Source organism: Desulfuromonas sp. KJ2020 (assembly GCF_024197615.1).
Lineage (GTDB): Bacteria > Desulfobacterota > Desulfuromonadia > Desulfuromonadales > SZUA-540 > SZUA-540.
Map to the genome: position 1 here is coordinate 229446 of NZ_JAKUKE010000001.1, position 57671 is coordinate 287116.

50 protein-coding genes, 2 tRNA genes and 1 riboswitch (2 of these 53 cut by a window edge) are annotated in these 57671 nt (G+C 59.2%); of the genes, 21 read left to right on the top strand and 31 right to left on the bottom strand.

The genetic code is table 11. The features are described 5' to 3' along the window. The 3 genes from MJO47_RS01070 to MJO47_RS01080 form a co-directional block, all read left to right on the top strand. Positions 1–436, top strand: partial view of an ATP-binding cassette domain-containing protein gene (locus MJO47_RS01070; protein WP_253959271.1) — the 3' portion only. The gene continues 299 nt to the left of window position 1, outside the view; 436 of the gene's 735 nt are visible here — the last part of the coding sequence; the start codon falls outside the window, past its left edge; the stop codon is at positions 434–436. Between the two features lie 76 nt (positions 437–512). Then, on the top strand, positions 513–1250 hold the full coding sequence (locus MJO47_RS01075) for an AzlC family ABC transporter permease (RefSeq protein WP_253959272.1): 738 nt from the start codon (positions 513–515) through the stop codon (positions 1248–1250). Next, positions 1247–1567, top strand: a complete 321-nt coding sequence (locus MJO47_RS01080; protein ID WP_253959273.1) for an AzlD domain-containing protein — start codon at positions 1247–1249, stop codon at positions 1565–1567. Before MJO47_RS01075 ends, MJO47_RS01080 begins: the two co-directional genes overlap by 4 nt. Before the next feature lie 12 nt (positions 1568–1579). On the opposite strand, the gene MJO47_RS01085 is transcribed toward MJO47_RS01080, so the two are convergent. After that, entirely contained in the window at positions 1580–2032 is a 453-nt protein-coding gene (locus MJO47_RS01085) for a hotdog fold thioesterase (protein WP_253959274.1), read from the bottom strand. Positions 2033–2147: 115 nt separating this feature from the next. Here MJO47_RS01085 and MJO47_RS01090 point away from each other — a divergent pair, with 115 nt between their 5' ends. Continuing rightward, entirely contained in the window at positions 2148–2819 is a 672-nt protein-coding gene (locus tag MJO47_RS01090; RefSeq protein ID WP_253959275.1) for a protein-L-isoaspartate(D-aspartate) O-methyltransferase, read from the top strand. A 14-nt stretch (positions 2820–2833) separates the two neighbouring features. Here the strand turns inward: MJO47_RS01090 and ylqF are convergent, their stop codons facing one another. The 4 genes from ylqF to cobC all read right to left on the bottom strand — a co-directional run bounded on the left by ylqF (position 2834) and on the right by cobC (position 6465). Next, complete coding sequence (gene ylqF, locus MJO47_RS01095; protein ID WP_253959276.1) at positions 2834–3727, bottom strand: ribosome biogenesis GTPase YlqF; 894 nt, start codon at positions 3725–3727, stop codon at positions 2834–2836. A gap of 328 nt (positions 3728–4055) precedes the next feature. Then, the gene (locus tag MJO47_RS01100; RefSeq protein ID WP_253959277.1) at positions 4056–4409 is read right to left on the bottom strand and encodes a PilZ domain-containing protein; all 354 of its coding nucleotides are present in this window, start codon (positions 4407–4409) and stop codon (positions 4056–4058) included. A 165-nt stretch (positions 4410–4574) separates the two neighbouring features. After that, positions 4575–5786 carry a precorrin-6y C5,15-methyltransferase (decarboxylating) subunit CbiE gene (cbiE, locus tag MJO47_RS01105; protein ID WP_253959278.1) on the bottom strand — a complete coding sequence of 404 codons (1212 nt, stop codon included), beginning with the start codon at positions 5784–5786 and terminating at the stop codon, positions 4575–4577. A gap of 79 nt (positions 5787–5865) precedes the next feature. Continuing rightward, on the bottom strand, positions 5866–6465 hold the full coding sequence (gene cobC, locus MJO47_RS01110; RefSeq protein ID WP_253959279.1) for an alpha-ribazole phosphatase: 600 nt from the start codon (positions 6463–6465) through the stop codon (positions 5866–5868). 262 nt (positions 6466–6727) lie between these two features. Here cobC and MJO47_RS01115 point away from each other — a divergent pair, with 262 nt between their 5' ends. After that, positions 6728–7111, top strand: a complete 384-nt coding sequence (locus tag MJO47_RS01115; RefSeq protein WP_253959280.1) for a hypothetical protein — start codon at positions 6728–6730, stop codon at positions 7109–7111. Between the two features lie 53 nt (positions 7112–7164). On the opposite strand, the gene MJO47_RS01120 is transcribed toward MJO47_RS01115, so the two are convergent. The 4 genes from MJO47_RS01120 to yihA form a co-directional block, all read right to left on the bottom strand. Beyond that, positions 7165–8493 carry a sigma-54 dependent transcriptional regulator gene (locus MJO47_RS01120; RefSeq protein WP_253959281.1) on the bottom strand — a complete coding sequence of 443 codons (1329 nt, stop codon included), beginning with the start codon at positions 8491–8493 and terminating at the stop codon, positions 7165–7167. Beyond that, complete coding sequence (locus MJO47_RS15570) at positions 8480–9736, bottom strand: ATP-binding protein (RefSeq protein ID WP_253959282.1); 1257 nt, start codon at positions 9734–9736, stop codon at positions 8480–8482. Before MJO47_RS15570 ends, MJO47_RS01120 begins: the two co-directional genes overlap by 14 nt. A gap of 33 nt (positions 9737–9769) precedes the next feature. Then, the gene (locus tag MJO47_RS01130) at positions 9770–10399 is read right to left on the bottom strand and encodes a DUF4405 domain-containing protein (protein ID WP_253959283.1); all 630 of its coding nucleotides are present in this window, start codon (positions 10397–10399) and stop codon (positions 9770–9772) included. A gap of 174 nt (positions 10400–10573) precedes the next feature. Then, on the bottom strand, positions 10574–11188 hold the full coding sequence (yihA, locus tag MJO47_RS01135) for a ribosome biogenesis GTP-binding protein YihA/YsxC (RefSeq protein ID WP_253959284.1): 615 nt from the start codon (positions 11186–11188) through the stop codon (positions 10574–10576). A gap of 168 nt (positions 11189–11356) precedes the next feature. Here yihA and MJO47_RS01140 point away from each other — a divergent pair, with 168 nt between their 5' ends. Next, positions 11357–11872 (top strand): ferritin, encoded by a 516-nt coding sequence (locus MJO47_RS01140; RefSeq protein WP_253959285.1) that lies wholly within the window; start codon positions 11357–11359, stop codon positions 11870–11872. Positions 11873–11955: 83 nt separating this feature from the next. Beyond that, complete coding sequence (locus MJO47_RS01145) at positions 11956–12441, top strand: ferritin family protein (protein WP_253959286.1); 486 nt, start codon at positions 11956–11958, stop codon at positions 12439–12441. 60 nt (positions 12442–12501) lie between these two features. On the opposite strand, the gene MJO47_RS01150 is transcribed toward MJO47_RS01145, so the two are convergent. From MJO47_RS01150 to mnmH, 4 genes are all read right to left on the bottom strand, one after another. Further along, a complete protein-coding gene (locus MJO47_RS01150; protein WP_253959287.1) occupies positions 12502–15525 on the bottom strand; it encodes an ATP-binding protein in 3024 nt (1007 codons plus the stop codon). Positions 15526–15658: 133 nt separating this feature from the next. Beyond that, a complete protein-coding gene (locus MJO47_RS01155; RefSeq protein WP_253959288.1) occupies positions 15659–15826 on the bottom strand; it encodes a hypothetical protein in 168 nt (55 codons plus the stop codon). Between the two features lie 34 nt (positions 15827–15860). Then, the gene (locus MJO47_RS01160; RefSeq protein ID WP_253959289.1) at positions 15861–18329 is read right to left on the bottom strand and encodes an EAL domain-containing protein; all 2469 of its coding nucleotides are present in this window, start codon (positions 18327–18329) and stop codon (positions 15861–15863) included. A gap of 2 nt (positions 18330–18331) precedes the next feature. After that, on the bottom strand, positions 18332–19402 hold the full coding sequence (gene mnmH / locus MJO47_RS01165; RefSeq protein ID WP_253959290.1) for a tRNA 2-selenouridine(34) synthase MnmH: 1071 nt from the start codon (positions 19400–19402) through the stop codon (positions 18332–18334). A gap of 171 nt (positions 19403–19573) precedes the next feature. On the opposite strand from mnmH, the gene MJO47_RS01170 reads away from it, so the two are divergent. Beyond that, positions 19574–19650 (top strand) — tRNA-Met (locus MJO47_RS01170). A 118-nt stretch (positions 19651–19768) separates the two neighbouring features. Here MJO47_RS01170 and MJO47_RS01175 read toward each other — a convergent pair. The 8 genes from MJO47_RS01175 to MJO47_RS01210 all read right to left on the bottom strand — a co-directional run bounded on the left by MJO47_RS01175 (position 19769) and on the right by MJO47_RS01210 (position 33990). Next, entirely contained in the window at positions 19769–21949 is a 2181-nt protein-coding gene (locus tag MJO47_RS01175; protein ID WP_253959291.1) for a bacteriohemerythrin, read from the bottom strand. Between the two features lie 155 nt (positions 21950–22104). After that, positions 22105–22617 carry a chemotaxis protein CheW gene (locus MJO47_RS01180; RefSeq protein WP_253959292.1) on the bottom strand — a complete coding sequence of 171 codons (513 nt, stop codon included), beginning with the start codon at positions 22615–22617 and terminating at the stop codon, positions 22105–22107. 97 nt (positions 22618–22714) lie between these two features. Continuing rightward, the gene (locus MJO47_RS01185; protein WP_253959293.1) at positions 22715–24904 is read right to left on the bottom strand and encodes a methyl-accepting chemotaxis protein; all 2190 of its coding nucleotides are present in this window, start codon (positions 24902–24904) and stop codon (positions 22715–22717) included. Positions 24905–25032: 128 nt separating this feature from the next. Continuing rightward, on the bottom strand, positions 25033–27273 hold the full coding sequence (locus tag MJO47_RS01190) for a methyl-accepting chemotaxis protein (RefSeq protein ID WP_253959294.1): 2241 nt from the start codon (positions 27271–27273) through the stop codon (positions 25033–25035). A gap of 425 nt (positions 27274–27698) precedes the next feature. Further along, positions 27699–29903 carry a methyl-accepting chemotaxis protein gene (locus MJO47_RS01195; RefSeq protein ID WP_253959295.1) on the bottom strand — a complete coding sequence of 735 codons (2205 nt, stop codon included), beginning with the start codon at positions 29901–29903 and terminating at the stop codon, positions 27699–27701. A gap of 36 nt (positions 29904–29939) precedes the next feature. Continuing rightward, positions 29940–30128 carry a hypothetical protein gene (locus tag MJO47_RS01200; RefSeq protein ID WP_253959296.1) on the bottom strand — a complete coding sequence of 63 codons (189 nt, stop codon included), beginning with the start codon at positions 30126–30128 and terminating at the stop codon, positions 29940–29942. A gap of 261 nt (positions 30129–30389) precedes the next feature. Further along, positions 30390–32084: a sigma-54 dependent transcriptional regulator gene (locus MJO47_RS01205; protein ID WP_253959297.1), complete on the bottom strand. Its 1695-nt coding sequence runs from the start codon at positions 32082–32084 to the stop codon at positions 30390–30392. After that, positions 32059–33990: a response regulator gene (locus MJO47_RS01210; RefSeq protein WP_253959298.1), complete on the bottom strand. Its 1932-nt coding sequence runs from the start codon at positions 33988–33990 to the stop codon at positions 32059–32061. The genes MJO47_RS01205 and MJO47_RS01210 overlap by 26 nt, the downstream gene beginning before the upstream one ends. 278 nt (positions 33991–34268) lie before the next feature. Here MJO47_RS01210 and MJO47_RS01215 point away from each other — a divergent pair, with 278 nt between their 5' ends. The 5 genes from MJO47_RS01215 (at position 34269) to MJO47_RS01235 (ending at position 37248) form a co-directional block, all read left to right on the top strand. Beyond that, entirely contained in the window at positions 34269–34448 is a 180-nt protein-coding gene (locus MJO47_RS01215) for a 4Fe-4S binding protein (protein WP_253959299.1), read from the top strand. 32 nt (positions 34449–34480) lie between these two features. Continuing rightward, the gene (locus tag MJO47_RS01220; protein WP_253959300.1) at positions 34481–35188 is read left to right on the top strand and encodes a 16S rRNA (uracil(1498)-N(3))-methyltransferase; all 708 of its coding nucleotides are present in this window, start codon (positions 34481–34483) and stop codon (positions 35186–35188) included. Between the two features lie 285 nt (positions 35189–35473). Further along, positions 35474–35779: a hypothetical protein gene (locus MJO47_RS01225; protein ID WP_253959301.1), complete on the top strand. Its 306-nt coding sequence runs from the start codon at positions 35474–35476 to the stop codon at positions 35777–35779. Between the two features lie 138 nt (positions 35780–35917). After that, positions 35918–36865, top strand: coding sequence for a DUF1207 domain-containing protein (locus MJO47_RS01230; RefSeq protein WP_253959302.1), 948 nt, complete (start codon positions 35918–35920; stop codon positions 36863–36865). Positions 36866–36897: 32 nt separating this feature from the next. Further along, positions 36898–37248 (top strand): DsrE family protein, encoded by a 351-nt coding sequence (locus tag MJO47_RS01235; RefSeq protein ID WP_253959303.1) that lies wholly within the window; start codon positions 36898–36900, stop codon positions 37246–37248. Between the two features lie 25 nt (positions 37249–37273). Here the strand turns inward: MJO47_RS01235 and MJO47_RS01240 are convergent, their stop codons facing one another. After that, positions 37274–37960 (bottom strand): YkgJ family cysteine cluster protein, encoded by a 687-nt coding sequence (locus MJO47_RS01240; RefSeq protein WP_253959304.1) that lies wholly within the window; start codon positions 37958–37960, stop codon positions 37274–37276. A gap of 180 nt (positions 37961–38140) precedes the next feature. On the opposite strand from MJO47_RS01240, the gene MJO47_RS01245 reads away from it, so the two are divergent. Then, complete coding sequence (locus MJO47_RS01245; RefSeq protein ID WP_253959305.1) at positions 38141–38323, top strand: hypothetical protein; 183 nt, start codon at positions 38141–38143, stop codon at positions 38321–38323. Positions 38324–38411: 88 nt separating this feature from the next. On the opposite strand, the gene MJO47_RS01250 is transcribed toward MJO47_RS01245, so the two are convergent. The 6 genes from MJO47_RS01250 to radA form a co-directional block, all read right to left on the bottom strand. Next, a complete protein-coding gene (locus tag MJO47_RS01250; RefSeq protein WP_253959306.1) occupies positions 38412–39314 on the bottom strand; it encodes an Mrp/NBP35 family ATP-binding protein in 903 nt (300 codons plus the stop codon). A 310-nt stretch (positions 39315–39624) separates the two neighbouring features. Continuing rightward, a tRNA-Ala gene (locus MJO47_RS01255) sits at positions 39625–39700 on the bottom strand. A 34-nt stretch (positions 39701–39734) separates the two neighbouring features. Further along, positions 39735–41579 carry a sensor histidine kinase gene (locus MJO47_RS01260; RefSeq protein ID WP_253959307.1) on the bottom strand — a complete coding sequence of 615 codons (1845 nt, stop codon included), beginning with the start codon at positions 41577–41579 and terminating at the stop codon, positions 39735–39737. A 41-nt stretch (positions 41580–41620) separates the two neighbouring features. Next, positions 41621–41977: an RNA polymerase-binding protein DksA gene (gene dksA, locus MJO47_RS01265; RefSeq protein ID WP_253959308.1), complete on the bottom strand. Its 357-nt coding sequence runs from the start codon at positions 41975–41977 to the stop codon at positions 41621–41623. Positions 41978–42061: 84 nt separating this feature from the next. Continuing rightward, positions 42062–42586 carry a hypothetical protein gene (locus tag MJO47_RS01270; protein WP_253959309.1) on the bottom strand — a complete coding sequence of 175 codons (525 nt, stop codon included), beginning with the start codon at positions 42584–42586 and terminating at the stop codon, positions 42062–42064. A 121-nt stretch (positions 42587–42707) separates the two neighbouring features. Then, positions 42708–44060, bottom strand: coding sequence for a DNA repair protein RadA (gene radA / locus MJO47_RS01275; RefSeq protein ID WP_253959310.1), 1353 nt, complete (start codon positions 44058–44060; stop codon positions 42708–42710). A gap of 166 nt (positions 44061–44226) precedes the next feature. On the opposite strand from radA, the gene MJO47_RS01280 reads away from it, so the two are divergent. From MJO47_RS01280 to MJO47_RS01305, 6 genes are all read left to right on the top strand, one after another. Continuing rightward, positions 44227–45603: a sodium:solute symporter gene (locus MJO47_RS01280; RefSeq protein WP_253959311.1), complete on the top strand. Its 1377-nt coding sequence runs from the start codon at positions 44227–44229 to the stop codon at positions 45601–45603. A 69-nt stretch (positions 45604–45672) separates the two neighbouring features. After that, positions 45673–46941, top strand: coding sequence for a nickel-dependent lactate racemase (gene larA, locus MJO47_RS01285; RefSeq protein WP_253959312.1), 1269 nt, complete (start codon positions 45673–45675; stop codon positions 46939–46941). A gap of 45 nt (positions 46942–46986) precedes the next feature. Beyond that, complete coding sequence (locus tag MJO47_RS01290) at positions 46987–48366, top strand: FAD-binding oxidoreductase (RefSeq protein WP_253959313.1); 1380 nt, start codon at positions 46987–46989, stop codon at positions 48364–48366. Between the two features lie 72 nt (positions 48367–48438). Beyond that, complete coding sequence (locus MJO47_RS01295) at positions 48439–49719, top strand: (Fe-S)-binding protein (protein WP_253959314.1); 1281 nt, start codon at positions 48439–48441, stop codon at positions 49717–49719. An 84-nt stretch (positions 49720–49803) separates the two neighbouring features. Continuing rightward, a complete protein-coding gene (locus MJO47_RS01300; protein WP_253959315.1) occupies positions 49804–50115 on the top strand; it encodes a cytochrome c3 family protein in 312 nt (103 codons plus the stop codon). Positions 50116–50259: 144 nt separating this feature from the next. After that, positions 50260–51234, top strand: a complete 975-nt coding sequence (locus MJO47_RS01305; RefSeq protein WP_253959316.1) for a thiamine biosynthesis protein — start codon at positions 50260–50262, stop codon at positions 51232–51234. 170 nt (positions 51235–51404) lie between these two features. Here the strand turns inward: MJO47_RS01305 and ltrA are convergent, their stop codons facing one another. From ltrA to groES, 3 genes are all read right to left on the bottom strand, one after another. Next, positions 51405–53105 carry a group II intron reverse transcriptase/maturase gene (gene ltrA / locus MJO47_RS01310; RefSeq protein WP_253959317.1) on the bottom strand — a complete coding sequence of 567 codons (1701 nt, stop codon included), beginning with the start codon at positions 53103–53105 and terminating at the stop codon, positions 51405–51407. Positions 53106–54388: 1283 nt separating this feature from the next. Next, complete coding sequence (groL, locus tag MJO47_RS01315; RefSeq protein ID WP_253959318.1) at positions 54389–56029, bottom strand: chaperonin GroEL; 1641 nt, start codon at positions 56027–56029, stop codon at positions 54389–54391. Between the two features lie 35 nt (positions 56030–56064). Beyond that, entirely contained in the window at positions 56065–56355 is a 291-nt protein-coding gene (groES, locus tag MJO47_RS01320; protein ID WP_253959319.1) for a co-chaperone GroES, read from the bottom strand. A 275-nt stretch (positions 56356–56630) separates the two neighbouring features. Then, positions 56631–56716: riboswitch (ZMP/ZTP riboswitch) on the top strand. Positions 56717–56772: 56 nt separating this feature from the next. Here groES and MJO47_RS01325 point away from each other — a divergent pair. Next, a protein-coding gene (locus MJO47_RS01325) for an alanine--glyoxylate aminotransferase family protein (RefSeq protein WP_253959320.1) crosses the window boundary here: on the top strand, positions 56773–57671 show its 5' portion. 178 nt of this gene lie beyond the right edge of the window; the window shows 899 of its 1077 coding nt (coding positions 1–899); the start codon lies at positions 56773–56775; its stop codon lies off the right edge, out of view.

The following is a 57671-nucleotide window of genomic DNA, read 5'->3' on the forward strand; positions in this document are numbered from 1 at the left end:
GAACATCACCCTGGCTCAGCAGGTGGTGCGGGCCCGCAAGAACGCCGAGGCCGAGGAGACCGCCCGCAAGCTGCTGAAAAAAGTCGGTATCGCCGAGAAAGAGGCCGAGTATCCGGCCCGCCTCTCCGGCGGGCAGCAGCAACGGGTGGCCATCGCCCGCGCCCTGGCCATGAACCCCAAGGTCATGCTCTTTGACGAACCGACCAGCGCGCTCGATCCCGAGATGGTCGGTGAAGTGCTCGATGTCATGAAACAGCTGGCTCGCGAGGGAATGACCATGGTGGTGGTGACGCACGAAATGGGTTTCGCCCGCGAGGTGGCGGACCGGGTGCTCTTCATGGATGCGGGCAAACTCGTAGAGGAAGGCACTCCGCAGGAAATCTTTTCGAATCCGCGGGAAGAGCGCACGAAACTCTTTCTCAATCAAGTTCTGTAAGCGCCTTAAGCCATCACATCAGAAAAGGGCGCCGGCTGGCGCCCTTTTTATTTGGGAAAAGGTCCGAGGAAAGACGGTGACACACACGAACAACGCCGCCGATGAGGCGGTGCAGGATATTTCGCCGGGCTGGCTGCGCGAGGGACTGGCCGCCGCCGCCCCCATCGCCCTCGGCTACTTTCCCCTGGGCCTGGCCATGGGCGTCTTGGGCCAGAAAGCCGGGCTCTCGGCCGGCATGGTCGCCCTGATGTCGCTGCTGGTCTATGCCGGCAGTGCCCAGTTCATCGCCGTGGCCATGCTGGGGACGGGAGCGGGGCCGGGGGCGATCATCCTGACCACCTTCGTCGTCAACTTCCGCCATCTGCTCATGAGCTTCGCCCTGTCGGTGCCTTTACGCGGGGCACGTCGCGGCTTTTTGTCTCTCTTTTCCTACGGCATCACCGACGAGACCTTCGCAGTCAACATGACCCGCTTCCGCCAGGGGGGCTGGGATCGGCGCCGCGCCCTGGTGGTCAACGAAGGCTCCCATCTCGCCTGGATCAGTGCCACCACCTGCGGGGCCTGGGCCGGCTCCTTTATCCCCGCCGGCGCGTTCGGCATCGATTATGCCCTGGTGGCCATGTTCCTTTGCCTGCTGGTCTTTCAACTGCAGGGGCGCCTCTATGTACTGACCGCCCTGGCCACCGCCATCCTGGCCGTCACCCTCTACCTGTTCGTTCCCGGTAACGCCTACGTGGTGCTGGCCTCGGTGGGTGGTGCCACCATCGGTTTCCTCCTGCAGAAACGCAAAAACCACACGCGGAGGGCGTCATGAGCCTGATGGACTATCTGCTGCTGGTCGCCGGCATGGGAGCCGTCACCTACATCCCCCGCTGGCTCCCCCTCTTTGCCCTGGCCCAGCGCCGACTGCCTCAGGGCCTGGTCGACTGGCTGCGACTGATCCCCGTCGCCATCCTCAGCGCGCTGGTGGCTCCGGCCCTGCTGGCCGACAGTGCCGCGCGCACCCTGTCCTTTGGTAAGCCCGAATTCTGGGTCGCCATCCCCACCCTCTTTTTCGCCTGGCGCACCCGCTCCCTGGCCGGTACCGTCATCTTCGGCATGTTCCTGTTCTGGCTGGCGGGAAAATTCTAAGAAGCCGAAGGATCAGGAGGTCACCCTTGGTTCGTGGCCCGGACGGCGCGGCACGACGGCCAGAGTCAGGCGCGAGATACAAACCAGCTTGCCCTGCTCATTACTGATGCGAATTTCCCATACCTGGGAACGGCCGCCGATATGGATGGGCGTAGCGAGTCCGGTGACAAAACCCTTGCGCACCGGGCGCAGGTGGTTGGCATTGATCTCCTGACCGACGCAGACCTGACGTTCCTGATTCACGCAGAGATTGCCGGCGATGCTCCCCAGGTGCTCGGCCAAGGCGACGGAAGCGCCGCCGTGCAGAACACCGAAAGGCTGATGCACCCGCGCCTCCACCGGCATGCGCGCCACCAGAGTGTCCTCGCCGATCTCGGTAAATTCGATGCCCAGATACTCTCCCAGGTTACCCGCCGACAGGGCGTTGATTTCTGCCAATGCATATTTCTTGAACCAGATGGCCATAGTGCGATTCTCCCGCTGATATTTTGCTGCAAGCTCTCGCCTTCCGGCGATTTTCTGTTTGAATGGGTAAAAAGGGCGAGAACGTTTTTTCGGCGCCCGGTGTGGGGGAAAAACGATGAGAGAGAACCGCCTGCGGGAAATGCTGCGGGTCATCGACCTGGAATACGGCCAGACCGCCTATGTCACGGGACGGTTCAGAGCGCCTCCCCGGATACTGGAGGCCATGGCGCGTGTGCCCCGGGACGCTTTCGTGCCCGCGGAAATGAAAGCCCGCGCCTATGACAACAACGCGCTCCCCATCGGCCGGGGGCAGACCATCTCCCAGCCCTTCATCGTCGCCCTGATGACCGATCTGCTGGAGACCGAACCGGATGACGTGATCCTCGAAATCGGCACGGGCTCAGGCTACCAGGCGGCGGTTCTGTCTCAGCTGGTGAAGCAGGTCTATAGCCTGGAGATTCTCCCCGAACTGGCCGAACGCAGCGCCCGTCTGCTGGCGGAACAGGGCTGCACCAACGTGGAGGTCCTCTGCGCCGACGGCACCCAGGGCCTGCCGGCGCGAGCGCCCTTTGACGGCATCATCGTCACGGCCGCCGCCAGCCACATTCCGCCGGCTTTGCCGAAACAGTTGAGGACGGGGGCTCGCCTGGTCATCCCCGTGGGGCCTCCCTACGGCCACCAGGAACTGCTGGTGGTCGACCGGGGAGAGGAAGACGAAATCACCACCCGCTCCGTCCTTGGCGTGGCGTTTGTCCCCTTGACGGGCGCCGGGTGGACCGACGCCTAGACGAACAACAGCGCTCAGCCCGGGATAACGTCTTCCGGCGGCTCTCCGCTCTCGCCCCCATCATCCTCAGCGGCCTTCAATTCGTCCGGCGTCTCCAGGCTGACGCGGCCGATCTTCCCCCCACGCAGTTCGAAGAGCAGAATCTCGGCGGCCCGATGACGGTCGACCTCGCCGCCGGCCACCAGACATCCTCGCCGCCGACCGATCTCCTGCAGCGTGTCGGCGGCTGTTGGCGGCAGTTCCGACAGGCGGTAACGGGTCTTCAGCCCTTCGGGATAACGGCGGGCCAGATAATCCAGCACAAAGAGCGCCACTTCGGGATATTCCATGACCGTATCGCCGATGGCCCCGCTGGCGGCGAGGCGGTAAGCGCCATCCTGGTCGGCCAGGTTGGGCCAGAGGATGCCTGGCGTATCGGACAGGACGATGCCGTTTTTCAGATCGATATGCTGCTGGCTCTTGGTGATGGCCGGCTTGTCCCCCACCTTGGCGATGGCGCGACCGGCCAGGGTATTGATGAGCGTGGACTTGCCCACGTTGGGGATGCCCACCACCATCACCCGCAGAGGCTTGCCGGGGACACCACGGTGGGGCGCCAGGCTGCGGATCAGCTTGAGCAGACGCGGCACCGAAGACCGGCTTTTCGCCTCGAGGGCGATGGCCTTCACCCCATGTTGGCGCTCGAAAAAAAGACCCCACTGACGGGTCACCTCGGGATCGGCCAGGTCGGCCTTGTTCAGCAATTTGATGCAGGGCTTGTTGCCGCGCAGCTCGGCCAGCAGCGGATTGGCGCTGGAGGCGGGCAGGCGCGCATCAAGCACTTCGATGACGACATCGATGGTGCGCATGGTTTCGCTGATCAACCGCCGGGCCTTGTTCATGTGCCCGGGATACCATTTTATGGCCATGGGGTTCTTCGCTTTCGTCTAGTTCAATTCTAAGGCCAGGAGCCTTACTGTTCAGATGCACAGATGGGCGACGTGTCTTGATTCCGGCAATTTTACGAATCCGCACGTGGCCGCGAGGGCAGACACCGGGTATAGTTTAACCATCAACGGATGCTTGTGGCAGAGCAGACGGTAGATAAAAACCTTCTTCATCACAGCAGCTCCTTTGGCGCGTCGAATTGCCCTCCTGATCGACGCGTCTTTTTTTGGGGCCGCGGCCCTCCCACAAAGAAACACCCACCAGCCTGCCTGAGACCGGTGGGTGCCCCGTCGGAAAACGGCTGAAAGGCTATTTTCCTTCCGCCGCCCTGAAGGCTTGCAGGTACTTCTGCAGAATCCGCCGGCCCCGCTCATCGATTTCGGTGAACTCGATCCCCGAGCAGATGCCCTCGTCGGGGCAGAACTCCTCGTGCACCACCGAGCCCTTGAGCTCTACCACTTCATCTTCCAGTCCCAGGGTCAAAAGAACGGTATGGTAATCTTCCAGCGGCACATGCGTCTGTAGCATCAAACCTTTTTCACAGACATTGCGGGTGCGGCCCATCCCCTGATCCACCACCTGGCCGTTCTGATCCAAAACCACGTAATCCAGAAAGTTCAGGGAATCCTTCCGTTCTGACTCCCGCCGGTCCTGATTCTCCATAGATTCTCCCCTCATCTGAACGAACAGGTCGAAATGCCCATACGACGTGTTGGCAGCCGTGTCATTAAGTTTCGATAATTCTACCCGGCGAATCCCGTAGATACAAGGAGTTATTCTTCGACCAAATACCGGTCGCTTTGCCTCAGCGCCCCCTGGTCGCGAAGGTTAATCCTTAACGGCCACCACGATATACACCGGGTTGTAGGCCTCGAACATCTTGTAGTCGGTCAAGGGCCGGGTGCGGGCGATGTTGATGGTCGTCACCTCGACCTGATAGCCGGCGTTGTCGAAGAATTCGTTGGCAGCGGTCAGTGTATCGAGGGTGGTGGCGTTCAGCACGATCCGCCCTTCGGCGGGGAGACGGCCATCGACCGCCTCAAGGATATCCCAAAGATTCCCGCCCGACCCTCCGATAAAAACCCGGTCGGGGTCGGGCAGATCTTCAAACACGCTCGGCGCCTCCCCTTCAATCAGGGTCACGTGGCGGGCGTTGAAGCGGTTCAGGTTTTCCTTGATGAAGCCGACATACTGGTCATTGCGCTCAATGGCGAAGATGCGGCCATTGGGGAGCAGGGAGTCCGCTTCGATGCTGACCGAACCGGAACCCGCCCCGACATCCCACAGAATCATGTCATGGCGCAGATTGAGCTTGGCCAGGGTCACCACCCGGATCTCTTCCTTGGTGATCAGATGCTTGGTGGTCGAAAATTCCTCGTCGGGAATGCCGAGCGTGGGGATGTAATCGTCGCCTCCCCCCTCGTATTCCTTGATGAGGATGAGGACGTTGAGGGGAGCGGCCTTGATGTCCAACAGTCCGCGCACATCGGTAACGACGATGCGTTCCTCGGCGGTTCCAAGATTCTCGCAGAGGTAGGCGGCGTAGCCTTCGCGACCCCGCCGGATCATTTCCCCGGCGATGGCGGCCGGCGTGTTGACCTTATCGGTCAGAACGGCCGCCTTGTCGTTGGCGACGATGCGATCGACGGCTCCCTTGATACCCCGCCCTTCGGCGGAGATGAAGACGGCATCGTCCCAGGGCTCCTTGATCTTGGCGAAGGCATACTGCACCGAACTGACGTTGGGCACGAAGTCGAGGCTTTCCTCCGGTAGATTGCGCAGCAGGTAGCGCCCGATGCTGAAAAAGAGCGGATCGCCGGTGGCAAGGATCACGGAGGTTCCTTTTTCGGTGTTCAGGCGCTCCAGCAGGCCGCCAGCGTCACTGTCGACCACCACCTTTTCACCGGAAAAACTCGGGAACAGAGCCAGCAGATGCTCACTGCCGAAAAGACGCGCAGCCTGATTGATAATATCGAGGGCGCGGCCGCTGAATCCTTCCTGTCCCTCGACACCTGCTCCGATCACGTACACTTTTTTCATATAGACCCTCTCAGGTTACGCCTCAGGACAACAAGCCCCCAAACGTCGCTCCTAATGGCGGCGGCCATAAAAGAACCCCTCAACCGTTCAGCAGGGAAACAACCCTGAGACCGTCGGAGTGATAATCGATGATATTCAAACAACCGAAATCCTGCGCCAGGTGAAACATTTTATCGAGAGGTGCGCCGATGGCGTCGAGCAGAATGAGGCGATTTACGCCGCCATGACCGACGATGACGACCTCTTCCCCAGGATGGGCACGGAGGATATCCTCCAGGGCCGGGCGTACCCGCTGGCCCAGGTCCAGGAGATTTTCACCGCCGGGGACCCGGTAATGGACCAGATCATCAAGACGGTCCTGCCATTGTTTGGGGTAACTCGCCTGTAGTTCCTGCCAGGTGCGCCCTTCCCACTCGCCGACGTGCAGTTCGCGCAGGGCCGGTCTGATCAGCGGCTCCAGGCCATGCGCGTGGGCGAGAATCCTGGCGCCCTCCACGCAGCGCCCCAGGTCGCTGGTGTAGACGGCCTTAATGGCCCGCTCCTGCAGGCGCATCTGCAGCATACCGAACTGGGCCCGCCCTTTTTCGGTCAGGGCCACTTCGCTCTGGCCGTTATAGCGTTTCTGCTCATGGCCCTGAACCTGGCCATGGCGGATAAGGTAAACGCGGGTACAATTCATCTTTACTCCAGTTCCATGCGGCACGCTGCCTTGGTTGTAGCAAACCGCCGGAAAACCTGTCAACGAAATAGAGGAAGCCATGACCTGTGCAATCTTTGCTCAGGTGTGAAGTTCCTGCACGGCGCCAAAGGCCCGCCGGTCGCCGCCCCATGGCCTGAAGGTGCATTTCAGGCCTCTTGCGGAATTGGCATTGCCCCTGCAACAACAGAAGCAAACACTCAACCCGATCGGCACCCGGCCGGTCAAACAAGGAGACTATACCATGAAAAACTTCGGCAAAGGTCTTATCGTCACCGCCCTCGTCCTTTCCCTGGCCACTGTCGCGCTGGCGGCTGGAGGCCCCGGCAGCGGCATGATGAGAGGCCAGGGAATGGGTCCCTGTGGCGGGAACTGCTGCGGCGGCAAAGGGATGATGGGTCAGAATCAGGCCGCCCCTGAGAACATCAGCCTCGAACAGGCAACGACGACTCTCAACGAGTATGTGGCGAACAATCTCAAGGGCTACCAGGTTGAAAAGATCGAAGCCATCGAACGCCCCCGCGCCACGATGTACGCCGCCACCGTGACCGATGCCGGTGGCAATACTTTCTCCCTGCACCTCAACCCCTGGGGTATGGTGCGCGGTCCCTTCCTCCAGAACAACTAATCAATCTTCTTTCGCCCCGGGTGGCCGACCCGGGGCGTTTTTTTGTCAAATGTTCAATCTTCCAAAGAAAAATCCTTCAGCTTGTAGTACAGGGCCCGTCGTGATATGCCCAGCAGACGCGCCGCCTGGCTTTTGTTTCCTGCCGCCTTTTCCAGAGCCTGCACGATCAGGGCCTTTTCATTCTCCCGCAGGTCCACGCCGGTCTCTGCTGCCTCGATCGGGGCCGCGACGAGAGGTGGCAGCGTCTGCTCCTCAAGGCGGTCCCCCCGGGCCAGAATGACGCTACGCTCTACCAGGTTTTCCAGCTCACGGATATTGCCGGGAAAAGAGTACCCCTGCAACCGGCGAAGATAAGCGTCACTCCAGCCGCGAATCACCTTGTTGAAGCGCCCGGCGTAGGTGTCGACAAAGTATCGGACCAGCTGGGGGATCTCTCCCCGCCGCTCGCGCAGAGGCGGCAGGACCACCGGAAAGACATTGAGTCGGAAGAAAAGATCCTCCCGAAAGGTCCCCCTTTCCACCATAGCCTGCAGGTCGCGGTTGGTCGCCGCCACAATGCGCACATCGCTGTGCAGGGTGCGGGTGCCGCCGACGCGGGTAAAGGTTTTGTCCTGGATGGCCCGCAGCAGCTTGGCCTGCATGGCCAGCGGCATTTCGCCGATCTCATCGAGAAAGAGCGTGCCTTTATCCGCCTCCTCGAAACGGCCGAGACGCCTTGCCGCCGCGCCGGTAAAGGCCCCCTTTTCGTGACCGAAGAGTTCGCTTTCGACCAGGTTTTCATTGAGAGCGGCGCAGTTGACTGCTAGAAAAGGTCCCTGGCGCCGGGGTGAGTTTTCGTGAAGGGAACGCGCTACCAGCTCCTTGCCGGTTCCGGATTCTCCCAGGATAAGAACAGAGGCATCCGTCGGCGCGACCATCGCCAGCAGGTCGACAATCTTGCCCAATCCGTCGGGCGAGCAAACCCCTTCGAAGCGGTAGTCACTACGGCCGGGTGGCACAGAAGGCGAGGTCGGCTGCCGCAGCAGGGTCTCTACCAGATCCAGAAGCTCCGCCGGGTCGACGGGTTTGGTGAGGAACTCCGTGGCCCCCAGCTTCATGGCTTCGACGGCCGTGCGGACGTTGGAAAAGGCGGTGATAACCACCACCGGCGTCCCCTTCCCCTGACGACGCAGGTCGGCCAGGAAACCGTAACCGTCCATGACAGGCATTTTGAGGTCAAGCAGAATGAGAGCGAACTCCTCCCGCTCCAGGCATGCCAACCCCTGCTGGCCGTTTTCGGCTTCCACCGGGTGAAAGCCAGCCTCGGCCAGATGCAGACGCAGCATCAGGCGGTGGTTGGGCTCGTCATCGATGATGAGGATCCTGGTCTCAGGACGGGTCATGGGAAAATTCCAGGAGCAGGGTAAAAGGCGCAGTCGCTGTCAGCCGCACCGAAAAGCCGTGGGCTTCCAAAAGCTTGCGGGCGATGGCCAGCCCCAGCCCCGAGCCCTGGCTGCGGGTGCTGTAAAAAGGGGCAAAGAGCTGTTCGGCCGTCGCCGTCACCGGTTCGGCCACCGGGTTGGCAATTTTCAAAGACCGCCGGGCGGCATCGAAGGCCAGTTCCACCCGTCCCCCCGGCGGGGCGGCCTGGGCGGCGTTGAGAAGCAGGTTGACCAGAACCTGCAGCAGCCTGTCGCCGTCGGCAGACACCGTAAAATCGTCGCCTCGAAGATCGCAGGCCAACCCCTTGTTTTCCATCTCGTAGTGGACAAGCTCCAAGGCCCGTCGCACCAGGGGAAGCAGAGCCACTTCCTCCAAGTCGAGCACGGTTTCTTTCCCGTAGGTGAGAAAATCATCGGCGATGCGATTGAGGCGGTCGACTTCGTCCAGGGATTTGTCCTGGACCTCCCGCAGGACGGCATCCTGCTCTTTTTGCCGGGCAAAGGCCAGCAACCCCCGCAAAGAGCTGAGGGGGTTCTTGATCTCATGAGCCAGAACGCCGGCGAAGCGACCGAGCTCGGCATGGCGCTCAGCCACCTCCAGCCGCTCCTGGGTACGGAGGTGATGGCGGATGAAACGCAGCAGAACCAGATAGACGAAAACGAGAAGCACCTGCAGCAGCACGACAAAGCCCAGGTGTACCCAGGTTTTGCCCTCCAGCTCGAGCAGCGGCGTCTTGTCGAGCGCCAGGGCCATGTAGAGCGGCGTCACCGGCCGCCCCCCCATCATCCCCATGCCCAGGCGCGGCGGCGTGTAGGGCGCGAAGAACAACAGGGCATCCTCTTCTTCGCGCACCAGACGGGACGCCGGCCGGGGCATATCGACCGGATGCGTTTGCGGATGCAGGGAAAAAAGCACCTGTCCGGTACCGTCATAGAGGAAGAAGGCCTTTACCGGCGTCTGCTCGAAGGCCTCCCGGAAATAGCGCTGGGCCTCCTCGGCGGAAAAGGACATATGGCGCATGAAAAAGCGGTGCCCACCGGCTACGGACCGCAGCAACATATCACCCTGGGCGAGCAGACTGCCGCGGTAGGAGCGGATGCTGTGATAGGACGAATAGACCTGCAGTCCCAGCACCAGCGTATTGAGAGCGAGAGCCAGCAGCAGCAGGCTCTTCAGTCGGTAGGAAAAACGGGTTGGCGCCACTGGTCAGCTCCTTTGAACAGGGTTCTTGAGCCTTCAGCGATACACGCGGTCATCCGCCATGACCGTTTCGAACAGCTGCATGGGGGATACGTCATACCGACGGGCAAGATTCTTGAGCGAAACCTCCTCCGACGCCGCCGGATATCCCTCTTCGGCCAGCACCGCCAGTACCGCGGCCAGGTTGAGGTCGATGCGCCGGGACAGCTCCGCCAGCGGCATGAGTTCGGCGTGGGGGAAAGGCGGCTGCACATCTTCGCCGGCATACCAGGCCTTCTTGGCGGCGGCGCCCAGCTCCATGACCTGCAAAAAAGGCGGCCATTGGGCCGCACTGCCGCCGACGACGACCAGACCGAGGACCAGGGCAGCGGCCAGTTCGCGGCGCAGGGTGAACCTTTGCCGCAGGCGATCTTTCAGGTAAGCCATCAGCACCCGCCAGTTGTAGTAGAGATGAAAAACCAGCACCAGGAAAAAGAGGAAGCTGAGGTTGGTGTGCACGCTGCCCCAGGCCTCTTTGGTCAGACCCAGCAGCGTCCAGTCCGTCCAGTAGGCCACCCGGCCCTCGGGGACGACGTAGAGGACGAAGCCGGAGACCGTCATGACCAGGCCGCTGAAGGTGACCAGCAGGGTGATAAAGTTGCGCAGGCGAAAGGGTGAGGTTGACATGATCGTTCTCCGTCTCGGGTGACAGCAGGCGAACCAGGCGCTTCCGACGTGCCATCTGCGTGCTGCAGGAGGAGTGCCAGTTTCGCCAAGCCCTTTTATCTGCAGGGTCTCAGCGTTCGCAGCCGCCAGCCCCCCTGCCTACGTGTGAAATAACTGCACAGGAAGAAAAGCAGGTCAGAGATCTTCTGCGACTGGGGAGGGACGCTCCTGGGCCAGGGCCGCCTCGATTCTCTCCCACACCTCGTCCCGGCCTTCGCGGTTGAGGGCGGAAAAGAGGCTGAAAGCATCCCGCGGCAGCCCCGTGGCGGCCAGAATCGGCTTGATCTGCTTTTCCCGTTGCCCCCGGGAGACTTTATCCACCTTGGTCAGAACCGGGATGGTCGGAATCTGGTACTCTTCCAGCCAATCGAGCAGTTGGAGGTCTTCTTCCCGGGGAACCCGGCGAATATCGAAAAGGATGACGACCGCCCGCAGGTTGTGGCGTCTTTCCAGAAAAGTCCGCACCATGGGGCCCCAGTCCTTCTTGACCGCCAGGGGAACCTTGGCAAAACCATAGCCGGGCAAATCGACCAGGGAGAAAGTGCCGTTGATGTCGAAAAAATTCAGAAGCTGGGTGCGGCCCGGTGTCGAGGAGGTTCGGACCAGGGCCTTGCGGTTGACCAGAACGTTGATCAGGGAGCTTTTCCCCACATTGCTGCGACCGGCGAAGGCCACCTCGGGCAGATCGCTGGTGGGATAATTGTCGGGGCGGGTGGCGCTTTTGACGAATTCTGCGGATTTAATGAGCACGAGACCCCCGTGAAAAGTAATGGATATCTGTTAAACTGAAGGATCGTCAGAATAGCCCAGTTCCCATGGATTTGCAACGATACCGCCCGGTGGCGCGCTGGACAAAGCCAACTGTCGTGGTTATAATTTTGGCCAGTTCAACAGATGCAGACGATGGAGGTAAACGCCATGCTCAGTCCCAAGATGCAGGACGCCTTGAACGAACAGATGAAAAATGAATTCTTTTCCGCTTATCTCTACATGGCCATGGCCGGCTATTTCCAGTCGGAAGACTTGCCCGGTCTGGCCAGCTGGATGCGGGTACAGGCCCTGGAAGAGATGACGCATGGTGAGATGTTTTTCAATTTCATCTGCGACGCCGGCGGGAGAACCCACCTTTTGCCGGTGGATGAACCCCAAAATGATTACGCCTCGCCGCTGGACGCCTTCGAATACGGCCTCAAGCATGAACAGTTCGTAACCGAGCGCATCGGCAAACTGCTCGATCTGGCCCGCACGGAGAACAGTCACGCCGCTCAGGTTTTCCTGCAATGGTTCGTTACCGAGCAGGTCGAGGAAGAGGCCAGCTTTTCCCTGATCATCCGCAAACTGTCCCGCGTCAAGGACGACGGGCGCGGGTTGCTTATGGTCGACCAGGAACTGGGCCAACGCGTCTTTACCCCGCCAGCTGCCGCAGGAGCTTAAGCGTTTTTGGCGCTGGCGCCAGCAAGACTTCACCGGTATGACCATCGGGTCCATATCACCATTTACGTACAAAGGAGAGACACATGGATTTACAGGAAGCAATCAAACGTTCCATTCAGACCGAAAAAAACGCCATGGACTTTTATCGCCTGGCGGCAACCCACATGAAAGACGCCGATGCCAAGCGCGTTTTTGAAGTACTGGCCCGCGATGAAAAAGAGCATGCGGGGCAGTTCTTCGCCATCTACCAGGGCGGCGACATCAACTCTTTCGATGACTTTATCGCCAAGCCTCCCAAGGAGGAGTCCGACTGGATGACCGATCTGCGCAAAATGCTCGACGCCGATTTCAACGAGCGTCAAGCCATGGAACTGGCTATGAAGAAAGAGCAGCAGCTTGAAAAGGCACTGCGGGAGATGGCTGCCAAGATCGACGATGCCCAGGTGCGGCAGGTATACGAGGACAACGCCAAATCCACCAATCATCACTATCAGGTTATCGAATCGGAATACGCCCGTCTCATGGGCATGGTGCATGAGACGGACATCGATACCTTCGTGCGCGAATAGTCCCACCGCGACAACAGCGATAAAAAAGCCTGCCCCGTACTCACCACGGGGCAGGCTTTTTTATTCAGACGATCCGAACTGGCCGTCGCTGGTACCCGGCTCCAGCGGGATGGTGAAGCTCACCTTCGTGCCTCGGCCTGCCTCGCTCTCCACCCAGATTTTGCCCCCGTGCATTTCCACAATGGTTCGGGCGATGCTCATGCCCAGGCCCAGACCGCCAATCGCCGTGTCGGAGGCATCGGCCCGATAAAATTTCTCAAAAACCCGTTCTACCTGGGCTGGCGTCATACCGATGCCCTGGTCTTCCACCGTCACCAGCAGACGATCCGCCAGTTTTTGGCCCTCGACCCGAATGGTGCCGCCCTGAGGGGAATATTTCACCGCATTGCTGACCAGGTTGTCCAGCACCTGCGCCATCTTGTCCTTGTCCACGAGAACTTCGGTCACCTCTTGCGGCACCGCGATCTCGAAATGATGCTTGCCCTGCTCACGCTGGTAGGGACTCACCACCCTCAGCAGACACTCGCCCATATTACAGGGAGCCCGGTGAAGGACAATAACCCGTCCCGACTCGATACGGCTCAGGTTGAGCAGGTCATCGACGATCTTCTCCAGGTGCTGCACCTTGTCGTAAATCGTCTGGACATAGTCGCGGGACTGTTCGTCCCCTGTCTCCTCCTGATGGGTCTGCAGAAGCTCGGCATACCCCATGATAACCGCCAGGGGCGTACTCAATTCATGGGCTGCGGTGGCAATAAACTCGCTCTTCATGCGGTCGAACTCCCGCTCCCGCGTTACATCGTGGAGCAGGGTGATCCATTCACTGCCGGTACGATCACGCCGATGCACCGGCGCCGTTCTAGCTTCCATGATACGGGCTGCCTCCCCGTCCTCGCCAGGCAACTCGAAAACAAAGGGATCGCTCACCTTCTCGCCCGCAATCACCCCCTGCAGGTAGTCGCGCAGCCCTCCGGGCAACGACACCTGTGCCAGGGGGAGATGCGACATGGCGGGGCATTGCAGGGTCAGCACCTTTTCGGCCACCGAATTGGCCATGACGAGATGTCCGTCCCGGTCGGTGACCAGCAGACCGTCGGCGACCGAACGCAAAATGGCGTCGATACGATCCCGCGATTCCTGGGCGTTTTCCAGCGCCCGCTGAAGGGCGGCCTCCGCCTCCTGCCTTTGTGTAATATCATCGTAGAGGGCGACCACTTCACCGGAGGGCAGGCGGTAGAGCCGGTTATCCTGCCAGCGGATCTTGTCATGGCCTCCCGGTGCCACCGATGAAAACATCTCCGGACGCCCACTCTTCCAGACCCGCTGGAGCGCCCTGAAAATTTCGGTATCACCGATTTCAGGGAAAGATTCGCACAAGCCTTTGCCAATCAGCTCTACCCGGGCGATCCCTCCCATCTTCCTGGCGGCCTGGTTACAGTCAATCAGGATGAAATCTTCGCCGTTGTCCCGGGGTTCAAAGATGGTCATGCCACTGTTCATGTGGCTGAACAGTTCGGTGAAACGGGTCTCGCTCTTCTGGCGGGCCTCTTCGGCCTCTTTGCGTTCCGTCACGTCCAGAAGAATCCCTTCAATCGCCAGCAAACGGCCATCCGGAGTAAAAACGCCACAGCCCTGATCGGCGACCCAGCGCTCCCTCCCCCGGCTGTCGAGCAGGCGGTATTCAACCTGGAACAGGCTCTTCTGCTCGACGCTCGCCTCGATGTGTTCCCATACCCGCTCCTGATCCTGGGGATTGATCAGGTCAGCAAAGGCGACGGTGCGATTGTCGATCAGGTCCTCGGGTGCATAGCCGGTCAAGTCCTGGCTGCCGGCACTGACAAACTCCATGCTCCAGGACGGATCGTGTTTGCAGCGGTAGACCATGCCGGGCAGGTTGCCCATCAGGGTGGCCAGCTTGCGTTGCTCCTCCCGCAGGTTCGTTCCCAGGCGGCGAAGCTGTCGTCGGTTGATTAGCAGAGCCACCAACAGCACGATAAAAACCAACAGCACCCCGAAAACCAGCCAGAAGATGACCTTGTTTATCGTGTAGACCGGGTCAGGCGGATAAAGAATCTGGCTGTCCGGCGGCAGCTCACCCAGTTTGATACCAAATCGGCTCAGCTGCCGGTAATCGAACATGGCGCGATTGGCCTCTTTGGTCACCACCGGGATCGCCTCGGCTGATTCTCCCTGCAGAATACGAACCCCGATATCCGCCGCCATCTGGCCCTGGGCACTGCCGCTGACCAGCACACCGCCGATGACCCCCTGGCCGAAGTTCAGGTCCCAGGGCCCCCACAGAGGGACCGTGCTGGCTTCGCTGAGAATCGGCGTGGCATCCTTCGGCGTCAGCACCTGGCCGTAGGTATCGGTGACAAAACCCACCATAAGTACGAGGTGATCCTGCGGCAAGGCTTTGAGTCGCGACACGGCCTCGTCCAGAGAAAGATCGTCCCAGAAACGGAACCGCAGACGATTTTGGAACCGGTCGGCCAACCGCTCCAGCACCGCGTGGATGTGACGTCCGGTCTCATCGACCTGGTTGCCCAGAACCACCAGCGAGCGGGTTTGCGGGCGCAGGCGCAGCAGGATATCGAGGGTCTCGGCATAGGAAGGCACTTCGGCCACGCCGGTAACCCCCCGGTTCCCGGCCAGCATCTCGGGACGATAGTTATTGATGCCGCAGAAGACCACCGGCAGTCCGGGGAAAAGACGCTCCCGGTGGCGCAGCACGAAGTTCAAGGCATCATTGTCCGACACCATGATCAGGTCGAAATGCCGACCGGAAAGTTTGCTGACCAGAGCCCTGTCGACCGTCTCCGTAATATAGAAAGCCCCCGGATGACGCTTGGTGTCCATGTATTCGGAATAAATCCGCACCTGCAGGGGCTGCGCGGCAAATACCCGGGCGATGGCTTTGTCAATGGAGGTTGTCCAGGGGAAACCAGGGTCGTAGGAATGAAGGACGAGGACGTCTTTGGCCTCTGAATATTCGGCGCGGCCCTGAGCGGGGGAGAACAAGCCGACGGCCAGAAAGAAGAGGCAAGCGAGGATGGTCCTGCAGAAGCGGGGATTAAAAACCATGGTAATCCTTACGGAAGCGAGGAGTGGTGCCACATACATGCCGTGAAGATTAAAGTGAAACGCAGATCGGTTCGGGTGTCCACCCCTGAAGGTCGTTTTGTGCCTTGGCCAGAAAAAAAGATGCGCTGGCCCGCTAATCTTTAAAAAGTTCCAACTGCTTGAAGGGAGCCTCGGCGATCTTGAAAGGCATCGGCTCAAAACGGGGGCACTGCAAAAGCAGGATGTTCTGTGACTGCCGGCAGCTGCGCAGACATTTCTGGCAGAGCCTGTTCGCCTCCTGACGGGGAATGATTTTAGGCACAGCACACCTCTCTTTCCGGATCATCCCGAAAACCTTAGCAGTCCCGCCGCCCACCGGCAAGGGGGAAATACTTCTCCACGTCCTCGGGCGGAACGGGCATGGCCACCAGATAGCCCTGAACTACGTCACACCCCTGCTCTCGCAGAAAGACGCGCTGGGCTTCGGTTTCCACGCCCTCGGCCACCACCTTCAGGCGCATGCTGTGAGCCATGGCGATGATCGCCTTGACAATGGCGGCATCCTGGTCGCTGCTGACCACCCCCCGCACAAAGGTATAATCGATCTTCAGGACATCCAGCGGAAAACGCCGGAGATAGTCCAGGGAAGAAAAACCCGTACCGAAATCGTCCAGCGCGATGCGGATCCCCATATCCTTGAGCTTCTTCAGAATGGCAATCGCCCGCTCGGTATCCTGCAGAATGACACTTTCGGTGATTTCGAGCTCCAGGCACTGAGGCGACAGGCCCGTATCCCCCAGGGCCCGGCACACTGTGTCGACCAGATCCTTTTCGCCGAATTGCTGGGCCGAGAGGTTGACCGCCACCGGGAAGGGTTGATAGCCCTCCTTTTGCCAATGCCGGTTCTGCTGGCAGGCTTTGCGCAGGGTCATCTCCCCCAAGGGGACGATTAGACCGGTTTCCTCGGCCAGAGAGATGAAATGGGCCGGAGAGATCAGCCCCCGATCGGGATGCTGCCAGCGCGCCAACGCTTCAAGACCGGTGAATTCCCGGGTAAAGCTGTTGAACTTGGGTTGATAGTGCAGCAAAAACTCGTCACGTTCCAGGCTGCGTCGCAGACTGGTCTTCATGATCAGCCGCTCCTGCACCTGCCGATTCATCTCGTCGGAGAAAAAGACATAGCGGCTCTTGCCCTGCTCCTTGGCACAGACCATGGCCGTTTCCGCTTTCTGAATCAGCTCCTCGGGGTCCGTGCCATCGATATCGCTCAGGGCGATGCCGATACTCAAGGTGATATAGAATTCCCGGCCTGCATAGGTAAAGGGGGTTGCCAAAGAATCCAGCAGCTTCTGCGCCACAGCGGCGGCATCTCCGCCCGGCACCAGTTCCCGCAGGATGACGGCGAACTCGTCGCTGCCGGGACGAGCCACCGTATCGCTGGCCCGGATGCATCCTTTGATTTTGCGGGCCACTTCCTGCAGCACCTGATCTCCCGTCGGGCTGCCCAGCGTATCGTTGATTTCCTTGAAGTCATCCAGATCGACAAAGAGGACAGCGACTTGCCCCTGGTGGCGCTTTTCGCCGACCAAACTCTGCTGCAGGCGGTCAAGGAACAGCAGTCGGTTGGGCAGGTCGGTGAGAGGATCGAAGTGGGAGAGATAATGCAGCTGCCGTTCCGTCTCCTTCAGACGAGAAAGGTCGGTGGCGGTAAAGACGTAATGGCCGTTTTCTTCGCCCTCGCTTCGCGCCTCGTTGACGGAAACCAGGGCAGGAAAGGATTCGCCGTCCTGTCGCCGGCTCCAGACCTCCCCCTGCCAGAAGCCCTTGTCCGTCACGGTCTGCCAAATATGCCGGTAGAACCCCGGATCATGCTGGCCGGAAAGCAGGTCCCCCAAGGACCAGCCGACAATTTCTTCGCGACCATACCCTGTCAGTCGGCAGAAGGTATCGTTCACATCGACCACCCGGGCCTGCATATCGGTAATGAGGATCATGTCGCCGCTGTTTTCGAACACCTTGCCGGCGAGCACCAGCTTCTCCTCAATCCGTTTACGATCGGAGATGTCCTGAATGGTGCCCACGAGGCGGACGGCTTCTCCGCCGGCATCCACGATCCGGTCCGCCTGGCCATGCACGAATCTTTCGGTCCCGTCAGGGCGCAGAAGGCGGAAATCGAGAGCCAAAGGAGGGCCGTTTTGCCAAAGCTGGTCGAGACCGCGGCGTATAGCATCACGTTCCTGGGGATGAATGCGTTCCAGATAAGACGTCAGGGGCAGGAAGGGAACGTCATCGGCAAGGGCCAATATGCGCCGGGCCTCTTCAGAGAGGCGCAATCGGTCATCCCCCCTCTCCCACTCCCAGTTTCCCAAGCGGGCCAGACGTTGGGCATAAGCCAGGCGCTGCTCCTTCTGGCGCAACTCCTCGACATTGAGGCTGGCCCGCAGCATATAGCGGACGTGGTGACGCAGGTGAGCGGCGTTGATCGGCTTGGGAATAAAATCGGTTGCCCCGGACGCATAAGCTCTTTCGGCCACTTCGCGCTCTTCGGAGGCCGTCACCATAAGAATGGGGACATGGCGCATTTCGGGAATTTTCCGCAGGCGGGAACAGACTTCGAAACCATCCAGATCGGGCATGATCACGTCGAGGACAACCAGATCAGGATGAATCTGGCGAATGGTCTCCAAGGCGTCGCACCCATTGCTGGCTTCGCTGACTCGAAACCCGGCCGCTTCCAGGGTATCCCGCAACATAGTTCTCATCAGCCTTTCGTCGTCGACGATGAGTACCAGAGGCGTTTTTCTTTGCGTGCGGCTTTCGGGCATGGCTAGGCCTTTTCGAGACGGGGTACCGGCGGCTCGGCCAGCAGACGGTGGATTGACTCTTTCAGCCGGGCTATCCCTTCCTCTTCCGGCTCCAGATCGATCTCGATCCGCCGGTCGGGATGGGTATGAAAATACAGAGGGTCGTAATAAAGAACCATCAGGTCGGCCACCAGCTCCCGCCACTTTCCGGCGTGGAGCAGGGCCAGCAGGCGCTCGACGGTCTCGGTGCCGAGACGGCGCTTGAGAGCGACAATAGGCGGGACAAACTCTTCACGAGGAATGCAGTCAACGGGGTATTCCTGCAGAATCAACTGGATTCGGTAATCGAGAGAGGCCTCCAGCCACAGGGACGTCTCCGCCTGCAGGGCCTCGTACACGCGGGGCGGCAACACCACCTTGCCGATGTGTTTGCTCTCCCCTTCAGCCAGGGCATAGCCGCCCGGCGGGATCTGGCGCAGAGCCTCCCAGAGTCGGGCCTCGAAGGCCTTCTGACTCGGCTGTTCTCCTTGTCCCAACGCGCCAAAAGCGCTGCCTCGATGGTTGGCCAGACCTTCCAGGTCAATAACGGGATAGCCCTCCCCGCGCAACCGGTGCAGGATTCGGGTTTTCCCCACGCCCGTGAGGCCGCGCAGGACGAACAGACGTCCCCACTCCCCCTTCTCCAGAAAATCGCGCACCTCGGCCCGAAAAGCTTTGTGGCCGCCGGTCAGCTGCCGCGCCGAAAACCCGGCCAGATCGAGAAAGGCGGTCAGAGCCCGGCTGCGCATGCCGCCGCGCCAACAGAAGACCACCAGGGGGCGTCGGCGGTCGTCGAGCAGCTCATCGACCTGGCGAATCATCGCCGGGATGCGGGGGGAAACGAGATCCACCGCCAGCCTTCTGGCCGGCCCCGGCCCCTTTTCCTTGTAAAGGAGACCCACCTGAGCCCGCTGCGCGTCATCAAAAAGGGGAATATTCACAGCCCCGGGAATGGTCGTCTCGGCAAATTCGGCCGGGGTACGGCAGTCGATGAACAAGGCGCCCTCGTCCCGCTGCTGCAGTGCTTTTGGCAGATCGATTTTCAAATGGTGCATGACTGGATTCCAAGCTCTCTCAGGCCTCATCGGCCGGCCAAGACTGCATTCTAACGGAATCGCGCCACTTAAACAAGGAGTTCCACGTCTGCCGGCCATAGTGGAATCAGGAATTTTTCAAAATTAATGGTTGACAGACAAAACAAGAGTATATATAGTTTCAAATTCTGACGCGGGGTGGAGCAGTCTGGTAGCTCGTCGGGCTCATAACCCGAAGGTCGGAGGTTCAAATCCTTCCCCCGCAACCAAAAAAGATCAGGGATCTGCTTTTGCAGATCCCTTTTTTTGTTTTCGCCCGCCAAATAAAAGTGGGGAGCCCGCCCGGGACTCCCCACCCTGTCATGCCCATCTTCGCCACGGCTAGACTTATTGAATCCCGTGACTGTTCAAAAATGGCCCATAGGCTTTGTCGGTCTTCTGGATGTGATTGGTCAGCCAGGACTTGAGAAAGTTGAAAACATCGCTGGAAAGAGTCGCTTTCCCCTGGCTGAACTGCTCCCGCAGGGAGGCTACCTGCTCGACCAGATCGGCATGGAGTTTTTTGTGCGCCGCCAGATCGGGATAGCCTTTGCTTTGCAGCATTCTCTCTTCGCTGGAGAAATGCCCCTGTGTATAGGCAATCAACTCATCCAGAACCTCCCCGAGCACCTGATTGCCCTGCCCGCCCTTGAGAGCCCGGTAGAGCTTGTTGACCAGGGCCAGCAACTTCTTGTGCTGGCGGTCAATCTCGACAATACCGACGCTGAAGGCCGGCCCCCAGGACATAAGGTCGTCCGGGGAAGACTCCTCGCCACCCCAGCCCAGGGCCGCCTGGCCGCCACCGGCCGGCGCCGGCCGGACCGGAGCCTCCAGCTGTCTGGCCGAGGAAGCCAACTGAAAGCTGGAGAGCATCTGGCGCAGGTGTTCGGCCTGACTGGAAAGCTCTTCCGCCGCCGCGGCACTCTCTTCGGCGTTGGCCGTATTCTGCTGGGTGACCTGATCGATCTGGCCGAGTCCCTGATTGACCTGGGCGATACCCTGGGCCTGCTCATTGGAAGAAGCCGCAATCTCGGCCACCAGATCCGTCACTTTGGTGATACCGGCCACGATTTCGTCCAGAGCCGCCGCCGTCTTGTCGGCGATGTCCGAACCATTTTCGGCTTTCTTTACCGAGCCTTCAATGAGCTCGGCCGTCTCACGGGCGGCCTTGGCGCTGCGCGCGGCCAGGTTGCGGACCTCTTCAGCCACCACCGCGAACCCCTTGCCGTGCTGCCCGGCTCGGGCCGCTTCGACGGCGGCGTTCAGCGCCAGCAGGTTGGTCTGGAAGGCGATCTCGTCAATGACCTTGATAATTTTGCTGATGTTCTGGCCCGATTCGTTGATGGCGACCATCGCCCCGACCATCTGCTGCATCTGCTCGTTGCCGCGCTCGGCGGCCCCGCGCACATCGGTGGCCAGGGTGTTGGCCTGGGTGGCGTTCTCGGCATTCTGGCGGGTCTGGGAGGCCATCTGAGTCATGGAGCTGGTAATCTGCTCAAGGGAGCTGGCTTGCTCCGTTGCCCCCTGGGACAGCGACTGACTCGAATCGGAGACCTGGGCACTGCCGGCGGCGATCTGCGAACCGGCAGTCTGTACCTGACCGAGGATGGCGTTGAGATCGGTACCGACCTTCTGCAGAGCCAGACGGACGACATCGTCGCCATCCTTGGGAACCACCCGGAAGGTGAGATCCCCGCTGGCCAGCTGCTGCAGCGATCCGACGATTTCCTTTTGCAGGCTGTCCGCAAAAGCATCCATCGTCCGGCCGATGTGCCCGATCTCGTCCTGGGCCGACAGATTGAGACGGTGGTCGAGATGCCCCTTATCCATTTCGACGATCATTTTTTCCAGCGCTAGCAGAGGCCGCCGCACCAGGGTTCCGAGCAGCACATAGACCCCGATCGATGCCAGCAGCAGGCAGACCAGGCCGGTGACAATCCCGCTGGACAGGCTTTTACTTGACGCTCCGGCAATGAGCGCGGCCGTCTGTACCTCGGCAGCACGCAGATCCTTGAGACTGTAGTCCAGATAGAGAATGCCGGCGAGGTCGCCCTCTTTGACCCCTTCGTGGCAACCGAAACATTTGGGTTCCATGCGCAGGGGCTGAATGATCAACAGGGTGTTGTCGCGCGGGAATTCCTGCATGGCGGCCTCACCCGACAGTGCGGCCTTGTGCGCCTGCGCGTCCATGCGTCCGCCGACGGACTTGGTCAGATTGGAGTAATGGATGTCCCCGTCGGGGCCGGCCAACCCGACTTCTTCCACGTTGCGGATGGCCCCCAGTTCGTTAAGCAGGTCGGCGAAGAGATCCATCTCGCCCTGCTCCACCGAACCCTGGGTACCAATATGCAGACTTTCAGCCACTCGCCGGGCCTGGTCATGAATGGCGACCTCCAGCCGTTGTCGGGAGTCTTCGCCGGCCTGTTTTAACAGAACCGTCGCCTGACGGGTGGAGACGAAGGTGCTGATACCGAAAGCGACCAGCAGCAGCAGGACCAGAAACAGCGTCACTTTTCTCTGGATGTTCATTGCAGCGATACCTCATCGTTAAGGTTCAAAAGACACCCCCTATCAAAGCCTGTCGAAAACTCGCCTGGGTCTACCTGGGGGCAGGGTGCGCACGCCCAAGGTTTTCAACGGCATAATCATCCATTCTCCGCGGCAGCGGCCGACCGTAAAACCTTTTATCCCTGGCTGACGGAATCGAGCTGCTCCAGTTCCTCCTCGTACAACAGACGGCTGACATCGAGCAGAATCTTGACTTCTTCGCCAACCTTGCCCATGCCCTGGATGTAGCGGTTCTTGCCCTTGCTGCTGCTGGGAGCGGGTTCGATCTGTTCAGCCGGAATCTCGAGAACCTCACTGACTTCGTCGACCACCAGCCCGACGCTCTTGCCGTCGAGGTTGACGACGATGATGCAGGTCCGCTCGTCGTAGGGGCGGCTGGGCAGATTGAAGCGCAGGCGCACATCCATCACCGGAATGACCTTCCCGCGCAGGTTGATAACGCCACGGATGAAGTCAGGCATATCGGGAACATCGGTAATCTTCTGGATACCGATGATTTCCGTGACGTGACGGATTTCGATGCCGTAGCCGACTTCTGCCAGCTGAAAAGTCAAAAATTTGCCTTTGAGGGTATCTTCATTGTCGGCCAGATGATCCGCCATGTCCCACTGAGATACAGAACTTGCCATGATTCGCTCCTTAGTCGGGCTAAAGTGAAGGGCCGGCAGCCCCAGCTACCGGCCATATAATGCAAAAACTATGTCAAAACCAATAGCAGGCGAGAACCTACTCCCCCCAGCCAATCTGGGCAGGCGTCGTGGCCGGCGCCGATTCCAGGCGGGCCCGGCGCTCTTCCTGCAGTTTGAAGTGGGTCAGCATCTGCCGCAACTGCTCGGCCTGACCGGACAGCTCCTCGGCGGCGGCGGCGCTCTCCTCGGCGCTGGCCGTGTTCTGCTGGGTGACCTGATCGATCTGCCCCAGGCCCTGGTTGACCTGGGAAATGCCCTGGGCCTGCTCGTTGCTGGCGGCGGCGATTTCGGCGACCAGGTCGGTGACCTTGGTGATGCCGGAGACGATCTTGCCCAGCGCCTGCTCCGTCATGCCGGCGATTTCGGCGCCGTTCTGAGCCGCCTTGACTGACCCCTCGATGAGCTCGGATGTTTCCCGTGCCGCCGTGGCGCTGCGGGCTGCCAGGTTGCGCACTTCCTCGGCCACCACGGCAAAGCCCTTGCCGTGCTGACCTGCCCGGGCCGCTTCCACGGCGGCGTTGAGCGCCAGCAGGTTGGTCTGGAAGGCGATCTCATCGATCACCTTGATGATCTTGCTGATATTCTGGCCCGATTCGTTGATGGAGCCCATGGCCGTGACCATCTGCTGCATGCTGGCATTGCCCATTTCGGCATCCTGACGGACCTCGCCGGCCATCCGGTTGGCCAGCGTGGCATTTTCGGCATTCTGCTTGGTCTGGGAGGCCATCTCGGCCATGCTGCTGGTGATCTCCTCCAGGCTGGAGGCCTGTTCGGTGGCCCCCTGTGACAGGGACTGGGCCGAATCAGAGACCTGGGCGCTACCGGAAGCCATCTGCTGGGCGCCCTGATTGATCTCGCCGATCACCTCGGTCAGACTGCGGACCATCTTCTGGAAGGAGAGGCCCATGGCATCTTTTTCCGAGGCCATGGCGACCTGCACCCGTAGATCGCCCGAGGCGATGGCTTCCGCCTCTTCTGCCTTACGACGCAGTGAGGCAACCATGGTCTGCAGGGACCGCAGCAGATCACCGACCTCGTCCTTTGAGGCCGCCTGAATATCGTGATCAAGATCGCCAAGAGCAACGGACTCCGTCACTTTCACAGCCCGCTGCAATGAGGAGGTGACCCCCCGCGCCACCAGCACGAGGATGCCGACGATAACCACCAGGGAAACGAAGAGACCACCCCCCAGGCGCGTGCGGATGGCACTTTGGGCCTCCTCGGCTTGCGCCTGCATGCCGGTGATCATCCCCTTCACCTCTTTCATGTCGAAGGCGAGCACCATGACGCCGACGGGCCGGCCTGAGTAGTCGGGAATAGGGAAGGCCTTGACGAAGTGGCCATCAATTTCCTTTTCCACATCGGCCTTGACCGCTGCCTCCAGCAGCTGTGCATCCACCACGGCATCGGTGATCTCCTTGCCGGTGGAGGTCATGTAGACGAATTTGTCGCCGACGGGAGGGTTCTTCTGTGGATCTTTCAGGCCGGTGGCGATGGAGAGCATGGACGAGTCCATATAGACGGCCAACTGGTAGTCATCGCTAACATGGTTGGCCTTAAGCAGATTGTCGAAGGACAACAGGATTTCGCAGGAGCCGAGATGGCGGCCGTCGGCGGCGGTTATCGGGGCGAGACCGCGGATGGAAAAACCGCCCCGGCCGACCTCGATGCCGCGAATCGGCCGATGGTCGCCACGGTTGATTTCCATGACAGTTTGTCGGAAAGAGGAAATGTCATCCGATATGTCCAGTTGTTCACCGTTGCGGCGGGTCTGCCAGCCGTCCCGCCACACCCGGGCGAGGCTGCGGCCGTTGGGCAGGTGAAAATGAAGCTGCAATTCCTTGATGCCGGTCTGGCGGGAATAGCCGGCCAGAAAGGGTTTCAGTTCCCGGCGCAGCAGCTCGCGGGCCTGCTGTCCTTTGGGATCGGCTTCATTTTCGAAATTGCCCGACAGGGCAATTTCATAGGCCTGTTGCACCACCGGAATCTCGGAAAAGAGCGCCGTCATTTCCAGGGCCTTGCTGCCGACTTCGCCAATGCCGTCGGTGATGGCTTCCTGCCGCTCCTGAGCACGCTCGGAAAGATTCTGTCTTGCATAGTCTTCCACGCGGTCTTTCTGAGTCTGCACCAGCGAACCGATCATCACGGTGACCGCGACAAAGGCGATGAGGGCAAAGACGAGAAACGATGCTGCCACGGGAACAATAAACTTGGTCTGAATTTTCATGGAATTTCCTGCTTACTTCCGGTTGAAAAACGCTGCCGGTTCTTTTTGCTCTGCACAGGGCGAGGCAGACCAGGACATGGCGCACTATCGTGTCGGCATCCCTGTGCCAGCCGAGCCCCTCTTTCGGATCAATATCGGCCGAACTCGTCGTCGTCGAGGGCAATGGAAACCTTGGGAGTCACCTTGGCCGGCGGGGCGGCCGGAGCCTTCCGCGCGGGCGGCTGAACCGGCGGCAGGCTTCCAACAGCCGCCGCCGGGGCAGGGGACGAAGTCCCTTGCTTGAGCTGGAACCGCCGCAACATCTGCTGCAGCTGCGAAGCCTGCCCGGACAGTTCTTCCGCCGCCGCCGCGCTCTGTTCGGCATTGGCGGTGTTCTGCTGGGTCACCTGATCGATCTGCCCCAGCCCTTGGTTGACCTGGGCAATCCCCTGGGCCTGTTCGTTGGACGCGGCGGCAATTTCGGCGACCAGATCGTTGACCTTGGTGATGCCCTGGACGATCTCCGTCAGAGCGCCGGCCGTCTGGTCGGCGATGGCGGCGCCGTTTTCGGCCTTCTTCACCGAGCCCTCGATCAGCTCGGCGGTCTCCGAGGCGGCCTTGGCGCTGCGGGCCGCCAGATTGCGCACCTCTTCCGCCACCACGGCGAACCCTTTGCCGTGCTGCCCGGCTCGGGCCGCTTCCACGGCAGCATTCAAGGCCAGCAGGTTGGTCTGGAAGGCGATCTCGTCGATGACCTTGATAATCTTGCTGATATTCTGGCCCGCCTCGTTGATTTCTCCCATGGCCTGCATCATCTGCCGCATCTGTCGACTGCCGCCTTCAGCGGCACCCTGAGTCTGGGTGGCCAGGCTACTGGCCTGACCGGCATTCTCGGCGTTGTGACGGATCTGCGACGCCATCTCGGTCATGGAGCTGGTGATTTCCTCCAGACTGGAGGCACTTTCCGTCGCCCCCTGGGAAAGGGACTGACTGCTGTCTGAAACCTGGGCGCTGCCAGAGGCGATCTGCTCTCCGGCCAGCAGGATTTCTCCCATCAGCTGGTTGAGGTCCTCCTCCAGGGCCTTCAGGGCACCGCGCACCGCGTCCTTTTCATCCCGCGGCACAATGGTGTAGGTCAAATCTCCCTGCGCCAGGCGCTGCAGGGCATCGACCACTTCATGCTGCAGGCTGTCGGCAAAGGCATCCAGGGTACGGGCCATGTGGCCGAACTCGTCGCGTCGATTCAGGTTGAGACGCCCATCGAGATGCCCCTGCTCCATCTCCGTCAGCATATGGCTGACCGCATGGAGGGGGCGCAGGGTGCGACGGGCGAACAGGGCCGCCAGCATCGAAGCGGCCAGGGCGATAACCACCGCGCCAACCAGCATCGACATCCGCAACTGCCCAAAGGAACGTTCAATGACCTGGGCGGTAGCCAGAAACTCGTCTTCCGGAATGCTGGCCCCCACCACCCAGTCATAATCCGGATAGTAGGTAAAGCGCACGATTGTCTGGTGGACCTGATTATCGAAAGGATTGGTCACTTCGACACGCGCATCCAGTATCTCGCCCGGTTGGGCTTTGACCGCCTTGTCGAGCATTTCCTGGATATAGGGACGACCATCCTGGTCGGTCGCTTTGAGCATGTTTTTGCCGTCGTTTTTGCCTGCGGGAGAAATGACGAATTCCCCCCGACGTTCTCCCGAGCCCACCAGGGCCCAGACATACCCCTTCTCTCCCAGTTTGACGGCTTTCAGCAGGGACTTGAGATCCTCCATCTCGCGCCGCTCACCTTCGATGTCGTAGAGGGATTCGAGCTCATCAATGAAAACGCCGGGTGCGATGATCAGGTCGAGGGGCTCGAAATAGCGGTAGTATACGGCCTTGTCCCGCTTGGCGGTCACCGCGTGATAGGTGATGTAGCCATTTTTACGCTGGCGCATTTCATCAATGTGCACCTGGCCCGACAAATCCTTCCCCTCACTGGACGGGTGGATGGTCAGAACCCCTTGGCTGTTCATCCCGAAGGCGTAGCCCGTCTTGGCAATTTTGTCCGCTAGAAGGATTTCGCGGATACGCGACCAGGCCTGCTGCGGGGTGCTCTGGGCATATATGGCCTCAACCCGGGCCAGTTGACTGTCTGCCGTGGAACGCAGGTAGTTCTTGACGGCGGTAGCCCGTTGCTGGGCAATGGCGTTCTGCTTGGCCTCGGCCAGGTTCAAAGCACCGGCAATAACATAATCGAGACTGGTGCGCCCGACTTTCTGCGCCTCTTCCGTCGCCTGCCGGCGGGCATCAGCCGAATTGAACTCGGAAACAACCAGAATTGCTCCAAGCGGCACCAGCACCGCCAAAACGACCATGGCAATAAGTTTGAATTTGAAGGACACGGGTTTAAGCTCCTTTACCTGAGAGATCATTATGGGTTCGATAAATCAAACCCAAGAGGCACATCGCCCCTGATCTTCCTTTAGCAACAGGAATGCCAACCCGCCACCACAATAAAATTGCTTTTATTTTAGCTATTTAGACAACACGAGCCCGCCGGGGAAGGATCAACCAAAGTTGACAGCGGTAGGCAACTCATGGCTCCAATCCTAAAGATATCAAATACCTACCCTCTTCATAACCAGAGTTATGGGTGCAACCCAGGTTGCCGGGTTTCCAAAGAGGCTGAAGAAGAAAGCCATGATTCTGAAAAAGAAATTTCCGCCAGGAGCCAGAAGAATAACAAGGTGAAAGGATGACGCCGAGGAGAGTGTCGGATGCAACGGGCGGGGCGGACAATCCCGCCCGTTGCATCCTTGTTGTGATTTCAATAGCGGCCGAATTCGCCATCATCGAGAGCGATAATGTCCCGAGGGAGGGGCAATGACTTTGACAGCGCCAGGGAGGACGAGGGGGACTTCGTCTGTCGGCCACCCGCCAGCTCCTCCCAGCCGATCGCAGCCGGGGCCGAGGTCACCTCACCGGCCAGCTCCTGCGCATCATCGCGCAACATGAAACGCTGCAGCATCTGCTGCAATTCGGCAGCCTGGGCGGAAAGCTCCTGAGCCGCCGCCGCGCTCTGCTCGGCGCTGGCCGTGTTCTGCTGGGTGACTTTGTCAATCTGATCCAGTCCCAGATTGACCTGGGCGATACCCTGGGCCTGCTCGTTGCTGGCCGCGGCGATTTCCGCCACCAACTCGTTGGACTTGGACACATTATTGAGGATTTCCTGCAGAGCTGCCGCCGTACGGTCGGCTATGGCCGAACCGTTTTCCGTTTTTCTCACCGTTCCTTCGATGAGGGCGGCCGTCTCCTGGGCGGCCTTGGCACTGCGGGCGGCCAGGCTGCGTACTTCTTCGGCGACGACAGCGAAACCTTTGCCGTGCTGCCCCGCCCGGGCCGCCTCGACGGCAGCATTGAGGGCCAACAGGTTGGTCTGAAAGGCAATCTCATCGATCACCTTGATAATTTTGGAGATATCCTGGCTGGCCCCGGTAATTTCATCCATGGCCTGCACCATCTCTTGCATCTGTTCATGGCCCCGGCCAGCCGCCTGACGAGCCGTTTCCGTCAGCTGGCTGGCCGCATTGGCGTTTTCGGCATTCAGACGCGTCTGGGATGTCAACTCATGCATGGACGCCGAGATTTCTTCCAGGGAACTGGCCTGCTCCGTCGCCCCCTGAGAGAGGGCCTGACTTGAATCGGAAACCTGGGCGCTGCTTGAGGCAATGCGCTCGGCCCCCGAGCGAACCTTCCACAACGACAGATTGAGTTTTTCGCTCACCCCTTTGAGGGCAATGCGGGTGGAATCCTTGTCGTCGCGGGGCTTGGGTTTGAAACGGATATCTCCCTCGGCCAGCTTGTTGAGCGTCACCAGCAGCACGTTCTCAAAGTTGTTTGCCAAAGCATCCATGCTGCGAGCCATATGCCCCACTTCGTCCTTGCGGTCATTCAGGTTGAGACGGTGATAGTAGCGGCCCCGCTCGATTTCATCGATCATCTCCGCTGCTCGACGGATAGGGACCGCCAGACCTCGGGCCAGAACGAAGCCGAAACCCAGGGCCGCCGCCACGCCGGCCAGAACGGTACCCATCATAAAGAGGGTCGACCTGGCCTCCAGCGTCGCCGCCTGTTCGCGGCTCTGATCCGCCAGGCGCTGGTTGAGTTGAACCAGTTCCTGAAGCTTTTCTTCGGCTCCTTCAAAAGCGATCAGTTCGTCCCCGAAAGCTACCTTGGCAGCCGATCGCAGCAGTTCGATGTCCGCTCCGATGATGAGCTGGGCCATATCGAGCTGGTCCACAATTTCCGCGAAGGCCGGCATGACCTCTTGCTGCATGAGGCGGCGTGCTTCGGCGTAGCGCCCCTTCCCGAGCAGGTTGTTAATGACGGCAGCGCCCTGATGGAGCTGTTCGTGAGGCTCGGAAACCCCCTCCATCACCTCGGCGAGATCCGGATTCTTCGCCTCGAAGGTCTTCAGCCAGGCGCCGAATTCGCAGCGGGCAGGATCAAGCTGCCCGTCGAAAGACTGCCGTCGGTCGATGGCCCGATCCAACGCGTCGATCCAGACCACATGATCCAGCTCGTGGCTGACCAGAATGGTCTCGAGGCGCTCGATATCGTCATCCTTCACCAATACGGTCATCTCGGTGACCGTCACATTGGCAGTTTTCCAGGCCCCCCAAGCTTCTTTGAAGGCGACCCAGAGAGCCTGCTCCTCCGCTGTTTTGTCCAGCGACTCAAAGCGGCTGAACTCCTCTTCAGCCTCGGCCCAATAACGGCTCAGATTCTCCAGTTCCTGGAGACGGTCTTCCCGGCTGACACTGGGAATCAATAAGGTTCTTTCGGCCGTAGTGATGGCATTCTGCAGCTGGGCCAGTTTTTCCACTGCGGAAACGGCTGGCAGACGCACCTGGGCAATCTCCTGCACCCCTTGATTGGTCTGGCGCAGACCATACCAGCCAACGCCACCGACCAGAGCGGCGACGAGGGCCAGCAGGGAAAAGGCTCCCATCAATTTGCCGAAAATCGTCATGATCCGCTCCTTTCCCCCGTGACAAGGGGGTTTACATTATTTGACACGGTTTTTCAACTGACTGGAGTGCCGGGAAAAAATTTCACACTCGTCAAAGTGCCCACCGCAAAAATAGATCGCGGCCTCGGCCGAGCTGCTGGTCAGGTTGGCGCAGTGGCAGCTGGCGTGGGGCCTCTTCACCAGCGGGCATATTTTACCGGCGCCCGGATTGCGGGTTTCGTTCATAAGGATATCCGTTCTTGAGGAAGTCGATCTCGCGCGTCGCCTTCGGGCGACCTGACTCTATCGACTTCCAAAAGTCATGCCGCTTTTTCTACGGCATTTTCAGCATCCCGAAAGTACGGCTGAACACCGGAATAGAGGGGGTTGGTAAGGCGAAAAAGGCCAACCGGAGAAAAGGCGGACGCCCGGAGGTGAGCAAAGGAGTCGACCAGCTGTGCCAACGCGGTGGGCACAGCTGTGACATGGCACAGGCACTGAAAAGTCCTACTCCTGAATATCCAGCTCCTCGATTTTGCGGTAGATGGTGCGCCGACTGATGCCGAGAAGCCGCGCCGCTTTGGCTTTGTTCCAGCCACACTTTTCAAGCGCCTGGCGGATGGTGTCCGCTTCGTTCTCATCCTCCCGCAGATGACGGCTTCCCGCGCCGGGAACATGAGGGCTCAGATCGGGGGGCAAATGCTCGGACAGGATGAGGGTGCCGGGGCAGAGGATAAAGGCGTGCTCCATGACGTGCTCGAGTTCCCGCACATTGCCGGGCCATTCGTAGGACATGAAAAAACGCATAACCTCGTCGGACACGCCCCCGATAGCCCGCTGGAATCGCTCATTGAAGCGCTGAATAAAAAAATCGACCAGCAGAGGGATATCCGACCGCCTTTCCCGCAGGGGCGGCAGGGCCAGAGTAACAACCTTCAAACGGTAGAAGAGGTCTTCGCGGAATTCCCCGCGCTTGATTTTTTCCGGCAAATCTTGATTGGTGGCGGCGACCACGCGCACATCGACGTCAATCGGGCGGGTACCGCCGACCCTTTCCACCTTGCGCTCCTGCAGCACACGCAGCAGACGGACCTGCATGGCCGGGGAGATATCCCCGATCTCGTCCAGAAAAATAGTGCCGCCGTGTGCCATCTCGAATCGTCCCGCCTTGTCGCGAATGGCCCCGGTAAAGGCCCCTTTGACATGGCCGAAGAGTTCGCTTTCCAGCAGATTTTCCGTCAGGGCGGCACAATTGACTTTGACCAGGGGGCCCTGTCGCCTGGCCCCCTGGTAGTGCAGGGCGTCGGCAATAAGCTCTTTCCCCGTACCGCTTTCGCCGGTGATCAGCACAGTGCTGGGCACATTCGCCAGTTTCTCCAGCAGAGCGTAGACCTCCTGCATCCGGTCACTGCCGCCTATCAGCTTATGGAAGGAGGTGCGCTCCTTAAGATCCCGCTCCAGGGTATGCAGACGGGTCTCATCGCGGATGACCAGCACGGCGCCATAGGTGGCACCCTCACCGTTGACCAGAGGCGCCGTCGTAGCCGACACAACCTGCGCGGCCCGGCCTGGACGCTGGCATTCAAAGCGGGGCAGATCGACGGGCGCATTTTTTTGCAGGGTTTCGGCCAGCGCATCGCGGCAGCGTCCCTGGCAGTCGAGTGGGAGGCTGGCGAAATCCTGCCCCCGCATTTCGGGGTCCAAACCACAGAGACCCGCGGCGGCCTCATTCATACGCACGATGTTCAAGCCGGAATCGACCGTGACGATCCCCTCCGAAACGCTGCGGAAGATCGCGTCAAGGTCGGCCTGGTATTTTTTCTTCTCATCGTTGATGTGCTTGTAACGCAAGGCGATCTGGGTCGTTCGCAAAAGGACGTCCTGCGTAACCGGTTTGGACAGATAATCGAAAGCCCCCAGCCGCACTGCCTCCCTGGCCGTCTCCACCCCCGGGAAGCCCGTAATCATAATGACTGGAATATCGAGTCCCTGCGCCCTGACTTCCTGCAGAATATCGATGCCGCTGTCGCCGCCCAACAGGATGTCGCTGAAGACAAGATCCACGCCTCCGGCCGCCAGTCCGGCCATGGCCTCTTCATAGCTGGACGCTGTCTCTACGGCATACCCCGCTTCCGCCAGGAAGTTGGAGAAGGTAAAGCGGATGCTCTCCTCGTCGTCAATAATCAGTATCTTCTGAACCATCGGGGCATTCTCCTTTCGATGCGGCAGCGGGCAGATCCATCACGACCCGGGTAAATTGTCCTTCCACGCTGTCAAAAACCAGACGTCCGTCGTGATCCTTGACGATGCCGTGGCTGATACTCAGCCCGAGGCCGGTTCCCTTGTCGTGCGGTTTGGTGGAGAAAAACGGGTTGGTGATGCGTTCGATGATTTCTGCGGGGATGCCGGTACCCTGATCGTAGAGGGTCATGCGAACAAAGGGGCGGCCGCCCAGACAGAGCGTTTCTCCCGACAGGCGCATGAGCTTCTCCGGATGCGTGCCGGGGTACTTTTCATTGAGGGCATAGCGGGCGTTGCTGATCAGATTGAGAAAAACCTGCTGAATCTGCTGCTTTAAGGCGAAGACGGGCGGAAGTTGTTCCGGTAGCTGCAATTCAAAACGGATACCGTCCTTACGCAGCTGCGCTTCCACCAGGGCCAGCGAGTCGGCGAGAATCTCTTCCACGGCGACCGGGGCTTTTCTGTCCTTGCGCTCACGGGCAAAGGAAAGGAGGTTGCGGACGATGGTCGCCACCCGATCACTTTCCCGGATGATGCGCAGGCTGATGTCCCGTTCTGGACTCTGCTCCGCGGCCTTGTTGGCCAAAATCTGGGCGTAATTGATGATCCCATTGATGGGATTGTTGATTTCGTGAGCCACCCCGGCCGCCAGCTCACCCAGGGCCGCCAGGTGCCCGGCGCGGATCGTTTCGGTCTGCAGACGGATTTTTTCGGTAATGTCGTGGGCCAGCTCGATGACGTTGCTCACCCGTCCCATCTCGTCTTTGATGGGGAAGGTTCGCATCCCCCAGATACGGCCATCGGCCGTCGGCATGTGTCCCGTCTCGGTCTTGCCGCTTCGCAGGCTGCGAATGGCGTGACAGTCATCACAGGGGGTGGCGCGGTGGTGCCACACTTCATGGCAGTGCTTGCCAATCATCTCCGCCGCCCGCCCCTTGATGGCCCGGGCGGCCCCCCGGTTGGCCCAGAGAATTTTCAGCTCAGGAGTCAGCACCATGAGAGGATCGGGAATGCCGTCAAAAAGGGTTCTAAACTGTTCAAGCAGGCGGCGGTTCTCCATTTCACTCTTGCGCAGGCTCTCTTCAGCCCGTTTTCGCTCGGAGATGTCCCTGGCGATAGCCAGCACCGTCTGACGCCCGCTCAGTTCGAAAAGATGGGCATTGATCTCGAAGGGGATGATCTGCTGGTGCTTGGTCATCACATCGAGTTCCACGACACCATGGCGGTCGCGCAGCACCATGTTGGCCAATCGGTCGAGCTGCGTCTTGGTTCGATCCGAAATAAAATCGGAAGGCTTGAGAGCCTGCAGTTCCTCCCGCGAATAGCCCAGTTTCTGCACCGCGACGGTGTTGGCTTCGATAAAACGCCCCGGCTGATCGCCCTGATGCAGTTGATAAACGCAGATGACGTCATTGCCACTGTTGAAAAGAACGCGGTAGCGTTCCTCATTGCGCTTGAGATCATCCATGGCCTTGCCGGCCCGCAGCATATAACGGATGCGCTGTCCCAGAATGGGCCATTTGATCGGTTTGGTGACAAAATCAGTGGCTCCCGCCTCATAACCCTGCCGGATCGAGTCCACGTCGTCCAGGCCGGTCATCATAATGATGGGGACACCGGCGCCGCCCTCCACCTGCCGCATCGCGGCACAGGTGGCGAATCCGTCCCTGTTTGGCATGACCACATCCAGCAGCACAATATCGGGTTTTTGGCGCACGAACAGAGCCAGCCCCTCGTCGCCATCGGCCGCCTCTTCCACGGTAAAACCTTCGGCCTGCAGTGCTTCCCGCACCAGACGGCGGATGATGCGATCGTCATCAATGACCAGAATCCTTGATTGGCGCGACTCTTCCGGGTCAGACAGCATAGATTCATCCCCTTGAATTTTCTTCCATTGCTATCAGCAGATTGTTAACCAATTTCCACCGATATTCCAGAAAAACCTTTGGCCCGGGCCTTCGCCAACGGCTTGTTCGATTTTTTGAAACGTTCATTTATTTTGAAAACATATTTATATTGACATGGCAGGCTCTTTCTTGACCGATTTTGCGCCATGCTTTAGAATCGCCGGGCTCGATGGGTCAAGGGGAATATTTCTCCTTGAGTCCTTACTGCCACGCTTAACGAGAACGAGAGGATAGACCTATGAGGATTGCCGTTGATCCCAACCTGTGCCGCGGAACTGGCGACTGCGTCAAGTCCTGCCCCATGGACGCCATTACGCTTCAGGAAGGAAAAGCCCAAATTGATCTGGACCGCTGCGATCTGGACGGAATCTGCATTGCAGCCTGTCCCGAACACGCCATCCAGTTCATCGAAGACTGAAACCTCTCTGACGTGCAGACCGACACGACGCCATGAACCTCATCCTGCTTTTCCCGGAAGACTTTATCTCCGCCGATACGGTCAGACTCACAGGGAGGCGGCAACAGCACATCCGCGATGTGCACCGGGCCGGTGAGGGGGATACTCTAGGCGTCGGCCTGGCCGGAGGCGGCCTTGGGCAGGGACACATTCGGACATGGAGCAAGGACGAGGTCGAAATGCAGGTCTCGTTTGAAGCCCAACCGCCCCCCAAACTGCCCCTCATCCTCGTATTGGCGCTGCCCCGCCCCAAGGTCCTCAAAAGGATTCTGATTGCCGCCACTTCTTTAGGGGTCGAACAAATCCACCTCATCCATTCCTGGCGGGTGGAAAAGAGTTTCTGGCACAGCGACCTCCTGAAACCCGAAGCCATGCGCGAACCACTGGTTCTCGGTCTCGAACAGGCCAAGGACACCATCATCCCTGCCGTTGAACTGCATCACTTTTTCAAGCCTTTTGTGCAGGACGTTCTCCCTCTTCTCAGCGCCAACTCCCGACGTCTGGTGGCTCACCCGACCGCTGAATCGTCCTGTCCGCGGAATCTAGGGGAAAGAACCACGCTGGTGATAGGGCCCGAGGGGGGCTTCATCCCTTACGAAGTTGAACTGCTGGCGTCGGAAGGCTTCACGCCGGTCCACTGCGGCCCCCGCATCCTCCGAGTGGAAACAGCTGTTCCTGCCCTGATTTCACGTCTCTTCTGACCCGCCCGGCGCGATACGCCCATGCGCCAGCCCCCGAGCGCGAGGGGCACACAAATGGTACATTTTTCCTCGTTTCACCACCGCGCATACTCCGCCGCTGTTCCATCCTGACGACAGACAGAGAAGATCTCCTTATCTGCAATCCTGATTTCACATGTCATTTCGAAGGTTTTTCGCGACGGAGTTCGATTTCCGGGCTTCGTTTTAATGAATCAACAAAGGCTGGCACGACTCTTGAGAAAGGATCAGACAGAGGCTTGAAAAATATTCAGAAAGGTGCCCCCCTTGAACACGACTCTGGCCCAGCCTTGGTTCATCATGATTGCCCTGTTCGTTGTCGTCCTGGGCGCCGGGATAGGTGCCGCCCTGATCCGTAGACGCGGTAGACAAAACTATCCTGCGGACAAATACCCGATTCATGAATCCATCGAAACCGGTCACGACTGTGAACCGGTCACGGCTGAACGTCCCCAACCTGAACTGATTCGCTGTCCGTCTTGCGGAACCAAGTTTCTCTATCGAAAAAATCAGACAGCACCGGCCAGCTGCCCCAATTGCGAACAGCCTTATCCCCCGGGCAAAGATCACTAGCAGCTCACTCCCTCACTGGCTTAGATTCCGGCCCTCCCATTTTTTCTTCTCATCCGACACCAGCGATCGCCCCCTTTCTGTGTGGCAAAAATCTGTTAGGCTTTCTTTAAGAAACTGCTGAGAAGGGATAACTTTTTCGTGACTCGACAGCCAACTTTGGACTGGATTATTTCCGGGTGCACTGCCCTGAGGCTTTTACCGCTGGTTCTGCCCATGGTGCTGGCCGCCACCCTGCTCCTGGCGCTGTCCTCCGGGGCGGCGGCCGAAAGCCACGCCTTGGGAGCGCCGGCGATCCGGCTCGATTCTGGCGCCCAAATCATCCTCGGGCCCGAAGGGGATCCCTATGCCCCCTACCTGGCCGATCTTCACAGCGCCGCCACAGGCATGCACTACCTGGCCCTGGCGGAGACGGGCATTCCGGACACCGGCTCCCGGCGATTCAACCTGCAGGCCGGCGGTCGCTTTGGTCTAGTGCGTTTCCTGCCGGCCGGGGATCCTGAACATCCTTGGCAACTCAGCTTTGAAGGGGGGCTGGACGCCCAGTTCGACATCGAACATTCCCTGGACAACATTGGCTGGGACGGCAATTACGGTCTGGTGGTCACCACGACCGTCAAACCGGGGACGAACCTCAAGTTCGGCACGGTGCATACGTCGAGCCATCTGGGAGACGAATATATGCAGCGTACCGGACGCACTCGCATCGGCTACCTGCGCGAAGAGATTCTGCTCGCTGTCGACCAGCGGCTGGGGAAATGGATCCGGATCTATGTCGAGGGCGGCTTCAGTTATGCCCGTGGGGACAGTCATCAGGAAAAACCGGGACGGCTGCAGACGGGAGTAGAATGGGAGAAGACCCGCCCCCTGGGGGCCGGGCGGGCAGGCTGGTATCTTGCCGCCGACTTTTCCGCCATGGAGGAAAGGAACTGGAAGGTGGACACGGCCCTGCAGGCCGGCCTTATCTCCCGCTCACCGACACGGGCCTGGCGGCTGGGCGCCACTTTCTACCGGGGGCGCCCCACGCTGAGTGAATTTTTTGACAAAACGCAAACCCTCGGGATATTCGGCCTGTGGGTGGATTTATAAAAACCGGCACAGGACCACAACAGGAGGTTTGAATGACTGAGAAAGTCGCCCTGGTCGCCTTTAACGGCGATTCGACCTGCTTCGTGCACGTACTCTTGAATGCCCTCGATTTTCATCAAAAAGGCTGTGAGGTCAAAGTGGTCATCGAAGGAAGCGCCACACGCCTGATCCGGGAATTGGCCAGCCCCGATCATCCCCTCGCGGCGCTCTATGCAAAAACTATCCAGGAAGGCCTTATCGACTGCATATGCAAGGCCTGCGCGGCCAAAATGGATACCCTGTCCATTGCCGAGGCGCAAAAACTACCGGTCTGTTCGGACATGTCAGGTCACCCCAGTCTGGCCTCATACGTCTCCAGGGGATACCAAATCATCACCTTTTAGGACGAAACCTCCACCCCGTAGCCAATCAACCGCAGGGCACCGGCTCCCCCTGCAGAAAAGCGGCCAGACGGCCGGGTTCGTGGAGAAGAGTCCTGACAGCCACGGTCAACTTCACGCTGCGGCTGTCCAGATTCAAACCGGCGAGGGCGGCCCCCAGACCCCGGAAGGTGGCATCCATGAGGGTTTTCTGAAAGAGATTGATCAGAACGGTTCTCTCTTCGCCCAGGGCCTTGAAAGCAAGGGCCTCCCGGCAATCGTCCGCATTGGTCGAGGTGATGGAACGGCAAATCAGCGGACGCACCGGATAAATGGCGCAGGCCCCCTGCTCGTTCAGAAATGCACAGGATTGCCGCAGCAGAACGCGGTCGTCATCATCAAGCCAGAGAATACGCGGGTAGAGGTCATCGAGGCGGGCGGCGATTGCGGCGGCCTCCTCCGCTGGCATCGACTGCTGCAAATAGGCCACGATCGCAGCGGCCTCCGGTAGCAGGACGGCGACATTGACGGCACAGCAGGTTCCGCAGCCGGCCGCACAGGCGATATGCTTCTGCTCGACAGGGTCCCGGTGTCTGGCCAGGGTATCCTCCGCCAGCGCATAGAGTTGACTGACGCTGTGCCGGCAATCGTCCAGATTCGCCGCGCCGCGCAAAAGTTCGCGGGCTCGACTTTCTATTGTTTGGGCATACCCGTTGAAATCAAAAGCATCAGACATTGGCAACTCCCCGCTAGAGAAAAAATATGGCTATCTTTTTAATCCTAACGGAAGAAGCCTCTTTCACCAGGGGCCTGAGGTATTTTATCCAATTGCTGATGATTTTAATTCACGACTTGCCAAACTGGGGAAGAATGGCAAAATATCACTTCAGGCGATAAACGTTGAGGAGAACACCCCATGGAGCTGGAAATTGCCTTCGAATGCCCCCAATGCCGAAAAAGATTTGCCCAGAACCTCATCGACTATGCTCCCGGCACGCGACGGCTTTGCCCTGCTTGCGGCATGGAAACCATTCTGACCTCGGATTGCCTGCAGTCTTTCCGCGCCGACCTGGAATCCTTCTGCCGGCAACCCCACTGACGCAGCCACCCTTCAAATGAAAGCCCCCGGGCCAATAAGGACCGGGGGCTGTTTATTTGGTGACTGACCCGTCGGAACGAAAAAGGACTCAGGCCGTCTTGTCCACCAGTTCCCGGGCAATCTGCTGCAACGCCTTGCTGATTTCCGACTCGGGGTGAGCCAGCACTACCGGCTTGCCGCTGTCACCAGCGTTGACCATATCCGGGTCGACAGGAACCGCACCCAAAAAGGGTGCCCCCATGGCCTCCGCCATCTGCCGTCCACCGCCTTTTTTAAAGAGGTCGATCACCTCATTGCAGTGGGGGCAGACAAAACCACTCATGTTTTCCACCACGCCCAGCAGATTCATCTTCAACTGATGGCAAAACGTAATGGATTTGCGCACATCATTGAGAGCCACTTCCTGCGGGGTGGTGACAATGACGGCCTGGGCATCAGTTCCAAGGAACTGGGCGACGGACAAAGGCTCATCCCCGGTCCCCGGCGGGCAGTCGACTACCAGATAGTCCAGATATCCCCACTCGACGTCGGCGAGAAACTGCTGGATGACGCCGGCCTTCATGGCGCCGCGCCAGATGACCGCGTCCGTGTCTTTCTCCAGCATGAAGCCGATGGACATGACCTTGAGGCCCTCGTAGTTGACGGGAAGCATGGCATCCTCGGCCTCGGTGATCTTCGGCCGCACTCCTTCGAGGCCGAGCATCTTGGGGACGCTGGGCCCGTGAATATCCACATCGACCAGGCCGACCGCGTGCCCTTGCTGGGCGAGGGCCATGGCCAGGTTGACCGCCGTCGAACTCTTGCCGACCCCCCCCTTGCCGGACATGACCAGAATCTTGTTCCGGATATGACCAAGGCGCTGCTGCATGAGCATCCGGCGTTCATGCTGTTCGGCCGATTCACCAGGGCGGGCGCCCGCTGACGGGCAGCCCTTTTCGGAGCACCCCGATTTGTCCGCACAACTGCCGCAGGCACTGTCTGATTGTTTCATCGTTATTGATCCTCCCTTTCTTGCATGCTGTTTGTTGCCGGTGGCGCACAAAAAAGTCCCAGCGGGAAAAGCGATTCCCCGTGAGACCCCCACCTGTCGTCGCGCCGCCAAAAGGCGCCCGTTAAAAGCTGCCGTCCTTGTTATCACTTTCGGATTGGACCGTCAAGCGCATTTCTCACCATTCTATGAGAGAATACTCAAACAGAAGTCAACCTGGAAGATCGGGTCTCTGACAGCAGATCCCTTCTTGGCTGAAATAAACGGTAAAGCCCCTGGAATCAGGCGTTCTGCCCGAACCCAGAGGCCAAAATGGTGGAGCTGATGAGGATCGAACTCACGACCTACGCATTGCGAACGCGTCGCTCTCCCAGCTGAGCTACAGCCCCATGATGGCGATAGGATATGCCTTCCCCTGACTGGTCAGCGCCGCGATTCACGGCGCTCACGACAGGGGATGCGCAGAATAAAGAGGGCGCCTTTTTGGCGATTCATGACTTCAATTTCCCCCCGGTGCAATTCGACGATTCGGTGGGATATAGACAGACCCAGGCCAGTCCCTTCCCCCTTGGTGGTAAAAAAGGGATTAAAGATATTGCGCATGACTTCATCGGAAATGCCACCGCCGGTGTCCTCCACCTCGACGGCCACCGCCGCTTCGCCTCGCAGGCTGGTCGGATAGGCGCGAACCGTCAGGATGCCCCCCTGCGCCATTACCTGACGGGCGTTGGCCACCATATTGAGCAGCACCTGTCTGAGCTTCTGGGCGTCTCCCTGGACTTTGGCCAGGTCGGCGATCACCTCGACTTTAAGGTCAATGCCCGCCGCCAGAATGGCGTTGTTTTCCAGGTCGATGACTTCCTCAATGATCCGGACCAGATCGCATTCGACAAAACAGAGCATCTGCTTTTTGGAAAAGGCCAGGATATTGGTAAGCATTTCCTCCATCCGCCGCACTTCCCGGGCAATAATCCCGGCGTATTCCCGATCTCGACTGCCCTCGGGAGCGTGCCGGCACAGGCGTTGGGCGAAACCGCCAATGGAAACGAGAGGGTTGCGCAATTCATGGGCCACAGATGCCGCCATCTCGCCCAGTACGGCCAGTTTTTCTCCCTGAATCAGCCGTTCCTGCGTTTCCCTCAAATCCTGATGGGCGCTCTCCAGTCGGTGCAGCAGCATGGAGTTTTCCATGGCAGCGGCGGCCTGATTGGCGAAGAGTTCGAGAAAACGCAGCCGCCCCGGCGTGATATCGTCATGGCTGTCCGAGTTGTCGACCACGACGACGCCGAGGACGCGATCTTTGCCCAGGAGGGGGGCGCAGGCATAGGCGTTCAGCCCCAAGGCCGCGGCAAAGGTCTGGTTGGATCCTTGCTCTGGGGCGGGCCCCCGTACCAGGACGACCTCCGCATCAGCCACCGCACGGGCCAGGGCATTGTCGTCCGGGTCCAGCGGGAGCCGCTGTTTGAGCACCTGCCGGCAGAAAACCGTCCTTCTCTGGGCCTCCTGCACGTCGACCCCCATGCGAGGGTTCACCCAGCTGTCCAGACCGTCGGCTTTGGGCAGGACAAGTTGGGCAGCCTTGCGCGTCACCCCAAGCATCCCCTGCAGGATGCCGCTGCGTTCATTGACCGTAAAGAGCATGGCGCGCTCGAAGCCGCCCCCCCCTTTGACCGTCGCCGCCGAAAGGATGAGATGCACCAGTTCATTCAGCCGCAAGGTGCTGTGCATCGCCCTGGATATCCGGTAGAGCAGGGAAATCTCGCGATATTTACGATCATTCTCCGCCGAAAGGGCTTGCAGTTGGCCGAGAACGGACGTGCGTTCTTTTTCGGTTTCCACATCGTGCTGGAGTTGGGCTAGTGAGGCGAGTTCTTCGGAAACGGCTTCAAGCAGGGAGAACTCGGCGGGGGACAATCGCGTCTCGGGGGCCAGTTGCAAAGAAAGGACGCCGTGTTCCCGAAAATGGGTGACAACGGCAAAAGCGGCCTGAGTCCCCTCAATTTTGGGCTGGCGGGAAAGCAGGACTTCACCCTGGAAGGATTCTCCGAGCGAAATGTGGCAATCACGGAAGAGCGGTGGGCCGGTAGCATGGAGGACCCGGGAAAAACCTCTCGCCTCAGCATCCAGAAAATAGAGTGAGGCCTCGACCAGCCCCAGGGAGCGTACGAGATAGTCGAGAATGCCATGTAAACAGGTGAGGTGATTGGCCGCCCCGCAATTGGCAAGGCGGACCACATGGCGCAGCACATCAAAGGATTCACGCGTCATCGGCACTACTTCCGAAGAAAGGTGATCCTTGCCCTTCAGGATCAGCCTATTTTTTCCTGGCGTTCCTGCTCCGTCTTGCAATCGATGCACAAAGTGGTGACCGGCCGGGCGCGAAGACGGGCTTCCCCGATTTCTTCCTCACAGTTTTCACAGACGCCGAAAGTGCCGTCTTCGATGCGCTCAATCGCCTCGCGGATTTTCAGGATCAGCTTGCGTTCCCGGTCACGGATACGCAATTCGAAGTTTCGGTCGGACTCGAGGGACGCACGGTCGGTAGGATCGGGAAAATTGGTCTTTTCGTCGGTCATCTCAGAGACGGTCTTGCCAGCCTCCCGCAACAGATCGTCGAGCTGATTTTGCAGAATCTGACGGAATTCTTTGAGTTTTTCCTGCTCCATTCGGTAACTCCCTTTACTCTGTGTAATTGCGCAAATCTAATTTAAAACAGCGTTAAAGTCAATACAGATCGCCCCGGCCCGGCCTCATCGCCCCGCCATGAGTTGAATATAGAGAATAAATGCCAGCAGGATGACGGCCAGCCAGCAGGAGATGATATCGGTGCTTTTGGACGGCGGCGAAACCGCCATCTGTCGGGTCTCTTCACTGATAGCCGCAGGGGGAACCCGTTGCAACAGGGTGTGTACCAGAACCGGGAAGTTCGCGTAGGCGTTGGAAAGGATGATAAAATCTTCCTCCGTACTGATAGTCAGAAAAGCCCTTTTTTTGACCAACACCGTATCCACGGCCGTAATCTGTTCAATCGGGAGACGTTTCTGTCGGAAGAGCTTGTCCACCCGAACCTCTTCCGCCGAAACCCGAAAGCGTCGCACGGCGCTTTCGGCGAAAAATCCGGCCACGGGAAGAATGATAACGCCGAGTATCACCACCTTGGCCAGCGGCTCCCCCTTGATCAGGATCACGGCGAAGAGCAGCACCGAAAGGGCCAGCAGTATCCCCAGCGGGATGAGAAATGTACGTCGTATGACAAAGTTCTGTTGGGCAGTCACGGGATTCCTTCCCTGGCTAAATAAGTAAGGCGATGGTCATTATAGCCCAACAGGGAAGCGTTGCAATCCTGCCGGGCCTCTTCTGACTCGCCGCTCACACAACAAGCAAGACTCGGGCCATCTAGTCAAAGACCCCCTCCAGGGCTTCTTCTGCCGACCGGACTCCGATCAACTCCATCCCCACGGGTGATTCGAGGTTTTTCAGGTTGCCCTGGGGTAGAATGCAGCGATTAAAGCCAAGGCGGGCCGCCTCTTTGACCCGCAGTTCGGGTCGGGAAACGGCTCGCACCTCGCCGGCCAGGCCGACCTCACCGAACAGAATGGTCCGGGCCTGTACGGCCCGGTTGAGATGGCTCGAAGCCAGAGCCGCCATCACGCCGAGGTCCACGGCGGGTTCATCGAGCCGAACACCGCCGGCGACATTGAGAAAAATATCCTGGGAGAGGAGGGACAGCCCGACCTTTTTCTCCAGAACAGCGACCAAAAGAGACACCCGGTTATGGTCAATTCCCATGGCTGTGCGCCTGGGGGTGCCAAAGGAAGAGCCGGAAACCAGGGCCTGCAGTTCCACCAGGATGGGGCGGCTTCCTTCCAGCGAAGGCACCACCACGCTGCCGGGCGCATCCAGGGGGCGCTCGGCCAAAAAGAGCTCGGAAGGGTTGGTCACCTCGGCCAAACCGCTTTCCTTCATCTCGAAAACACCGATTTCGTTGGTGGAGCCATAGCGGTTTTTCACCGCCCGCATGATGCGATACGGGTGCCCGGGATCACCCTCGAAGTAGAGGACCGTGTCGACCATGTGTTCCAGCATGCGCGGACCGGCGATGGAGCCGTCCTTGGTGACGTGGCCAACGATGAAGGTGGGAATCCCCTGCCCCTTGGCCAGCTGCATGAGGCGCCCGGCACATTCGCGCACCTGACTGACGCTGCCGGGGGCCGACTCCAGCGCCTGGGTGAAGATGGTCTGAATTGAATCGACCACCAGAAAATCGGGCTTGAGCTCCTTGACCTGGGCGAAGATGGATTCGAGGGACGTTTCGGCCAGCAGATAGAGAGACGGGGCGGCGGCGCCCAGACGCTCCCCCCGCATTTTGACCTGACGGGCGGATTCTTCCGCCGTCACGTATAGGGCCTTGCCGCAGCGGGCCAGACGGTCAACGGCCTGCAACAAAAGAGTCGATTTGCCGATGCCGGGATCGCCGCCAATCAGAGTGAAAGAGCCCGGCACCACGCCGCCGCCGAGCACCCGGTCGAGTTCGGCGATGCCGCAGCACAGGCGATCTTCTTCGGTGCCCGACACTTCGGTGAAACGGACGGGCCGATTATCGGTCACCACTAGGGACTTGCCTTTGCCCGCCACCTCCACGACCTCTTCGGCCAGCGTGTTCCAGGCCTGGCAATCGGGACATTTTCCCAGCCACTTCGGGCTCTGATAACCGCACTGCTGACAGGTAAATAGCGTTTTTGTTTTCATGACGCCCCTTTCCGGAAGGTGCGATTCTAAGTCGAAGTTACGGCCGAGTCAATTGAATGGTCTAACAAGACCGCATTTGACATTGATCAGGTCGACGGCGGCCGCTATCATGGGGGGCCTGACCCGAAGTCACAGTTCGCTCACTCTATCTGGAATTCACCCTGCCATGGCCCCCACTCTGCCCTTTCTCGCCGCTTTTGCCGCCACCCTGGTCGCCATGGTGCTGTTTTCGACCGGCGGTCGACGGACGGCCCGCACTGCCCGGGACTTTTCGGTGGCGGGGCGGCAGGCCGGCCGCTGGAGCGTCGCCGGCGCCATCATGGGCACCCTGGTCGGAGGCGCCTCCACCATCGGCACGGTACAATTGGCCTTTCTCTACGGTCTCTCCGCCTGGTGGTTCACCCTGGGGGCAGGCCTGTCCTGCCTCTTTCTCGGGCTGTTCATGGCCGCTCCCTTGCGACAGGGGGAGGTGGAAACGATCCCCCAAGTCATCAGCCGCTTCTACGGCCCCCGCCCCCGCCTGGCCGCCAGCCTCTTTTCCGCGGCGGGCATGTTCGTGCACATTGTCGCCCAACTGCTGGCCTGTGGCGCCATTTTGACCAGTCTCTTCGGCCTCAGCCTCTTTCAGGGGGCGCTGCTGTCTGCTACTCTGGTCGCCCTCCTCTCCCTGCAGCAGGGGATGCTCGGCGCCGGCAAGATCGGCCTGGTCAAACTGCTGCTCCTCTATCTCACCATGGTCAGCGCCGGCCTTATGGCCTTCACTCTCAGCGGCGGCTGGCCGGGGCTTGCCCATTCATTTAGCCCCTTCCCCTGGTTCAGCCTCTTCGGCTACGGCCTCGGCGCCGGCCTCAACGATCTATTATCCATGCTGGTGGGCGTCATCTCCACCCAGACCTACCTGCAGGCCATCTTTTCGGCCCGCGACGAAAAAGCCGCGCGCCAGGGAGCGCTGTTGAGCGCCGTCCTCATCCCACCCCTGGGCCTCTTCGGTGTCGCCGTCGGCCTGTTCATGCGCCAGAGCCAGCCCGGCCTCGACAGCGCCCTGGCCCTGCCAACCTTTCTCTTCCAGCAGCTGCCGCCGGCCTTCGCCGGCATCGCCTTTGCCGCCCTGCTCATTGCCGCGCTCGGCACCGCGGCGGGACTGACCCTCGGGGTCGGTACGACCCTGCAGGTGGACGTCTTCTCTCGTTTCAGCTGGGCCAGAAAACACGAATTGACCGCCCTGCGCCTGACCACTCTGGCCGCTCTCCTCCTTGCCTTGCTGCTCCTCCTCGTCAACCTCGGCTCCACGATCATGGCCTGGAGCTTTCTCTCCATGGGCCTGCGCGGCGCCACCCTGTGCCTGCCCCTGCTGACCGCCCTCTTCCTGCGAGAGCACCTCTCACCCAGGGGCGGTGCTCTCGCCATCTACCTCGGCCCCACCGTCGTCCTGGTCGCCGGCCTCTTTCAGACCAGCATCCCCCCTCTTTACCTGGGGCTGGCGGCGGCCTTTTTTGCTCTGGCCCTTGGGCAACATCAAAACCGAAGAGAATCCTCGCCGTAAAAACACCTCTCTTCTTGCACTTTCCACGTAAAATCCGTAGAATACAAAGGCTACTCTGGAGGTCATCAATTGTCGGTTATCGAACTTAAATACGGCGAGCGCACCCTGACCTGCACCCTCCCCGAGGCCCAGGTTTTGCGCCCCCGCCACCTGACTCCGCCCCTGTCCGCCGAGGACCTGGTACGCCAGAGCCTCGCCGCACCTTTGGGCAGTCCCTGTCTGGCCGAGATCGTTCAACCCGGCGAGCGGGTCGTCATTGTCACCTCGGATATTACCCGCTATACCGGCAGCGAGGTCTACCTGCCCATCCTGGTAGATCATCTTAACGGCTGCGGCATTGCCGACAAGGACATAGAGATTCTGATCGCCCTCGGTATTCACCGTCCCCAAACAGAACAGGAACACCGCAAGATTCTTGGCCCCCTTTATAGGCGCATCTGCGTCAGCGATCACAACTGCGACAATCCTGCCGATCTCGTGACGCTGGGCCGTACGGCCGGCGGTATCCCCGTTACGGTCAACCGCAAAGTCACCGAAGCGGATCGGGTCATCGTCACCGGCACCGCTGGCTTCCACTACTTCGCTGGTTTCGGCGGCGGCCGCAAGGGGTTGGTCCCCGGCGTCGCCAGCCGCGAAACCTGCATGGCTACCCATTTCGCCGTTTTCAATCCCCCGGAAATAGGCGGCAAGCATCCCCACGCGGTAACGGGTGTCCTCGCAGGCAATCCCGTGCATGCCGCCCTGCTGGAAGCCGCCCGCATGATTGGCCCCGACTTCGTGCTCAACACAGTACTCTCCCCCCGCAAAGAGTTACTGGGCGTGACCTGCGGGGAACTGGACCAGGCTCACCTGGCCGCCTGCCGGCAGGTGCAGGAACTCTACGCTATCCCTCTGAAGGAGCCCTTCGATCTGGCCGTGGTCTCCTGCGGTGGCTACCCCAAAGACATCAACTTTATCCAGGCCCACAAGGCCCTCGATTATGGGGTTGGCGCCCTCAAGCCGGGGGGCACCCTCATTCTGCTCGCCGCCTGCGCGGATGGCTTCGGCAACGGCACCTTTTTCAACTGGTTCCGCTATCAGGATCTGCAGGAGTTCGAAAAGCAGTTGCGCCAGCACTACGAAATCAATGGACAGACGGCCTACGCCACCCTGCTCAAGGGTAGAAAATATCGGTTGATCCTGGTCAGCGAGCTCGGTGCCGAGGAAACCCGCCAGATGGGCATAGAAAAGGCCGCCGATCTTGACGAAGCCCTGCGGATGGCGTACAAGGGGCTGAGCAAAAACCCCAGGACAGTGGCCATCCCCGATGGCGGCAGCGTACTGCCCGTCCTCGCCTGAGCCGCTTTGCCCGCCGCCCCGGCGGCCCAGAAAAGGTATAAAAACATGCTCGAATCACGACTTGTAAAAATCTTGCAGGATATCGTCGGCAAAGAGAACGTCTCCACCCAAAAGGCCGATCTGATCTGCTATTCCTATGACGCCACCCAGCAGCAGTATCTGCCCGAGGCCGTGGTCTTTCCCGCTGATGCCCAGGAAATCAGCCTGGTTATGAAGATGGCCAACGCGGAGAAAATCCCCGTCTTTCCCCGGGGAGCCGGCAGTGGCTTTTCCGGCGGCAGCCTGCCCACCAAGGGCGGGATCGTCCTCTGCACCGAGCGACTCGACCGCATTCTTGAAATCGACGAGGAAAATCTCGTCGCCGTCGTGGAACCTGGCGTGGTGACCGAGCAGTTTCAACAGGCCGTCGAAAAGGTGGGGCTCTTCTATCCTCCCGACCCGGCCTCCCTCAAGTTCTCCACCCTGGGGGGCAACGTCGCCGAATGTGCCGGCGGACCACGCTGCGTCAAGTACGGCGTGACCAAGGATTACATCCTCGGCCTTGAAGTCGTCACCCCCACCGGCGACATCATCACCACGGGGGGACCGACCATGAAGGGCGTGGTCGGCTACGACCTGACCAAACTCATGTGCGGCTCGGAAGGAACGCTTGGCATCATCACCCGCATCGTCATCAAACTGCTGCCTCTGCCCGAAGCCAAAAAGACCATGCTGGTGCTCTTCGATTCCATCGACGGCGCCGCCCAGGCCGTCTCGGCCATCATCCGCGGCAAGATCATACCGACGACCCTTGAATTCATGGATGGCCGTACCATCGACTGCGTGCGCCAGGCCACCGGCCTGCAGGTACCCGAGAACGCCCGGGCCGTGCTCATCATCGAGGTCGATGGCGACCGCGAGTTTCTCGACAAACAGGTGACCCGCATCAGCGACATCATCCGCCCCCTGGGCGTAGTGGAAACGCGCATCGCCGCCACCCCCGAGGAGAGCGAGGCCCTGTGGCAGATCCGCCGCGCCGTTTCCCCGTCGCTGCGTAAGGTGAATCCCGACAAGTTCAACGAGGATATCTGCGTGCCACGCAGCAAGGTCCCGGAGATGATTCGCAAAGTCGATGCTATTTCAGAAAAATACCAGATCCCCATCGTCAACTTCGGTCACGCCGGTGATGGCAACATCCACGTCAACGTCATGATCGACAAGAAAGTGCCCGGTCAAATGGAAAAGGCCGAGAAGGCCATCGAAGAGGTCTTCCGCGGCGCCCTTGAACTCGGCGGCACCATGAGCGGCGAGCACGGAGTCGGCATCGCCAAGGCGGCCTATATCCCCCTCGAACTCAGCGAACAGACGTCCGCCACCATGAAAGCGGTCAAAAAGGCCCTTGACCCCAACAATATCCTCAATCCCGGCAAAATTTTTCTGGATTGAACCCAGGGTGAGCGGTGAAACCGCGCGGAGCACACCGTCCCCATTACCCCAGCACGCCATACTGGTTTTTTTATGAGCAAACTGAAGAAACTCGAAGATTTCAGAGAAGAGATAGAGCAATGCGTCAAATGCGGCGCCTGCCGCGCCCACTGTCCTGTGTTCGGTGCCGAAAAGCACGAAGGGCGTGTGGCCCGGGGCAAGGTGGCCCTGGCGCATTCCCTGCTGGAAGGACAGGTCGACCTGGAGGCCAAGGTCCTCGAGGACATGAGCCAGTGCCTGCTCTGTGGCAGCTGCTGCGCCCAATGCCCGAACAAGGTGCCTACGGATGACATTGTGGCCGCCGCCCGCCGCCGCATTGCCGAGGAGCGCGGCCTGAGCAGTTTCGGCAAGGGGGTCGCAGCCGTCCTGGGCCGCCCCAAACTCATGAACACGCTGGCCAAGACGGGCGGGGCGCTCTCTTCCCTGCTCTTCAAAAAGCTACCGGAAAACAGCGGCCTGCGCCTGCGCTTTCCCGCCCCGTATCTCGACCGGGACCGCACCTTGCCGCCTATCGCCGCCAAGCCCTTCCGGGAGCAGCACCCCGAAATTATCCCCGGCAAAGAAGGGGCGCCCACCGTGGCTTTTTTCACCGGCTGCGGCATCAATTACATGTATCCCCAGATCGGTGAAGTTTTCCTCAAGACCCTGAAGTTTCTTGGCGTGACCATCGTCATCCCCAAAGATCAGGCCTGCTGCGGCTTGCCCGCCGTCAGCGCCGGCGCTGGCGAGGTGGTCGAGCAACTGGCCGAGCAGAACCTGGCCGCCCTCAATCGCCATCCCGTCGATTACGTCGTCACAGCCTGCGCCACCTGCAACGCCGGTCTCGGCAAAATCTATGGCGAGATGGGAGGCGATTTCGAGAAACTGGCGGCCAAAACCAAGGACATTTTCGTCTTTCTGGTCGAGCAGGGTTTCCCCGAGAAGCTGGCCGCCCTGCCCAAAACGGCCCAGCGCACCCGGGTCACCTATCACGATCCCTGCCACCTGCGCACCCGCGGCATCACTAAGGAACCGCGCCTTATCCTCAAGGCCCTGCCCCAGGTTGATTTCGTTGAGATGACCGGGGCCGGGACCTGTTGCGGCCTGGGCGGCACCTATTCGGTCTATCACTACGACACCAGCAAAAAAATCGGCGCCAAAAAGGCGGCCAACATCGAGGCCAGCGGCGCCGAACGGGTCGCCACCGACTGCCCCGGCTGCATCATGCAGCTGCAGGACAGTCTCAACCATGCCGGACAGCATCAGAAGGCTGTCCATCTGCTGGAACTGGTCGATGAGGCTCTGAGCCTCTATCCCGACAGTCAGGGCTCCTGAGGAGGCCAGTTGCACTTTCCCTGGCAAAGGGCATAATTAGACAGTGATTTCAGACATTCCAACCTTATGTGAAGGAGATTTACCATGAAAAAACTGGCTTTCGTTCTTGTTCTGTTCGCCTTTGGTGCCACCGCAGCCCTCGCTGTCCCCCCGGGCAGAACCCTCGAGTTTGACAAGAGCCCGATGGGAAAAGTGATTTTTGACGGCAAACTGCATAACGATGCCGCCAAAAGCTGCGCCCAGTGCCACAACAAGGACACCTTTCCGGCCATGAAAAAAGGAACCGTGACCATCACCATGGACGAAATCTACGCCGGCAAACAGTGCGGCATCTGTCACAACGGCCAACTGGCCTTCGACGCTAAAGGCAACTGCGCCAGGTGTCACAAAAAATAAACTTTTCGACAGACCCACATCCCGGAGGCCCGGCAACGGGCCTCTTTTTTTGTTTCCGGCAAGCGGCTCTAAAGCCGGGCGCCCCTCTTACCTCAGTGCAGCAGACAGCCTGAGCGCACACAGCACCATGCAAGGAGTAACGTTATGAGCAAAGGCCTCGGCCTGATTTCCGGCGGTCTCGACAGCATTCTGGCCGCCATGGTCCTGAAACGGCAAGGCGTTGATGTCACGGGCATCGTTTTTGTCACTCCGTTTTTCGGTTCGGAAAAAGCTGAAAAAGCCGCCTCCCAGATCGGCATCCCCCTGTTGATCCGGGATATCGGCGACATCCACCTGGAGATGCTGAAAAATCCCAAATACGGCTACGGGCGCAACATGAACCCCTGCATCGACTGCCATGCCATGATGTTCCGACTGGCGGGGCGCATCATGAACGATGAAGGGTATGACTTCCTCTTTTCCGGTGAGGTGCTTGGGCAGCGCCCCATGAGCCAGAATCTCAGCGCTCTCAAAGCCGTGGCCAACTATTCGGACTTCCCTAATCGCATCCTGCGGCCGTTGAGCGCCAAACTGCTGCCCATCACCCCCATGGAAGAACAGGGGCTGGTTGATCGTGAACGCCTGCTGGATATTCAGGGACGCACCCGACGCCGACAGGAAGAACTGGCCCGCGAATGGAAACTGGTAGAATACCCCGGTTCGGGGGGGGGGTGTCTGCTGACGGAAAAATCCTTTGCCGGGCGCTTGAAAGACCTCTTCGCGTACAACCCGCAAGCCAGCGTCATCGACGTCGAATACCTCAAACTCGGGCGCCAGTACCGATTGTCGGACAGCGCCAAACTGACCCTCGGCCGGGACAAGGTCAGCAATGAGGCCTTGAAAAGCCTCCTTCGCCCGGAGGACATCCTCCTGCGCACGCTCAACTTTTCCGGCCCCCTTGGTGTCGTCACCGGCGACGCCTCTCCTGCCGATCTGACCACCGCCGCGGCCATTCTGGCGTCCTATGGCAAGGGTAAGGACGAACCGCGCCTGGAGGTGCTGCTGCGGCAGGGGGAGCAGAGCTGGACCGTCGAAGTGTCGCCTATGCCCCGGGAGCGGGTCGCCGATTACATTCTCTGATCCGCCAGCCCTTTCTTATCAGCTCAAAAAAAATCCCCCGGAATTGCTTCCGGGGGATTTTTTGGTTGTTCCAGTGCAGCTCAAAGAGCAGCGGTCAGTCGGGTAAGGAGCGGCCATTGCTGGCCGCCCCTCCCCTAAGAACGGAGCGTGCGAGTTTCCCCGCACTCCGCTCAAGCCTTTATAAGTCCGGTCAATGACCGAACCGGCTTCCTCACCCTTAAACCGGCAGCATGTAGCTGCGTATGGCAGGTGGGGTGCAGCAGTACCAAATTGGAGAGGTTGTCACTTCCCCCATCAATCCGCCGAACCAGATGGTGAATATCCCAATCTGTGTCTTTGGTGATGGGATGATGACAAACCAAGCATCGCTTGTCCTGCTCCGTCCAGAGTCCGTAGAGTTTCCGTCTAATCACATAGGAGTCTTTCCAGATCCGCTCGTGGCGTTTCTCAAAATAAATCTCCCACTCTGGGTCGTACGGATTCGCTTCAGACTGAACCTTAGTATGCCGCTTGATGGGCGTGTCGTTAGCATAGATGAGTGAAAAATGATCCCCATTTTTGCTGACACTCTGGAAAACCCAGTTCCGGGTACCCACTGTTTTAAAGTATTTTTCTTTAATCCAGCGCTTTTGGCGTTTTGAATGTCGCCGACGGCACCATTTCCACAGGAGTTTCCAAGTACGGTAATCGACATAATTGTAGGTCTCCTTGGCAACCACATGTCGATGATAATTAGCCCAACCCTTTAATATGGGATTGAGTCGTTTTATCAAAATATCCGTGGGTACCGTTGGATTCCGCTTAATCACGTTCCGCACCTTGGCCAAGAGCGCCCGCATATTACCCCGACTCGGCTTGATCAGCATTTTGCCATTGTATTTGCGGATATTTTGGCCAAGAAAGTCAAACCCTTCAGAAATATTCGTTATTACCGTCTTTTCTGCTGACAGTTGCAGACCGCGCTCCAGCATAAAGGCTTCGACAATCGGCTTGATTTCTGTTTCCAACAACTCTTTCGAGATGCCGGTAATGATGAAATCATCTGCATAACGCACATAGTTAACCTTGGTCTTGTAGCTCTTCTTGGTGTTCTTCTGCCCGAAATGTTCCTCAAGCACTCCTTCCAAACCATCAAGCGCAAGGTTAGACAATACCGGCGAGATAATACCTCCTTGCGGAGTACCGGCCTCTGTCGGATTGAAGCGGTTCGACTCCATGTAGCCCGCTTTCAGCCATTTCCTTAAAACCTGCTTGTCCATAGAAACATGTTCAAGCAACCAGTCGTGGCTGATGTTGTCGAAGCATCCCTTGATATCTCCCTCCAAAACCCACTCGGCCGAGTTCTTGCGACTGAGATTGACAAAACATTGCTCAATTGCGTCGGCCGTGGAACGCTGTGGACGGAAGCCATAGCTGTTCCGGTCAGCGGTTGTTTCCGAGACCGGTTCGAGGGCCAGCAGGTAAAGCGCCTGCATGGCTCTGTCTGACATCGTCGGGATTCCGAGCGGACGACGCTTGCCGTTCGACTTCGGAATATAAATCCGACGTAGCGGTTTGGGACGATATCCTGTCCGTTTCAACCGCTCGATGGCTTTCCATTTGGAGTTAGGGGTACTCCACAACTCCCCATCTATACCGGGCGTTCTTTTGCCCCGGTTTTCGGTAACTCGTCTGACAGCCAATGCCCTAGCTGCAAACGAGCGGACCAGAAGACGCTGTAGCTGTTTAACACGTCTCCATTGACCCTCTTTGGTCGCCTGCGCGATCCTGACCTGTAGCCCTCTCACCTTCCTTTGCACCCGATACCAATCGATGGCATGCCAGTGTTCCGGAAAATGGAAGGACGCAGGCCCCTGTTTTTCGGTGCTCATCTTGCTGTCCTCCTGTGTTGGAACACCTAGGGGACAAAAGACGCACCTCTCCCCCGAAGGGAAAATGTGTTTCTTTTTCCCTTCGGAGTTCTGATTGTGGACTGGGTTTATGCCCGTCCGTTTTTAGAGAGCTTTACACGTGTTCACACGCATAAAGACCCGCCGGAAGTCTGCACCCTTTCGGGTCGGAGCAATGGCTCCTATCCCGACCATTACAGTCAGGCATTCGCTTTCTCCGGCATCCTTTACCCGCACTCCCAACAGCTCGCCTCACGGCTCACCTGCCCAGTGGGCGGAAATACGGGCTTACCGAGTTCCAATCCTTGCACACGAATGGGTTAGGTTCTGCCTTTTCACCGGTGACAATTTTGCCGACGCCGCCCCAGATGGAAGAGGACGGTCCTGTCACATACCTTTTGGTTAGAGCCTATCAGCGACATTTGGCTCTGTGCGGTTGACGGTGTTTATCAGCAGTTCACATGTGTTAACCATACCATCCAGCCTAGTCCCTCAACGACCGTGTCGCTGGCAGTATCATTCTGTCATCTCACGATGATCAAAATCCGCAGATACGGGGGTACATTGTCAGGGAGCTTCGCACCTCACCGTTACCAGTGACGCACTACCCCTAGGCTACAGTTGGTCGGACAACTGGTCTCACTACCAAAAATATTTTTATTTTTTGGTCGAGACAATGCAAGGATTGGCTTACGCCGGCAGGCTTAGCAGCCGCTAGCATAATGATCCTGGATATCCCCGTTACTGCTTTATAAGAAGCAGCAACAGAAATTCCTTCTTTGAGAGGATGCCTTCGGGATGTTTTCCGAAAGACATTCATTGATTGATAGACGCGTTTGGTCAAAGAGCATTTTGGCCGTAGGAATCTATCACTTGTGAAGTGGTGGGCAGCTTGTCGTTTCGCGCAATTACCCAATCTTCTTGATGGCAGCAAGATTTTCTTGCAACCTTTGAAAGGGTTCTTCCGAGAGCTGATTAACTCTAGTTCAACCAGCACACTAAGCTACCCCTCTCATTGAGGGATATTGGACTATTATCCAATACCTGTGCATCTTGTATGTATAATCCCGTAGGGATGTATATATGCAAGACGAGTTTCCAGGTCCGGACAATAAGCCCGGACACCGGGATTTTATGCTAATTTTAAAGGTTTTTCAGGGCTTACGAAGAAGTCCTGCTGCGTAGCATTTGCGAGGGGGACAAAGCCCCCCTCGCTACTAGCGTGGTACCTTTTAGGCTAGCTACCTACGCGACTCTCGTCGCACTCACATCATGCCGCCCATGCCGCCCATGCCGCCCATGCCGCCGGGCATGGCGGGCATCGCTTCGTCCTTGGGCAGTTCGGCGATAACGGCCTCGGTGGTCAGCATCAGACCGGCCACGGAAGCGGCGTTCTGCAGGGCGCTGCGGGACACTTTGGTCGGATCGATGATGCCTTTTTCGATCATGTCGCCATAGACGTCGGCGGAAGCATCGAAACCGAAGGACCCCTTCTTGCTGAGTACCTTGTCAATGACGATGGAGCCTTCCATGCCGGCGTTGGCAGCGATCTGACGCAGAGGCTCTTCGAGAGCGCGCTTGACGATATTGACACCAAACTGTTCTTCGCCGGCCAGCTTGAGGGAGTTCAGACCGGCGATGCAGCGCAGCAGAGCGACACCGCCTCCGGGGACGATCCCTTCCTCAACAGCGGCGCGAGTGGCGTGCAGAGCGTCCTCAACGCGAGCCTTCTTCTCTTTCATCTCGGTCTCGGTAGCCGCACCGACCTTGACTACGGCGACGCCGCCGACGAGCTTGGCCAGCCGCTCCTGCAGCTTCTCGCGATCGTAGTCGCTGCTGGTCTCTTCCATCTGGGCGCGAATGGTCTTGACGCGAGCCTGGATGTCGGCTTCGGCACCGGCGCCGTCGATGATGGTGGTGTTGTCCTTGTCGATGACAATGCGCTTGGCGCGGCCGAGCATATCGAGAGTAGCGGTCTCCAGCTTGAAGCCGATGTCTTCGGAGATCACCTTGCCGCCGGTGAGGACAGCGATATCTTCAAGCATGGCCTTGCGGCGGTCACCGAAGCCGGGAGCCTTGACGGCAGCGACGTTCAGGGTGCCGCGCAGCTTGTTGACCACCAGAGTGGCCAGCGCTTCACCTTCCACGTCCTCGGCGATGATCATGAGGGGACGGCCCTGCTTGGCCACCGGCTCAAGAATGGGCAGCAGATCGCGCATATTGCTGATCTTCTTGTCGTGAATGAGGATCAGCGCGTCTTCGAGGACGGCTTCCATACGCTCGGCATCGGACACGAAATAGGGGGAGAGATAGCCGCGGTCGAACTGCATGCCCTCGACGGTCTCCAGAGTGGTCTCCATCGACTTGGCTTCCTCGACGGTGATAACCCCTTCCTTGCCGACTTTCTCCATGGCCTCGGCCAGGATGTCGCCGATGGTCTTGTCGCTGTTGGCGGAGATGGTGCCAACCTGGGCGATTTCCTTGTGATCCTTGATGGGCTTGGAGAGCTCTTTCAGCGAAGCAACGCAGACTTCAACCGCCTTGTCGATGCCGCGCTTGATTTCCATGGGATTGTGACCGGCGGTCACCAGCTTGACACCTTCGCGGTAAATGGCCTGGGCCAGTACGGTCGCGGTAGTGGTGCCGTCACCAGCAACATCGGAAGTCTTGGAAGCGACTTCCTTGACGAGCTGGGCGCCCATGTTTTCAAACTTATCGTCGAGTTCAATCTCCTTGGCGACGGTGACGCCGTCCTTGGTGATCAAAGGCGCGCCGAAAGACTTCTCGATGACCACGTTGCGACCCTTGGGGCCCAGGGTTACCTTGACGGCATCGGCCAGGGCGTTAACGCCCTTGAGAATTTTTGCACGGGCGTCCTGCCCGAATTTGATTTCCTTAGCTGCCATAATCTATATCCTCCTTGTCAGATTTGATATACGGATTACTTTTCAACGACGCCGAGAATGTCATCCTCGCGCATCATCAAAAATTCTTTGCCTTCAATCTTGATTTCGGTACCGGCGTACTTGCCGAACAGCACCTTGTCGCCCACCTTGACGTCCATGCCAAGCACCTTGCCGTCCTCGGTCACCTTGCCTTTGCCGGCGGCAACAACAACACCCTGCTGGGGCTTTTCTTTAGCGGAGTCGGGGATGATGAGCCCCCCGGCGGTCATGGTCTCTTCTTCCACTCTTTCCACAATGATACGGTCGTGCAGCGGTCTGATGTTCATGTTTCTGCTCCTTTCTTCTCACTCTAAAATGAAATCAGGGATAGACTCCCAAGGCCTTTCGCCAGCGCTGTTGTTAGCACTCATTCACAGGGAGTGCTAACAACAGCGCTAAATATAATCAGCTCAGATAGAATGTCAAGGGGTTTCTGGAGAAAATTCTCAACCGTCCAGTCCAGCCCCGCCATTTGCCTGAACCGGGGCGACCGTTGGCGCGAACGGCTTGACAGCGCCCCGGCGGATATGCTAATGAGTCGCCAGATTAACCGAACAATTCAAGGGCCTCCTGTGACTGGCGAAAGGTGGGATACCACCGGGGAGCAGGATATCAAGGCCCGGTCAGCCGTTCGCCTGGGCTCCCCATCATCACTGGAGCCAGGCGTTTTTTATTTTGTCCCTACGAGTAAGGAGACCTCGACGATGGGCAAGAAACTTTACATCCCCGGACCGGTAGAAGTCAGTCGCGACGTCATGGAGGCCATGTGCGCCCCCATGATCGGGCACCGTATGAAAGAATACGCTGTCCTGCATCAGCGGGTGACCCGGGCCCTCAAGACGCTTCTCAATACCAGCGATCCCGTCTTTCTCAGCACCTCCAGCGCCTTCGGGGTCATGGAAGGGGCTGTACGCAATCTGGTGCAGAAGCGCTGCGCGAACTTCGCCAATGGCGCCTTCAGCGCCAAATGGCACGACGTCACCCGCCGCTGCGGGCTCGAAGCCGATCTGTTCAGCGCCGAATGGGGGCAGCCCATCACGCCGGAAATGGTCGACAGCGCCCTGGCCAGCGGCAAGTACGACGCCATGACCGTCGTTCACAACGAGACCTCCACCGGCGTCATGTCTCCTCTGGCCGAGATCGCCGAAGTCATGAAGAAATATCCCGAGGTCTCCTTTATTGTCGACACCGTCTCCTCCATGAGCGCCGTCCCGCTCGACCTGGCCGCCCTGCAGACCGACGTCTGTCTGGCCGGCGTGCAGAAGGCTTTCGGCCTGCCGCCGGGGCTGGCCGTCTTCGCCGTATCGCGCCGGGCTCTCGACAAGGCGAAGACGACGCCCGATCGCGGCTACTACTTCGACTTCGAAGAGTTCGAGCAGAATGATCTCAAGGACAACACCCCCAGCACGCCCTGCATCAGCCTCATCTACGCCCTCGACCACCAGCTCGCCAAAATGATGGCGGAAGGGCTCGACAACCGTTACGCCCGCCACCGGCAGATGGCTGAGATGACCCGCCAGTGGATCCAGGCGCAGGGATTCGGTCTCTTCGCCGCCGAGGGCTACCGTTCCATGACCCTGACTGCCGGGCAAAACGACCAGCG

Excerpts from the sequence above, each read along its gene's own strand:
- MJO47_RS01080 (WP_253959273.1), top strand. The coding sequence starts at position 1,247 with ATGAGCCTGATGGACTATCTGCTGCTGGTCGCCGGCATGGGAGCCGTC.
- MJO47_RS01085 (WP_253959274.1), bottom strand. The coding sequence starts at position 2,032 with ATGGCCATCTGGTTCAAGAAATATGCATTGGCAGAAATCAACGCCCTG.
- MJO47_RS01090 (WP_253959275.1), top strand. The coding sequence starts at position 2,148 with ATGAGAGAGAACCGCCTGCGGGAAATGCTGCGGGTCATCGACCTGGAA.
- ylqF (WP_253959276.1), bottom strand. The coding sequence starts at position 3,727 with ATGGCCATAAAATGGTATCCCGGGCACATGAACAAGGCCCGGCGGTTG.
- MJO47_RS01100 (WP_253959277.1), bottom strand. The coding sequence starts at position 4,409 with ATGGAGAATCAGGACCGGCGGGAGTCAGAACGGAAGGATTCCCTGAAC.
- cbiE (WP_253959278.1), bottom strand. The coding sequence starts at position 5,786 with ATGAAAAAAGTGTACGTGATCGGAGCAGGTGTCGAGGGACAGGAAGGA.
- cobC (WP_253959279.1), bottom strand. The coding sequence starts at position 6,465 with ATGAATTGTACCCGCGTTTACCTTATCCGCCATGGCCAGGTTCAGGGC.
- MJO47_RS01115 (WP_253959280.1), top strand. The coding sequence starts at position 6,728 with ATGAAAAACTTCGGCAAAGGTCTTATCGTCACCGCCCTCGTCCTTTCC.
- MJO47_RS01120 (WP_253959281.1), bottom strand. The coding sequence starts at position 8,493 with ATGACCCGTCCTGAGACCAGGATCCTCATCATCGATGACGAGCCCAAC.
- MJO47_RS01130 (WP_253959283.1), bottom strand. The coding sequence starts at position 10,399 with ATGTCAACCTCACCCTTTCGCCTGCGCAACTTTATCACCCTGCTGGTC.
- MJO47_RS01140 (WP_253959285.1), top strand. The coding sequence starts at position 11,357 with ATGCTCAGTCCCAAGATGCAGGACGCCTTGAACGAACAGATGAAAAAT.
- MJO47_RS01145 (WP_253959286.1), top strand. The coding sequence starts at position 11,956 with ATGGATTTACAGGAAGCAATCAAACGTTCCATTCAGACCGAAAAAAAC.
- MJO47_RS01150 (WP_253959287.1), bottom strand. The coding sequence starts at position 15,525 with ATGGTTTTTAATCCCCGCTTCTGCAGGACCATCCTCGCTTGCCTCTTC.
- MJO47_RS01160 (WP_253959289.1), bottom strand. The coding sequence starts at position 18,329 with ATGCCCGAAAGCCGCACGCAAAGAAAAACGCCTCTGGTACTCATCGTC.
- mnmH (WP_253959290.1), bottom strand. The coding sequence starts at position 19,402 with ATGCACCATTTGAAAATCGATCTGCCAAAAGCACTGCAGCAGCGGGAC.
- MJO47_RS01175 (WP_253959291.1), bottom strand. The coding sequence starts at position 21,949 with ATGAACATCCAGAGAAAAGTGACGCTGTTTCTGGTCCTGCTGCTGCTG.
- MJO47_RS01180 (WP_253959292.1), bottom strand. The coding sequence starts at position 22,617 with ATGGCAAGTTCTGTATCTCAGTGGGACATGGCGGATCATCTGGCCGAC.
- MJO47_RS01185 (WP_253959293.1), bottom strand. The coding sequence starts at position 24,904 with ATGAAAATTCAGACCAAGTTTATTGTTCCCGTGGCAGCATCGTTTCTC.
- MJO47_RS01195 (WP_253959295.1), bottom strand. The coding sequence starts at position 29,903 with ATGACGATTTTCGGCAAATTGATGGGAGCCTTTTCCCTGCTGGCCCTC.
- MJO47_RS01200 (WP_253959296.1), bottom strand. The coding sequence starts at position 30,128 with ATGAACGAAACCCGCAATCCGGGCGCCGGTAAAATATGCCCGCTGGTG.
- MJO47_RS01205 (WP_253959297.1), bottom strand. The coding sequence starts at position 32,084 with ATGGTTCAGAAGATACTGATTATTGACGACGAGGAGAGCATCCGCTTT.
- MJO47_RS01210 (WP_253959298.1), bottom strand. The coding sequence starts at position 33,990 with ATGCTGTCTGACCCGGAAGAGTCGCGCCAATCAAGGATTCTGGTCATT.
- MJO47_RS01215 (WP_253959299.1), top strand. The coding sequence starts at position 34,269 with ATGAGGATTGCCGTTGATCCCAACCTGTGCCGCGGAACTGGCGACTGC.
- MJO47_RS01220 (WP_253959300.1), top strand. The coding sequence starts at position 34,481 with ATGAACCTCATCCTGCTTTTCCCGGAAGACTTTATCTCCGCCGATACG.
- MJO47_RS01235 (WP_253959303.1), top strand. The coding sequence starts at position 36,898 with ATGACTGAGAAAGTCGCCCTGGTCGCCTTTAACGGCGATTCGACCTGC.
- MJO47_RS01240 (WP_253959304.1), bottom strand. The coding sequence starts at position 37,960 with ATGTCTGATGCTTTTGATTTCAACGGGTATGCCCAAACAATAGAAAGT.
- MJO47_RS01245 (WP_253959305.1), top strand. The coding sequence starts at position 38,141 with ATGGAGCTGGAAATTGCCTTCGAATGCCCCCAATGCCGAAAAAGATTT.
- MJO47_RS01250 (WP_253959306.1), bottom strand. The coding sequence starts at position 39,314 with ATGAAACAATCAGACAGTGCCTGCGGCAGTTGTGCGGACAAATCGGGG.
- MJO47_RS01260 (WP_253959307.1), bottom strand. The coding sequence starts at position 41,579 with ATGACGCGTGAATCCTTTGATGTGCTGCGCCATGTGGTCCGCCTTGCC.
- dksA (WP_253959308.1), bottom strand. The coding sequence starts at position 41,977 with ATGGAGCAGGAAAAACTCAAAGAATTCCGTCAGATTCTGCAAAATCAG.
- radA (WP_253959310.1), bottom strand. The coding sequence starts at position 44,060 with ATGAAAACAAAAACGCTATTTACCTGTCAGCAGTGCGGTTATCAGAGC.
- MJO47_RS01280 (WP_253959311.1), top strand. The coding sequence starts at position 44,227 with ATGGCCCCCACTCTGCCCTTTCTCGCCGCTTTTGCCGCCACCCTGGTC.
- MJO47_RS01290 (WP_253959313.1), top strand. The coding sequence starts at position 46,987 with ATGCTCGAATCACGACTTGTAAAAATCTTGCAGGATATCGTCGGCAAA.
- MJO47_RS01295 (WP_253959314.1), top strand. The coding sequence starts at position 48,439 with ATGAGCAAACTGAAGAAACTCGAAGATTTCAGAGAAGAGATAGAGCAA.
- MJO47_RS01300 (WP_253959315.1), top strand. The coding sequence starts at position 49,804 with ATGAAAAAACTGGCTTTCGTTCTTGTTCTGTTCGCCTTTGGTGCCACC.
- MJO47_RS01305 (WP_253959316.1), top strand. The coding sequence starts at position 50,260 with ATGAGCAAAGGCCTCGGCCTGATTTCCGGCGGTCTCGACAGCATTCTG.
- ltrA (WP_253959317.1), bottom strand. The coding sequence starts at position 53,105 with ATGAGCACCGAAAAACAGGGGCCTGCGTCCTTCCATTTTCCGGAACAC.
- groL (WP_253959318.1), bottom strand. The coding sequence starts at position 56,029 with ATGGCAGCTAAGGAAATCAAATTCGGGCAGGACGCCCGTGCAAAAATT.
- groES (WP_253959319.1), bottom strand. The coding sequence starts at position 56,355 with ATGAACATCAGACCGCTGCACGACCGTATCATTGTGGAAAGAGTGGAA.